Origin of the sequence: Sutcliffiella rhizosphaerae (assembly GCF_917563925.1) — a bacterium.
In the GTDB taxonomy this organism is placed as follows: domain Bacteria; phylum Bacillota; class Bacilli; order Bacillales; family Bacillaceae_I; genus Sutcliffiella_A; species Sutcliffiella_A rhizosphaerae.
The window spans coordinates 57,672-115,342 of sequence record NZ_CAKJTJ010000003.1 but is presented as its reverse complement, the minus strand read 5'-3'; the positions used below and the strand labels follow the sequence as shown (position 1 = coordinate 115,342).

Below are 57,671 nucleotides of genomic sequence, written 5' to 3'. Positions count from 1 at the left end.
TTGCGACCCAAGCAATGACAGGGAACATAATACCAAAGGTTTCCATGCTGAATATCGGTAATTCGCTTGCTCTCAAGACACTTGTAAAGAACATTTCTTTACTTAAGAAACCATTGAATGGTGGAAGTCCTGCCATCGCAAACCCACCTATTATAGAAAGGGTGAAAGAGATCGGCATAATCGTCATTAATCCACCGAGCCTGCGTATATCACGAGTACCTGTTTCATAGTCAATAATTCCTACTACCATGAAAAGAGAGCCTTTAAAAGTAGCGTGGTTAATAAGATGGAACATTGCGGCTCCAGTAGCAACTGTATACATTGCAGACTCTTCCGTAAATCCAAATGCCATGGATGCAGATCCAAGTCCAAGTAAGCTCATGATCAACCCAAGCTGGCTTATGGTAGAATATGCAAGCAGCGCCTTTAAATCTGTCTGTTTTACCGCATAGAATGAACCCCATATCATAGTGATCATCCCTACTACCGAGACAATCCAGAACCATTCAACTGCCCCACCGAACACAGGTGTAAAACGGGCTACAAGGTATATCCCAGCCTTGACCATAGTTGCAGAGTGGAGATATGCGCTAATAGGTGTTGGTGCCTCCATTGCATCAGGAAGCCATATACTGAAGGGAAATTGAGCTGACTTGGTAAATGCCCCAAGTAGAGTTAATAGCATAGCCGGAACAAATAATGGGCCAGACGTAACATCATTCATTTGCGAAATGATTTCTTGTACGCTGTTTGTCCCAGTCATCATGGAAAGCATGATAAAACCAGCAAGCATCGCCAGACCACCAAAAATGGTGATGAGCATCGATTTCTGTGCACCATAACGGGACTTTGGACGCTGGTACCAGTAGGCAATTAATAAGAAACTAGAAATGCTGGTGATTTCCCAAAAAACATAAAGCACGAAAATGTTATCAGAGAAAACGAGACCAAGCATTGCTCCCATAAAGAGCAAAAGATAAATATAGAAATTATGAAGCGCTTCTCGTTTTTTTGCCATATAATAGATGGAATATAAAATAACAAGTGCACCAATCCCTGTAATCAGTAAACCAAATATTAAGGACAATCCATCAACATTCGTGGTGAAATTAATCCCAAGTGAAGGCATCCATGCCAAAGTGGTGTATATTTTTTCCCCACTAGAAATTGGTGTTATATACTGAAGCAAATAGATAAAGATAATAACAGGTATAGGCATTACAAACCATCCCGTATGTAACTTATGGGAATACAATTTATACAAAAACGGGACTAGTATGGCATATATAAATGGCAGTAAGATCATTATGTGTATCCAAGACACGATAATTCCTCCTTACATCAAGATTTAAGGTTTTATCGATTTATCCCAACTTATTTCAATATGGGACAACCAAAAAATTTCATCCCCCAAGAAATCTCCGTTTTGGGTAAATATGGATGGGGTATTTATTGAAATAAGATTGACAGTAATGATGGCATGAGCTATATTCATAAATAGTTTGTAGGAATATACGGAACCCCTAATTTATTAAGAGGTGATTAGAAATTGAAAAAAATTAAAGGGCGAATGGATGAAAGCATTCTAGTATGTGTTTATTACGGACCAAATGGCGAAAGACTCATTAAACGCGGCTGTAAAATCGCAAGTATGCTCGACTGCCCTCTTTATATATTGACAATCGATCCGAAGGGCTATGATGACTTAGATGCTGAAAAATCGGATTATATTGACCGCTGGAAGCAGCTTGCAGAAGAGCATAACGCCGAAGAGTTTATTTTAAAAGAAAACGAAAAACGTCCTGTTACAAAGGTTATCGCAGAAGTTGCAAGAGAAAAGCACATTACCCAGATTGTTCTTGGTCAGACTGCACAAAGCCGTTGGGAGCAAATTACAAAAGGGTCTATCGTGAATACTCTTTTAAGGGAGATCCCTTTTATTGACTTGCACATCATCTCTGTAGCACGTGCTTTAAAAGACCATGAAGGGCATTTTGAAAAAGGCTGTAGAGCATATCTTCAAAATACAGCAGATGGGTATCGATTAAGCTTCAACCATACAAAAGATGTTGACTTTGAAGGTATCTTCTTCAAAGAAATCGGTACCGACTTTAACAACGGAATTTTCAAGTTCATGATCGATAAGAAGACCTTGCAAGTCCACGTTACCGAAGATCTTGTTACCGAACCAGAAAAGCTCACAGATGCTATTAATGAGCATAAAGAATGTCAATAAGCCGATAAACCAATTGTTGCCTTTGCAGCAGTTGGTTTTTTTCTTTCCTTCATAGGCTACCCAAAAATTAACTTCACACTATAATTTTCCTTACATCATCCACTTACATTTATATAATCATAGGTTTACATCCAGTTTTATTGGATGGTTCTCCTCTTTGTTTATTCCTATATAACGCATTGTTTCAGATGGGGAATGATGGCTGAACAAAGATTTTAAAATAGAAATAGCAATCCCTTTCCGGTATGCATGATATCCAAACGTCTTCCGGAGCGTATGTGTTCCGATCTTACTTGTAATCCCTACATCCTTTGCGGCAGTATTAATAATCCGGTACGCTTGCTGCCTTGTAATAGGAAGATTATTTTTTCTTGATTTAAAAAGATAATCTTCGCTTGTAAGGGGCTGCCTATCCAAATACTTTCGCAATGCAGTCTTTACCTTATTATTAAGATAGTAGGACTTTATTTCATCAGTCTTCCCATCTTTCACACAAAGAAAATCCTTTAATCCATTTTCATTACGAATATCAGATACTTTTAGCTGAAGTAAATCACTAATCCTGATACCAGTATTAATCCCTAAAACAAAAAGCAAGAGATCTCGCAATGATTGATTCTGTAGATTACATTTTATCGCTTCAATTTTTTCAATTTCTCTAATTGGGTCTACATATTCCATCAGATACTCTCCATTTTTTAGGTTACTTAATATGCAGTATAACATAAATTATGTAACATTAAAAACATATTGCTTTTTTCTTAAGCTCTTTTCTAAAAGATTGTTTTGGTAACTCTCCTCTGTTCGGACAATTTCTTTAAGAAGACAAATTTTTCAAACAAATCATGCTGTTTTAAGGACATAAGTGGAGGTTTTTCGGACAAACGCTAACCTACTTTATTTTTTCTCATCTATCACTAAGAATTATTAAAATATGTTCATTTATGTATTAAAAAAGTGCCATTCCAGGCACTTTCAGACTGTTGACAAACCCAAATTATTTTTAGATTTGTATTTAACTGTTGATCTTCGTTGCAGACGCTTCGCTTTCCGCGGGCGGTCCGGGAACCTCCTCGGGCTGCGCCCTGTGGGGTTTCCCATGTCCCTTCCTCCCGCAGGAGTCTGCGCGTCTTCCACTACGATCAACAAGGGAATTGCATGGATTTAAATAAAAATGTACCTTTGTCTACACACTGAAAGTGCCATTCCAGGCACTTTTTATTTTCGGACTATTTTATTGATCTTTCGGACAAATTTCATCTGTTTATCGCTCTTCCCATGCCTAACTATTGGTAAATGTCCTCTGATTCGGAAAATTTCAATCTTTATTTGGACAAAGCGACCATTTATTCGGACAAATCATGAAAGTTTTCGGACAAACACTAAAACGGGTTGTCCGGGAATTTCTTCTGGCTTGCTCTTTGTCCCTTCCTTCCCCCGCGTCTTCGCTTTCTTTCACTACGAAAAACTGAAAGCTTGGAATAAGAGCTTCGTGACACTTACTAAAAATCAAATAGCGAGTCCCCATTAGCATCTTCTTCTATATATCTATTGGCGCCATTATTGGAGATCTGTGATGGTGGGGCAAGAGAATGTGCTTGTACAGAAGGGCTATACTCCTTCTTAACATTCCGATGGACAGGTGCCTCCACGTCTGTCTCTAAAGCTAGTTCGCATAATGATTTCATAGCGGCAAGATGTTCCCGCTTTTTTTGCACATTTCCTGTATCCATTGCTTTTTCAAGTTCTGCCTCTAAGCGGGCCAACACCTTATCAAGAGTTATGCTCAATTGTTATACCTCCTACCTAATAGTAAGGTGAAATCATGATATAGACGATGACACCTGTCAAACTTACATATAACCAGAGAGGCATCGTCCAACGTGCGATCTTTCGATGGCGCTCTTTTTGCATGCTCAAGCCAGTTGCAAGAGAATATAAAGCCAATGGAACAATTACAACGGCTAGGACAATATGCGTTAATAAAATAAAGAAGTAAATAGAACGGATGATTCCTTCTCCCCCGAAAGGAGTTGACTCTGTTAAAGCATGATATGTCACATAAGTTATTAAGAAAAGGGCTGTTGTACTAAATGCAGCTAAAATAAAATTTCGATGAATCTTTATATTTTTTTTCTTAATGGCAATTAATGCACAAACTAAAAAGATAAAGGTAAAGCTGTTAAATATCGCATTCATCAATGGCAAAAAAGTGAGGTCCATATGTGCAAGACCTTCATATTGGGGAAGGAAAAAAAGCACAACCACTACAGCATTTATAGCGAGTGAAATGCCGATAATCCATGGTAAAAAATTTATTTTTTTCATAGTAAACTCCTTTTACACATAATATCCGTTATCGCGGGACTTTATTTCTGTAGCTTTTGCCACAAATTTCAAACAAGGTAAACCAGAGGAACGAAAGACAGCTAGAGAAGGAAGTTGTTTCGTTTTAAAATCAAAAGCCTTACAGCCGTTTGGAAAATTTGGGTCCCATGTTACATAAAAGTGTTTGCATTTTAAACAGTTGATTCGTTTCGGCAACCTCACTCCCCCTTCCATTCGACATTATTCCACCATTCATTTTACCACTATCCCTTTGCCCTTCAAATACAAAACCTGCAGAGTCTTTCCCTCTACAGGTAACTGTTCACGTATTATTCAAGATTACTGTCGTGTTTTTATCTGACTTACTGATTTTCAAATACTATTACGTTTTTGGAAATCATACGACAGGCGAAAAACAAATTACATTTTATGGTATAATTAGAATAAATTTCTTTCTGGTTAATAACGGAGGAGGATAATTTATAAATGGTTAATCTAAAAAATTTTACTATTCTATTGCTTCTGTTTAGCACATTATTTTTAATAGCTTGTACATCCATTCAAACAAGTAAGGATGTGAAGTCAACAGAAGGTATTATTATGAAAAAGTTGATGACTGAGATGAACACACCCTCATTTTGCCTCTTTTTTCAATAAAAGCTCCTTCAATTCTGCTATTTCATTTCTTATTTTCGCTAATTCTTGTTTACTGATTTCCACCTTATCATTTTGTTGTTCTTCTTCTCTGGCTTCTTGGATATTGTTAATAATCTCCCCCACTATTAAGTTGAGAACAATAAACGTTCCTATTAAGATGAATGATACGAAATATATCCAGGAAAACGGAAGTTGCTCAAAAATAGGTCGAAAGATTCCACTCGCCCACGAATCTAGAGTAATAATTTGGAAAAGAGTAACAAGTGCTAGGTGAAGTGTCCCAAAATACTCAGGGAAAATGTCTCCAAAGAACAATACACCTAAAACAGAAAATATATAAAAAACTAATGATAGCAGAAGCATAATAGTTCCAAGCGAAGGTATCGTTTTTAAAAATGCCGTCACGAGCCTTTGAAGAGATGGAACAACCGTTATAGCTCGCAACACACGGAATACACGTAAAATCCTTATCGCCGAAATAAAGTAGGTTCCACTAAAGATAAGCACTCCGGCTACGATGACAAAATCAAAAACATTCCATTTACTATGAAAGAAGTGAGATATTTTTTTCTCCGCTAGCATTCTTAGAATTATTTCTATCGTAAAAAACCATAAAAAGAAAACTTCGAAGCTATGGATAAGAGATGCATTTTCTCTTCGTAAGTCTGGATATGTTTCCACTCCAACTAAAATAGCATTCAATAGAATAACACCCATGACGACCTTCATGAAAATGCTATGATTTACTATTAACCTAATTTTTTCTTTCCAATTTTCCATATCGTTCTACCTCTAATTATAAAATTGGCTTTTATTGAACAGATAAAAGCTTAAGAATTTTTCATGGAGTAATACGCCAATTGATGGGTTCCTTTCCAATTTGCGAAAGGATGGTATTCACTTTTGAAAATGGTTTACTGCCAAAAAAGCCTTTGCGAGCAGAAAAGGGACTCGGGTGAGGACTCTTAAGAACAAAATGATGGCTACCATCAATCAGCGATTCTTTTTGTTCAGCTTGTTTTCCCCATAGGACAAAAATGACAGGTTCCCTCCTAGCGTTCAAGGCTTTGATTACTTCATCCGTAAAAAGCTCCCAGCCTTGTCCCTTATGGGAGTTTGCCTCTCCTTTCCTTACAGTCAAAACCGTATTAAGTAAAAGGACACCCTCCTCGGCCCACTCATTCAAATATCCATGGTTCACCGGTTCTATTCCGAGATCGTCTTTTAACTCCTTATACATGTTCTGTAAGGATGGCGGAATACGGTTTCCCTTTTTTACTGAAAAGCTCATTCCGTGCGCTTGGTCTTGCCCGTGATAAGGATCTTGTCCGATTATAACTACTTTTACATCGTGGACGCAGGTACTTTGAAATGCCGAAAACAGCTCTTCTTTTGGAGGAAATATGGTTTGTTGCTGGTACTCGTTCTCCAAAAAATGAAGAAGTTTTTTGTGATACTCTTTTTCAGCTTCCTTTTCCCAGAGAAGCTTCCACTCCTCACACACTTTATCCAACTTTACATCCTCCCGTTCCATTAATCTCTTTTACTTTATCATAGTCAGCATTAATTTTGGGTTTAGAAGTGATCGAAATGCATGCTTTAGACGTTATTTTTTCATACTAACGACAAGCCAATTATTCGGGTGGTGAATGGAAGGTATGATATAGTGAAACGTGAAGATTTTCCGATTGAATTCCTTTCTTATTACCGCTAAAATTAAATACTTGGGTAGGTTATTTATTCAATGTTCCATACTTTTGGGTTGAATGGCCCCATTTTTACATAATTTTTAGTCATAATTCATGAATTGTGTCATCACTTTTTGAAGACTAGACATAAAGCGAGGTTCTTACTTTGAGTAAAAAAGAAAATCCGACTTCTTTAATCGTTATTTTCGGTGCAACGGGAGATTTGGCAAAACGTAAATTGTATCCTTCCATATACCGCTTATACAAAAATGGAAGCATCTCTGAGAACTTTGCAGTGGTTGGGGTTGCAAGACGTCCTCTCAGCAATGAAGAATTCCGCACCAATGTCACCAACTCAGTGACTAGTGTTGCAAACGGGGATGGAAATGTAGAAGAGTTCAGCTCCCATTTCTATTATCATCCATTTGATGTCACTAGCAGCGATTCTTATCAACAACTAAAAGAGCTGTTAAGTACTCTGGATACCTCCTACACCACTAATGGCAACCGTATCTTTTATTTAGCAATGGCTCCTGAGTTCTTCGGTACTATTGCAACCAGCCTAAAAGCAGAGGGATTAACAGAAACCGAGGGCTGGAAACGACTTGTCATTGAGAAACCATTCGGGCATGACCTCCCTTCTGCAAAAGATTTAAATGCTGAAATTAGACAGGCCTTCCATGAATCTGAAATTTATCGGATCGATCATTATCTTGGTAAGGAAATGGTGCAAAACATCGAGGTTATCCGTTTTGCTAATGCACTATTTGAGCCACTTTGGAATAATCGATATATTTCTAACATCCAAATCACCTCAAGTGAAACCCTTGGTGTGGAAGATCGTGGACGATACTATGAAACATCTGGGGCTTTGCGGGATATGGTGCAAAACCATATGCTACAAATGGTTGCCTTGCTAGCAATGGAACCACCGATAAAACTGAACCCGGAAGAAATTCGCAGCGAAAAAGTAAAAGTTCTTCGTGCGATGCGAAAAATAGGTCCAGATGATGTAGAAGATTATTTTGTAAGAGGCCAATATGGTGCAGGCAGTATCCATGGTCAATCTTTACAAGGCTACCGTGATGAAAATTCTGTTGATTCTAACTCCAACACCGAAACTTTTGTAGCAGGAAAATTATTAATTGATAACTTCCGTTGGGCTGGGGTACCTATTTATATCCGTACCGGAAAAAGAATGTCCGAGAAATCTACTAAGGTCGTTGTCCAATTTAAGGATATTCCGATGAACCTATATTATAACCGGGGTGAAAAAGTAGACCCGAACCTCCTAGTAATCAATATTCAGCCAGAAGAAGGGATCACGCTACATTTAAATGCAAAAAAATCGGGTAAAGATATTACAACAACCCCGATTCGCCTTGATTACACAAATAATTGCATTGACGGCATCAACACACCTGAAGCATACGAGCGCCTCATATATGATGCAATGCGTGGGGACATGACGAACTTTACCCATTGGGATGAAGTCGCCCTATCTTGGAGTTTTATCGATGAAATATCCAAAGCATGGGAAAATACTAGAGCATTTGATTTTCCTAATTACGAATCTGGCTCTATGGGACCTAAGCAAGCAGAAGAGCTTCTCGAGAAAGACGGATTCCATTGGTGGCCACTGTAAGGTTTTAAGTTAAAATTGAAAGGAGTTTTTCCAAAATGAAAGTATACGACATCTCTTCTCCAATTTTTACAGGTATGCCTGTATATAAAAACAAACCTGAAAAACAACCAAAGCAAACAACAAACACAAACGGTTATGTAACTGAGAGCAGACTAGAGATTGATGTACACACTGGTACACATGTTGATGCACCGCTTCACATGATTGTTGGTGGGGACACAATTGAAACATTGCCACTAGAAAAATTAGTTAGACCATGTAAAGTCTTTGATCTAACGACAGTTGATGACCGCATTACAGTACAAGACATTAAAGCACTCGATATTCAAAAGGATGATTTCCTTTTATTTAAAACAAAAAACTCCTATGATGAAGAGTTCAACTTTGACTTTGTATTTGTGGCAGAGGATGCTGCAAAATATTTAGCAGAAATCGGTATTAGCGGAGTTGGCGTCGATGCACTCGGCATCGAACGTAGCCAAGAAGGTCACCCAACTCACAAAACGTTATTTACCAACAATGTTATCATCATTGAAGGTTTGCGTTTGAAAGATATCTCAGTAGGTGAATATATCATGTGTGCTGCCCCGTTAAAGCTTAGCGGTGTGGATGCTTCTCCTGCAAGGATTGTATTGTTGGATATAGAAAAATAAAATGATTTTTAGTGCCACCCTTGCCCAATTATTAATGGGCAGGGGTGTTTTTTTTTGATTTTTAGTAGTGAAACACACCCCTATTTACGGCTTGAAGACTATATATCGGCGAAAACGGAGGCGTTATCGACGGATATTTGGATTTATCGACGAAAATGGACCAGATATCGAAGGTAAAGATTTTTTATCGACGAAAACTCGGTACTTATCGACAAGACGACAATGTTCTACAAATTTCGCAGCATTCAACTCTATAAAAAAAACCAACCCACAAGAGGTTGGTTTCCGATCAAAATTTATTTCATCCACTCAGTATGAAAGATACCTTCTTTGTCCACACGTTGGTAAGTATGGGCACCGAAGTAGTCACGCTGCGCTTGAATCAAGTTTGCAGGTAACGTTTCAGAGCGGTAACTGTCATAGTATGCAAGTGCACTTGCAAATGATGGCACAGGTACACCGTGCATGATAGCAACACCAAGAATTTCACGAAGTCCGCCTTGGTAATTTTCCACGATTTCCTTGAAGTAAGGATCTAACAATAGGTTAGCAAGTCCTGCTTCACGGTCATACGCTTCCTTAATTTTTTGTAGGAATTGCGCGCGGATGATACAACCGCCACGGAATATCATAGCAATTTCTCCGTATTTTAAATCCCAGCCATAATCTTCAGATGCTGCATTCAGCTGTGCAAATCCTTGGGCATAAGAACAAATTTTGCTCATATAAAGTGCTTTACGGACACTTTCAATAAATGCTTCTTTGTCGCCAGTGAATGTTACACCTTCTGGGCCGCGTAAAATACCGCTCGCCTTCACGCGCTCTTCCTTCATTGCTGAGATAAAGCGGGCAAATACGGATTCGGTAATGATCGGAAGGGGAACTCCTAAATCTAGCGCACTCTTACTAGTCCATTTCCCCGTTCCTTTTTGACCAGCAGTGTCTAAAATAACATCAACAAGTGGCTTGCCTGTTTCTTCATCCACCTTTGTGAAAATGTCTGCAGTAATCTCAATTAGATAACTGTCTAATTCTCCTTTGTTCCATTCAGCAAATACTTCATGAAGCTCTTGTGCGGAAAGCCCAAGAACATTTTTCAAAAGGTAATAAGCTTCACTGATCAACTGCATATCACCATATTCAATGCCATTATGCACCATTTTCACATAATGACCAGCTCCATCAGGACCAATGTATGTGCAGCAAGCGTCACCTTCCACTTTTGCAGAAATACTTTTTAGAATATCTTCCACTAAAAGATATGCTTCTTTTTGACCACCTGGCATGATGGAAGGACCTTTTAATGCTCCTTCCTCCCCGCCTGAAACACCTGTCCCGATAAAGTTCAAGCCAAGCTCACCTAGCTCCTTGTTACGACGGATGGTATCTGTATAAAGCGTATTACCACCGTCAATTAGGATGTCACCTTTATCTAGATAAGGTTTTAGGGAATCAATTGTCGCATCAGTCGGTCCACCTGCTTTTACCATGAGAAGTATTTTACGTGGTGATTCCAAGGATTGAACAAATTCCTCTATGCTGTATGTACCTTTGAAATTTCTCCCTTTTGTTTCTTGAAGGAATTCGTCTGTTTTTTCCGGTGAACGATTAAAAACGGAAACGGAATAGCCTCTGCTTTCAATGTTCATCGCGAGGTTTTTCCCCATTACCGCAAGGCCGATTACACCAATTTGCTGCTTCGTCATAATATAAAAACTTCCTTTCTTGAAGGATAATTATTTTGTGATAGTCCGAATTGAAAATACCATACTAAGCCCAGTAGAATCAAGCTATTAACCTGCAAGCGTTTACACTTATTTCCCTTATTCTTTTCCGTTTTGGTCTGTCACATACCGTTTTGCCCAAGCTTTTAAATAATTGGTCCTAACCGCTAAAATAGCTACGATCAATGCTCTAAAAATTTTATTCTTTTCCACATCCGAATAACCATCTTCTTTCTCTAAGAAGACTACAATTTCTTTTTTGATTTGTTCTTCTGACAAGAGTCCGTTATGAATTAGTTTTTCATAAAGAATGGCATAGGATTCATAATACTTTATCGGGCTAATGATATCATCCTCACGATCGACTGGATTGTTAAAAACGGAGGATAGCACTTTTCGGATGGTCTCAAAGTCTAGTAGCACTTTCAAATCCTTTACGATAAAAAGCATGGCTACTTGTTGCACCGAATACTTTCGCCCGACCTGTGGAGCACCAATATATCCTTTTATTTCCCGCTTTACCCAGTTCTTCAAAGCGGACTCTGTATAATTTGTACTCTCCAGCTGATTTCCCAGCCAAACAATATTAGACATCGTAAAGCCAATATTTTCTTTCCTCTTTTTAAGAAGAGGATTAAGAATATTTTTCGGCATGTCCTCCCTTTTCTCAACAGGGATTTTCCCTTGAGACAAACTAGTTAAAAAAGCCGCCATATCCGTTCTGCTCCACTCTTTCTTCATGGATCCTTACACCTTCTTATTCATCATTCATGCATTCATAGTAAATTGGTACTTTCATTTCGTCAAATTATGTCAGACACTTTCGTTGAAATATCGGGCAATTCACTCTATAATATTATACAAGAGCATTAGAGGTTCACAAGACCTCAAAACGATCAGGAGGAGAAACATGGCAAAACGTATATTCTTTTTTATTTTAACAAACGTACTAGTTTTAACTACAATTACCATTATCTTCATGCTAACTGGTGCTGGGAATTACATCACTGCAAATGGAATTGATTATGGTGCATTATTAATCTTTAGTGCTATCATCGGTTTCACCGGTGCTTTTATATCCTTGCTAATGTCCCGTTGGATGGCAAAGAAGATGATGAATGTAAAGGTTATCGATCCTGATGGACCTATGAATAGCAGAGAACGTCAAATTGTTGAAATGGTTCACCGCATGTCACGTGCTGCTGGTATCACAAAAATGCCAGAAGTTGGTATTTATCATTCCCCGGAGGTTAATGCATTTGCGACTGGTCCTTCCAAAAACCGCTCGTTAGTGGCTGTTTCCGCTGGTTTATTAAATGAAATGGATGATGCTGCTGTTGAGGGAGTTATTGCCCATGAGGTTGCCCATATTGCCAATGGAGATATGGTAACAATGACTTTACTTCAAGGTGTTGTAAATACATTCGTTGTATTCTTAGCTCGTATCGCAGCATTCGTTGCTTCCCGTTTCGTAAAAGAAGAAATGGCACCGATTGTTCATTTCATCGCTATCATCGTATTCCAAATTGCATTCTCCATCCTTGGAAGTCTAGTTGTATTCGCATACTCCCGATATCGCGAATTCCATGCTGACCGCGGCGGAGCAGATCTTGCTGGAAAAGATAAAATGATTCATGCCCTACGTTCTCTTCAAGCTTATACAAACCGTGTATCTGATGAGAAAGATACAGCAATCGCTTCATTGAAAATCAACGGAAAGCGTAAGAGCGCTCTATTCTCTACGCACCCGGATTTAAGTGATCGTATCGCTCGATTAGAGGCGAAATAAAAAGAGAAGCGCAAGCGCCTTGTTCAGCCCCGACAAGCATAAGACGAGGCAGCGAGAAGGTTGGGACTCACCTTCTTGACGGATCGGCTTATGACCTCGAGGGGCTAGGACATTAATCTAAAGAAAGAGGCAGCCACAAAAATCTGGCTACCTCTTTTTTATTTAACTATTATGTGGCACTTCTAAGTCCTCTAGAAATCAATGTTAATAGGAAAACAAAGATTGCTGCTCCAATGATGGCTGGTACAATCGCAAAGTCTGCAATAATCGGACCCCACGATCCAAAGAGCCCGTGTCCAATCCAAGCCCCTACTAGCCCGGCAATCATGGCCCCGATAATTCCCCCTGGCATCCCACCTGGTGCGATGGCACTTCCTATCATTCCAATTACTATAGCTATTAGAAGAGTAATTAATAATCCTAACATGATAATTCCTCCTTGAATTGATTTTTCTTATTGGTGTTAATCTGTATATTACCGTTGCCAACGTATTTTAAACTTCTTGAATGCAGTACAGTTTGGTATATTAAAGGAAAGATCATTGAAAGGGGTAGTAAAAATGGCAGACTTGCAGGACTCAATTGTCATATCCAAACCAGTTGAAGAGGTATTCTCGTTTGTATCTGATATGGATAACTCCACCAAAATCATGGGAAATGTAGTAGAAATTGAAAAATTAACAGAAGGTCCGTTACAGGTCGGTTCAAAATTTAAAGAAACACGTGAGATTAGGGGGCGTAAAGCTGCCTCTATTATTGAATTCATTAAATATGAGCCTAATGAACATTATTCTGTAAAAAGCGAAGTTAATGGACTGACAGTCGTTTATCACTACGATTTTAAGCCTACCTTGGAAGGTGGGACAACAGTAAACTTCCAAGGAGATATACATACTTCTGGTATTATAATGAAGCTTACCAAACCAATCATCCGGAAAATATTGAAAAAAGAAGACGGCGATCATCTACAACAGTTGAAACGAGTATTAGAGGAGACAACTGAAAAACCCGAAGAAAAGTGACTAGGCAAATCGCATTGCCTAGTTTTTTTGTAAAGGAGCTAGTCCATTTTGAAGAAAATAATTATTCCATTATTACTATCTATTATTAGTTTTTTATTATGCATCCCATTATTTACATCCCTTACTTCAAACTTGCACCCTATCGTACTATTGGTTCTGTTTGTATGTATTTTTGTTGTTACGATTACCATGTTTTTAGCTTTTACAGGACAAAGACTTATTATATCTAAAAGCTTTTTTTATGGGTTTTTCCTTACCTATTCCATTAGTCTCTTCATCCTCCTCTTTTGGCGGCCAAATGATCAAATTTATGAATCCATAAATCTAATGCCTTTTGAAACGATCATTTTCTACTTGTCAGGTACGGTTCACTGGATTATTGCTTTTTATAATCTTGCTGCAAATATTGGACTGTTTGTGCCGTTTGGAATTCTTTTGCGGTTTAAAACTTCAAATCGAATGACCTTGTGCCTACTGCCGTTTTTGCTCATTTCTCTTATTGAAGTCGGGCAGTATATAACGAAGAGAGGTAGTATGGATATCGACGACCTTATCTTGAATGTTGTTGGATTTTATATTGGGTATCTTTTCTTCCCATTGTTTCGGAGAGTGTATTCTATCGGAAAAGGGTAATTGTTAGGTTATTAGTTGGACCCAATTAATGATGATAAACTACTGGCCTTTGGTTCTAAATATGCTGACCTTTTGATTACTTATCAATAGGTCGTTATTTCTCCATTACGATTACACACAAAAAGGAAGAGCACTCTAAGCTCTCCCTTTCTCTTGTTAATCAAGGCTTCTTACCTTTCTTTTTCTCCTGCACATCGTCTAGTAATATCGCATTTGCTAGTAAACGGTAGCTGTGCTCTGTATGGGCACGGAACACAAGATCGTTTGCGAACAATGTCACATTGGAACCGCTTTTAACTTTTGTAGTAATGGCCCATGTTTGTCCCATTACCTGTTCCTTACCTGGCCACCATCCAGCAACAAAATAGTCATCCGATGTTGCTACTTCAATTAGTGTCTCTGCTCCTTTTGGTACAGCTGTTATCCAGGATCCTGTTGTTCCATACAGGACCTCTTCGGTTTCGTAACCAGATGTAATAAAGGAATCATTAGCAACGTTTGTCTTAAGTAAACCTTCATGTGAAAAGTTTGTCCGCTTAAAATCAAAGCCATCAAGTATCTCACTTTGTTTGACTGCCTGAAGTGCACGTCCACCAATCCCGATATAAGACGTACCTGCTGCAATAGCTTCTTTATTGACGCGGCCTGTATCGTCTACAATTACATCCGCTTCATCTACACTAGTAATTTCAAAGCCTAGCTGTTGCAACACAAAGCGGCTTGCACCACTGCCAACTACAGCTACTTTTGGAGCTCCTGCTAACTTTTCTACGTTTGACATGTTATCGATAGGTACGACTTCTAAATAGTAATTGTCTTTTATCTTGTGCAAATCATTACGGTGAACGACATAATCACCTTTGCTATAGCCATTACCATCCGCCGTTGCAATACTTACTTTACTGCCCGAATGTAACAGCTCGTTAACTGCTTTCACTGTTTCGTTATTCACATTTTTTAATACATAATGACCTTTATTTTTATCAATAGATGTACTTGGATATTCTGCTGCTTCCATTACAGAAGTTACTCCTCCAAAAGCATCTTCAGAACGGATTTCTGTCATCGTGAAGCCTCGAAGGTCTGGAAAGTTTACTACAATCGCATCATACATAGCATTCCAGTCCGAAATATCGTCACCTTGATATAAAACAGCATTGGCAAAGCCACGTTTTGCCTGTTTCATCGGTACAATAAAAGTACCTTCAGGATATACTACACCATCCACCTCAACGGAGGCTGTTGTTTTTTCTACCTTCACCCCGTTTCGGATTAGGTAGTCCACCATTTCTGCTGCTTCCCACTTATTTTTTTGCAGTTCATTCATAGGAAGGACATAGTATTCAGGGAAGAAGTTCTCGTTTTCCCCTCGGTCACGGCCAATAATGTCACCGTTTTGGTTTACTAGGAGTTCATCTACGGATCGATTATCTTCTCCATCTACTCCACGTTTAAATAATTTTAGTTGCTGTGAAAAGAGCTCATTTTTATTTTCCAGAACAAAATTCGTTGCTCCAAGGCCAGTATGGACCATTGCATAAAGGGATTGTTGATTCAGCCCAGGCACTTCTATCGTATGACCAAGTGAACCATGTAACATGGAATAAATCGCTGTATATGCTGGTGTCATATCATCCCAGCCATTTTCATAGTCTTCATACGGAATGGCATAAGAATCATAGTCAGAGTTTGCCACCCCAGCTTGTCCCATGGCATGAGCTTGCTGCAGCATATTCTCTAAAAGTAAATCATATTCAAAATTTGGATTATGAGGAGGTGTACAAGGCTCAATTAAAAAATCGCTTACGTAACCATGCATGTCCAAAAAGGATAATGGCGACCATTTAGCAATTTCTTCTGTCACATAGACAGACTCTTGTTGTGTTTGGAAGGCATTGTCTCTGTTTAAATCAAAGCCATTAATGTTGGCACGAGTATTATGTACACGCCCATCAGGATTATGGGTGAAATTAAACAAAAAGATGACATGCTCTAATGCTTCTTCCACATTAATCGTAATTTCCTCTTCTTCTCCCTCTGCATTGGCTGTTTTGAAAGTGATTTCATCGTCCTGTGCGAGCTTACGGAAAATCTCAACCTGTGCATCTATTCCTTCCACTTCATCTGGATGGATATTATTGAACCAAATTGGTACTTGATAATCTCCTATTGTTCCTGCTTCAATCTTTTGTAATAGTTCTGCGGGATTTTCTAATGCTGTAGGAAGTGTGTCATTCAAATATTTATCTACAGCTTCCTGATTTTTTGCAAGTGTAATAAAATGAATATCCCTGCCTTCATAGGACTGGCCCAAGGACTTGTATTCTATGAATCTATCATTTTCGGATTGCGCCGATTCTGTAATTTTATCTAGTTCTGGCTTTAACTGTTCATACGTTAAATATTCATCATATACATTGTATGTAATTTCTTTACTTAACGTTTCAGCTGTTTCTGAATTTGTAACGGATAAATCATATGTACCAATAAAGCTTGGGTACAAAACTCTGATGCTTCGGGGCGCTAGATTATCTGTTCCAAATAATAAACCAAATTCCAATACTGCTGTCACTGTTGTAGAATCTCCAATATAGGTTGGGGATTCTGCAAATGTGATGAACGGGTCTCCTGTATAACCGTTATCCTGCGAACGGTACGTTTTCCATTCTTCTAACGGCTTATTTCCAAAGGTCCAATCTATTTTCTCGAGTGGCACCCTCTCACCGAAGTCAAATTGCACTTCCATTTGCCTTTTTTCTGTCATGGAGACAGTTGATATACTTGTTGTCAGCTCAGCTTCTGTCGTTTGAACGATCGACTCGGCATTGGTTGATTGTATCGGCAACGCAACAGCGAGTAGCATCCAAACAGATAAGAAGGTAATAATAGACTTTCTCCAGTTCATCATTCCAACTCCTTATATTTATTCCTTCGAGTGAGTCTTTATTAATAAATTTAATATTAAAAAAACTCCCTACAAAGTACGATACTAGTACTCAAGAGGGCTTCATAGGGACTAAGGAAACAAATTTTCGTCGTTCAAAAGCACGAAAAAAGACAATCCCTTTTCGGATTGCCCTTCTTCCTACCTACTAATTTTCCAAATGTCTACTTCTTTGCAAAACCTTGTTTATGCAGATAGCTTTTCATATTCATTCGTTTTGGCTGCCTTAACATATTTGCCATTTGACTTGTCCAAGTATCTGAACGTTTACCAGCGGTTCTTGCGTGATAGTAAGCAGAAGCAGTTTCGTTATATTCCTCCAACTGATCTTGATAAATTTGGACGTCTTGCTGATATGCCTCTTCATGATAAACATGCTCTAAGGGAAGTCTAGGTTTTACATCGGTCTCTTGCGCAGGATAACCTACAGCTAGGCCAAAAAGCGGAATTGTATTCGCTGGTAACTTTAAAAGCTCTGTCACTTCCTCAATCTTGTTGCGGATACCACCTATATAACAAATACCTAGCCCCATTGATTCAGCTGCAATGGACCCGTTCTGAGCTGCGAGAGCTGCATCAATAACCGCGACCATAAACTTCTCCGTACTTTCCACAGATTCTGTCAAATCTGCTTTTTCCATTTCTGCTACAACAGTGTGCCTATGCAAATCTGCACAAAACACAAAGAAATGGCCATTGGCTTCCACATAGGGTTGGTTTCCGGCAAGCTCTGCCAATTTCTTTTTCGTTTCTGGTCGTTTAACACCGATGATGGAATATGCCTGAATAAAGCTTGATGTGGATGCGGCCTGCGCACATTCCACGATTGTTTTAATTTGTTGGTCGCTCAAGGGCTTATCTTCAAATTTACGGATGGAACGGTGGGATAATAGCGTTTCTATCGTTTTATTCATTTGGAATCCTCCAGAAGGTTTTCTTTTATATTGGCTGTTTTCGTATACTTTGTTGCTTTTACGAATGTTATTAATATTTCGTAATAATTGATACTGTCGTGCTCTTTTCTGCCATTTAGTTTATTATACAGAATAAGTATTCAAGTAACATTAATATAAAAAGTCCAGAAACCGACCTTTTACAGGTTAATAGCAACAATCTTTTAGAAAAGAGCCCCTATATTACATGTTATAAAAGAACAAATGCGAGTTTCAAGCTTCCTACTGTTTAAGTCCCCCCATAAGAAATAAGATAGCCTCATCCAGTTCCTTTTCAAAATCCAGTTCTTTCGCTATGAATTGTTTCGTCAATATGGTACCTGCGATGGTTGTAACCGTAAACCGCATAATCGTTTCTGGAGGAAGTTGCTTTAACTCCCCTTTTTCTTGAAAATGGAGAATCATTTTTTTGAAGTATGGCAATATCTCTTTTTTAAATAGTTTCACGTACGGTTTTTGGAATTCTTCATGAAAGGCGACTTCCTGAACAAATATCTTAATAATAGGGAGGTTCTGCTTCAAGAATTCATATCGATTATACGCAAAGGTTCTCAAAAACTCCTCATAGCTTGCATAATCCCCCTGCAACACCTCTTTTGAGAAAGCTTTAGTAAAATGAGGAGCAATAAATGTCGCAATAGTGGGAGAAACAATGGAAAGGAGAAGATCTTTTTTCGTTTTATAGTGACGAAAGATGGTCCCTTCTGCAACTTCTGCCTTTTTAGCAATTTCGCTTGTAGAGGTGCTTGCATAGCCTTTCTCTGCAAACATTTCAATAGCTGCATCTAATATTCTTTGATGTTTTTCACTTATTTGTTTTTTCGATTTATCGATCATGTGTGCTCCTTTCCTCTTTAAACTTATTCATGTTGGACGATATTTCTTCAACGCCCTAATGTTCAACATGATGAATAGTAGAGAAAATGCTAGTAAGATGAGAAGGTTAACAGATATATCCTGTAATCCTTTCCCTCTTATCATAATATCCTTCATCGCTTCTCCTGCATAGGTTAAAGGCATTATTAAGCTTATCTTTTGGAGCCAATTAGGCATAGCTTCAATTGGAAATAATCCAGAAAAGAATACTTGTGGCACAACAACAAGCGGGATAAACTGAATCATTTGTAGCTCTGTGCGTGCAAAGGCCGATAGAAGTGTTCCTAATGATAAAGCCGTAATCGCAACGGTAAACGTCACAAACATAACTGTTCCAAATCCTCCTGCCATGTTAATGTCCAGTATGTAAATGGCGAACCATACGATTAAACTGGATTGTACTAGTGTAAATAATCCAAATCCCCCCATATAACCTAGAACTAGTTCCCAACGCTTTATAGGCGTTGCCATTAAGCGCTCCAATGTCCCAGTTGTCCTTTCCCTTAGGAAGGATACACCTGCAATTAAAAATACAAAAAAGAAGACAAAGAAAACAATTAGGAAAGGACCAATATTATCAAACAACTCCAGTTCTTCAGAGCCATAGGCATATACCAAATCGAACTTACTTCCAGGTTCTACAACCTGCATCGGCATCTGGATGGAATTTAATACTTGAATAACTGCGCGGTTTGTTGCTGGATCACTACCTTCCAATACTAACCGACCGGGTGTATAAAATGCATCTAGCTCCCCTTGCTTAATCATATCCCATCCTTCTTGTTCTTCGTTTAGCAATACAAGTTCTGTATCAAGAGTCGCTAATTTTTCTGCAAAGTTATTATCAGGTTCTACTAGACCGATTGTCGGCACCTTTTCTTGGTTACTAAATACCACATGTAAAAGCGTCAAAATGAGTAACGGGGCAAGGATCATTAACGCAAGTGTCCTTTTATCCCTAAAGAACTGTCTAAGTATACGGTTGACGACTGCTAGAATTCTCATACACTTGCACCTCCAAATACTAGAAATGCTTCTTCCATTGTAGTCGCTTCTGTTTTGCGCATTAGCTCTTCCTCACTACCAACTGCGAGTATCTTTCCATCTCTTAACATGGCGAGCCTATCACATTTTTGCGCCTCATCCATTACATGAGTAGTTACTAATACCGTAGTCCCTCTTTCGCTTAAATACTTCAGTTCCTTCCATATCGATCGCCTTAACAGTGGATCGATTCCAACTGTAGGCTCATCTAAAATCAAAATTTCTGGTTCATGTAACAGAGAAATCGCGAGTGAAAGTCTACGCTTCATGCCACCTGAATACTTTTGTACAGGCTTATGGAGGTGGTCTGAGAGATTAACGAGCTGGCTCACTTCTTTTATTCTCTCTTTTTGCATATTGCCTGTCACTTTATACAGAGATGAAAAGAATTGAAGATTTTCGTAAGCGGTCAATTCATGGTAAAGTGCATCTGATTGCGCCATATAGCCAATCTTTTCTGAAAGTTTTATGTTGGGCATGTTTTCCCCTTGCACCACTATCTTTCCAGTATTTATTGATTGAAGCCCTGCTATCGCTTTAACCAATGTTGTTTTTCCTGCACCGGAAGGGCCCAGTAAACCGAACACTTCTCCTTTTTTGACGTTTAATTCAATGTTTTCTAACACTGGTGTCTTTCCAAAAGCAATGGATAGACCTTGAACAGCGATTACTGTATTTGACATAAACATCGCCTCATTTCTTTTTGTGAGTGATTACTCACTTTTATTTCAAGATAACCTGTAGACTAGTTTTTTGTCAATACATTTCTGTTTTATAATTAACGGCTGTTTTCGCAAACTTTGTTGCTTTTACGAAATTTATAAGATACTCGTAATAATCGTTACTGTCGTGCTCTTTTTCTGCATTTAGTTTCAGTCAAAAGGACAAGTTTTCAATGAACATGCACGTGAAAAGTCCAGAACCCTACTTTTCTAGTGAAAAGTCCAGAACCCGACTTTTCTAGTGAAAAGCCCAGAACCCTACTTTTTACCGGTTACTAGCAACACCCTTTTAGAAAAGAGCCTAATTAAAAGTGTAAATATATCAAAGATAGGGAAACATAAACTACTAGCTTACTTGTAAAAAAGATTGGGGAGAAAAATGTTGAGAAAACTTGATATTGTCTTTTGGTTTTCTGCCATAGTGGTGGCAGTGCTTGTTGTAATAGGTGCTTTTGCACCAGATGCTTTTGGGGCAGCTGCAACAAGACTATTTGATTTTACTACATATGCATTTGGTTGGTTCTACTTATTATCGGTATTATTTTTCGTCTTATTTTGTATCTTTTTAGCACTATCGAGATATGGAAAGATTCGACTGGGTAGCGATGAGGATCGCCCTGAGTACCCACTTTTCACTTGGATTGGCATGCTTTTTAGTGCAGGTTTCGGAATAGGACTAGTATTTTATGGAGTTGCCGAGCCGATGAGCCATTTCTATACTCCACCTCGAGAAACAGTGGATGCACTTAGTGATCAAGCTGCACGAACAGCCATGCAGTACTCTTTTTTCCATTGGGGGGTAAGCCAGTGGTCCGTCTTTACAATCGTCGGACTCGCTATTGGCTATTTTCAATTTCGTAAAAAAGAAGATGGTTTAATCTCCACAACACTAAAACCGATTATCGGGGACAAAAAACGCGAATACATACGTAAACCAATTGATATTCTTGCCGTAATCGCAACAGTAATGGGAGTAGCAACTTCCTTAGGTTTAGGTATTCTACAAATTAATGGTGGATTAGATGCTGTGTTTGGAATACCAAACAATGCCTTCACGCAGTTGATAGTCATCTTCATTATTTTAGTTTTATACCTTTCTTCCACCATATCTGGAATTGATCGTGGAATAAAATACTTAAGCAATTTTAATTTAGCGTTCGCATTGATCATCATGGTTTTTGTTTTCTTTACTGGGCCCACCGTGTTTATTTTAAATACATTTACACTTGGGATAGGAGATTACATTTCCAATTTTATTAATACCAGCTTACGTCTCACTCCCTATGAAGGCGGGACATGGGTACGAGATTGGACGATTTTTTACTGGGCATGGGCTACTGCTTGGTCACCTTTCGTTGGAGCTTTTATTGCCCGTGTATCAAGAGGTAGAACGATTCGGGAGTTTGTTTTCGGAGTGTTGATTGTACCACCAGTTATTGCACTGTTCTGGATTGCTGTTTTTGGTGGGACTGCTCTTCATCTTGATCTTTTTGGTGGTACCACTATCGCTCAAGCCGTGGATGCTGACATTACCTCTGCATTATTTGTCACACTCGCAGAATTACCGTTCAGCTTACTTCTTTCAGGTCTATCCATTTTGCTTATTATTACATTCTTAATTACATCGGCAGATTCTGCTACCTATATTTTAGGAACTATGACTTCAGGAGGGAGCTTGAATCCCCCTTTACTGTTACGAGTCATTTGGGGAACATTAATGGCTGCAATTGCAGCGGTGCTATTGATGGCAAGTGGACTAGAAGGGTTACAAACCGCTTCACTCGTATCAGCTTTGCCATTTACAGTAATCTTAATAGCCATCTGTTATTCTCTATTCCGTTCCGTTAAGAGTGAACCAGGCTTAAAAAGAAATAGAAAAATATAACGCACATGTTGTACGAAATAGTTCTTCTTCAGGGCAAGCTTCTCATGTCAGTTTATTATATATAGAAAGACCGTGCTGTTCAGGATTTTGGAACAGCATGGTCTTTTTCACTCTACCTTAATAAAGAGAAACCACCAAAAAAAGAAGGAAATCTACGATGTATATAGAAATGGTAACTGGAGGATGGCAGAAATTTCGACAAAATTTACTGGGGGGAAAGTATTTGTGAAATATATCACGTCTTTTTTTAACCGTATTATGCAACGTTATTTACCTGATCCTTTCTTGTTTGTTATTATTCTTACATTTGTAGTATTTGGATTAGGCCTTATATTCACTGATAGTGGTCCTGTTGAGATGGTACAACATTGGGGTGGCGGATTTTGGGGATTATTAGCTTTCTCTATGCAAATGGTGCTCGTACTTGTCACCGGTCATGTATTAGCTAGCAGTCCGATTTTCAAAAAAATTCTAGGTGCAATGGCTTCTACTGCCAAATCACCTGGCTCAGCTATTATTATCGTGACCATCGTTTCTACTATTGCCAGCTGGATCAATTGGGGCTTCGGTTTAGTTATCGGGGCACTCTTTGCAAAGGAATTAGCCAAAAGAGTGAAAAATGTGGATTATCGCCTCTTAATAGCAAGCGCTTACACAGGTTTCATTGTATGGCATGGCGGTTTATCCGGCTCGATTCCTTTAACGATCGCAACAGAAGGACATTTTTCTGCTGACTCAATTGGCATAATTCCAACAGGTCAAACCATATTTTCTACAATGAATTTAGTGATAGTTGGAGCATTATTTGTTATTCTCCCGCTACTTAATCGCCTCATGCTACCATCTAAGGATGAGGCTGTCACGGTAGATCCCGCCGTCCTTGAGGATCCTGCAAGCATGCAGGCAGCAGCCTTAGATCACAAACAAATGACACCTGCTGAGCGTCTCGAGAACAGTTGGATTATTTCACTTGGAGTCTCGGTAATGGGGCTAGTTTTCTTATTCTACTATTTTGCAGGGAATGGTTTTTTATTAAATCTTGATATTGTAAATTTCCTCTTCTTGTTTCTCGGAATATTGTTCCATTGGCGTCCAATCCGTTTCCTTGAGGCAGTAGTGAATGCCATAAAGGGAGCGAGCGGCATCATTATTCAGTTCCCTTTTTACGCAGGAATTATGGGAATCATCACTGCTTCTGGACTAGCAGATGTAATGTCTGAAGCTTTTGTGAGCATATCCAATGAATACACATTCCACTTTTTTGTATTCTTGAGCGCTGGTATTGTGAATATTTTCGTTCCTTCTGGTGGCGGCCAATGGGCAGTACAGGCTCCAGTTGTTCTAGAGGCTGCCCAAGCAATGAATGTTTCTATTCCAAAAACAGCAATGGCCGTCGCATGGGGAGATGCATGGACAAATCTCATCCAACCATTTTGGGCATTACCAGCACTTGCCATCGCTGGCCTAAAAGCCAAGGATATAATGGGATTTTGTGTGATCGTGCTCTTTATATCAGGCGCAGTCATCTCGCTTGCCTTCTTATTTTTGTAAAGTTGAAAGCGCTTGAAGCATTGAAATACTAATTTAAAACCGTCAAACGGGACTGTCTAGAAATTGAATACTTTCGTCTGACAGTCCCACTTAATTAGAAAAGCTCTATAAAACAACGCCGTTTATCTCCGCAATAGGCATCGCCTTCCGGGGGTATCAAGCCTATCGCTATTTTCCGGCTAGACAAGGAAGTCTACGGCAGCATTACATCGCAACCAGAAATGCCTACATTTTCAAGGAGTCTTCGTCTTTTTCTCCAATAAACAGCTAGAATATCCTCTCTATCAAAGAGTACCTCTTAAATAAGTATTCCAATTGATATGCCTCTCTAAAGGTGATTTAAGGTCCGTAAAAAACCATAAACAGCATTAGTAATAGATTTGAAACTAACAATATCTTCCCTAATAATGTTCTTATGGCTAAAACGGAAAAGATAATAGCAAGGATAAATGAGGTAATAGCAATCTTTGATGGAAAATAGGTAAAATCTAAAATACCTATCATCGGAAAGGACAATATAACGATGCTAATAAATAATAATAGTAATGAAAAAGAAGAAGCAAGCGTGACATAGCTAAAAGTAATTAACTTTTTCAAGTGCTCTTTTTCATAACTATTATTTTCCATATTTTCCCCCTTTGTCTATTAATATATTTTTGCATCTATCTCTTCCATAAACCTGCCTGCCACCATAAGCTGTTTTTTAAAGAAGTTTCCTAATTCCCTAAAATAGACTGAACTTTTTCTAAAGATGGTAAAGCTGTCATGGCGCCTTTTTCTGATGCTGCTAAGGAACCGGAAACGCTCGCAAAGTGTGCCATTCTCACTGCTTCTGTTAAAGAGATGTTCCGAATGTCACCATCATATTCATGTACCTGGTATAATATTCCTGATACAAATGCATCCCCGGCTCCTGTGGAATCCACTGTTTTTATTTTGCGGGCAGAGACATGTTTCTGCCCATCTTTTGTAAATACATAGCTTCCACCTTCCCCTAGTGTAATAAGAATAAGTGGAAGATTATATGTTTCAAGTGCCGTAACGCCCTTAACAATATCCTTTTCTCCTGTAATAAACTCTAATTCCTCCTCGGATATTTTTAATATGTCAGCATAGCTAAGCATTGAAAGAATTTGTGACCTTGCTGCTTCTTCCTTCTCCCAAAGACTAAGTCGAAGATTAGGATCATATGAGACAATGAGTCCGTATTGCCGTGCTAGTGATACTGCCTTCTTGGTAGCACTTCTAGAAGGCTCGCCAATAAGGGAGATTGAACCAAAATGTAATACTTTATGAGTTTCAAAGAGCTCTTCCTCTATATCTTCTTCATTTAATAATCTATCAGCACTTGGATTTATATAGAAATCGAAGCTTCGTTCACCATCTTTAAGTGTAACAAAAACAACTCCGGTTCTTGTGTCATCTGTAAATAATAAAAAATCCGTATTTACTCCGTAATCTCTCAACGTTTTTTTTAGAAATTTGCCCAGCACATCATTTCCGACCTTGCCGATAAAGGTCGATGGTAATTCAAGTCTTGCCACACCAACTGCAACGTTCGCCGGTGCTCCGCCAGGACTTTTTTGATAGGTAAGGTTTTCGTGATCCATTGGTATGAAATCTATTAATGCTTCTCCTAAAGAGATGATTCCTTTTTTCATTAAACGTTCTCCTTTCACAATATTGGTAGCAGTTATTTTGTGGATAGTATTTCTTACTATTATATACATTTCACCAACCAATAAAAAAGACCTAAAAGCGCTTGAAGTAAAGCTCTTTTTAGGTCTTTTTTATTATTGTCTATTTTCCGTAAGGCGTTGAATATGAAGTGTAATATACCCCACTTCCGATATTGGAAAATGAATATGGTACTCTGCTTGTAAAAAATCTGCAATTGTCTGAGCTGTCTTAAAAGATTTCGTAAATTTCTTCTGAAATAGCGTCAACATCTCCGAGTCCATCGAAGGAAACGGTTCTTTTGCTTCTGCTCTTTTGATAGCAAACCTTACGTGCGCTAACAGAAGTTGATAATTGTCGGAGGATTCATCGATCTCCATTGCAAATTCTTTTTCAATAATCTTGATGGCCTCTCGAATAAGGGTTGGCAATTGCATCGTGTTTTGTAAACTGTTCGCACCCATTTTAGCAGTATGGAGGTGGAGGGCAATATGACCAACTTCATCATCTGGAATATCCACTCCCAGCTTTTTTTTAATCAATCGTTTTGCCCACACCCCAATTTCATATTCCGGCTTATAAAGTGCCTTTATTTCATTTAATAGCTTATTATGGATTAGATAGCCTTTTTCCAAGCGTTCAATGGCAAAAGACAAATGATCTGTTAATGAAATATGAATATGATTACTTAGCGGAACTGGCAATTTTCCTTCCGCATAACTGATAATTTCCTCAGCAACATCTATATGCTCGACCGGGAGTGTTGATAGGAGTTCTTGGAATTTGTCATGTTCCTCTTCCATCACAAAAACCTTCTCAATTTTGTTGGAGTCTACCATGTCATTTTTCTTTTTTTGAAAACCAACGCCTAGACCCATCACAATTTTTTCCTGGTCATCTTCTTTCACAACTACCGCGTTATTATTTAATAATTTGCTTATCTTCAATCTAGTCGCTCCCTAATAATTCCGCTCTGATTACCTATCATTATAACCAATATGGGGGGCGATACAAAGTAACAGAAACTCCAAAAAATAATTAGGATTTTATCTTCCAATCAATAAGTGCTGTTTCACCTTTGGTAGTGGCTTTTACTGCATGCTTTGTAACGGTTTCTAAAATATCTCCATTTGTAAGTATGATAGGAGTTACAACGCTTTTTGCTTTCTCTTTTATTAATGCCACATCAAAATGTAATAAAGGTGTACCGACAGACACTTTATCGCCTACATTTACTAACCCCTCAAAACCTTCACCTTTCATTCCTACTGTTTCAAGACCAACATGTATTAGCACCTCTACCCCTGTTTCAGATTTAATCCCAATGGCATGTTTTGTTGGGAAAAATTGAACAATTTCTCCATTTACAGGTGATACAACCGTTCCTTCTGTTGGTTCAATGGCAATACCATCCCCCATCATCCTTTCAGCAAAAACAGGATCTGGAACCTCTTCAAGTGGAACCAGCCTACCTGTAATTGGCGCCACTAATCTTTCTTCGGTTTTTCTTTCATTTTTCCCGAATAATTTTTTAAAAAAAGACATAAAATTACCTCCTGATATTCTGAAATTCCAAACGAATGGAAAACTCAATAGAAAAAGACCTAATACGTATGCTGTTAAGCGTGTATTAGGTCTTGCCTGCTTTACCAGTCACAATCCTATCATGTCATCCATTCTAATTAACACTAAGGTAAGCTAGACTTGGCAGTTTGTCAATTAATAAACTGGTGCTCCTTTTACAAGGTTCTCCCAATCTGGATAAAGGTCAGATCTTCTATCCCTCCAGGTTGTCACCGAGCCACTCTCCCTTACTTTATGCAAAAGAGCGATATCAAGATCACCTGTGATAATCATGTCCGTGTTCAATTCCCCTTCTGCAATGATGCCTCCTGGTGGGAATGGCACGTCATTGGGGGATATGATGGCAGCTTGTCCGAAATTCCCTCTCATGAAGTCTACTGTTGGCAAGGAACCGATTGTGCCAGTAGTGACAACATAGATTTGATTTTCAATCGTCCGTGCGTGGCAGGAATAACGAACTCGGTGAAATCCATGTCTGTCATCTGTGCAGGATGGGCAAAATACAACATCCGCTCCCATTGCCCTTACCATTCTCACGACTTCAGGAAACTCAATATCATAGCATGTTAATAAAGAGATGGGGCCAAAATCGGTATGGAAAATTTGCAGGTCCTCGCCAGGTGTCAGCCCCCACTCATATACCTCAGTTGGGGTTAAGTGCAGCTTTGCCTGAGTGGCTATCCGGCCATCTGGATAAAAAAGATGTGCTGCGTTGTATAGCTTACCGTCATTTTCTACTATATGTGTTCCGCCAATAATGTGCATTCCCGTCTGGGTGGCAATACCACTAAACAATTGCCGATAAGCATCTGTATACTTTGGGAGATCGTGAATCGTCTGCTCTCTTCCTTCTACTGGGAAAGAGATTAATTGGGTCGTTAAAAATTCAGGAAACAGGACAAAATTTGCATCAAACTCAGCAGCTGTTTTTACATAATGGATGACTTGGTTAGCAAATTCCTCAAAGCTAGAAATAGTGTGCAGTGGATATTGCACAGCAGAAGCACGAAACTTCATATGGCGGAACCCCCTTTATCTATAATGAAAAATTGATTTTTTTAATGTTGCAACTAGTCCATTATAAAGGATGGTAAAGGTAGGAACAACGAAAAAACATCTGGGTTATTATGGAATATACAACGCCTTTATAGTTGAATCTCAACATTCATAAGGAAGTTTAAAAAAACCAGGTATCACAAAAGGATGCCTGGTCTCAAACTGTTGACAAACCAACATTTTTAATAGGTTTACATTTAAAGCTAACGATCATTTCAATCTTCTCCTATTACTTGTAAAAACAACAAATTTTACTTTATGCTAAAGCTTCCAAAATGGCTTTTGCTACACCACTATTAATATTTGTTTCTGTTACTAAATGTGCTTTCGCCTTTACTCCATCCGGTGCATTTCCCATTGCCACCGCTCTTCCTACTTTTTCAAACATAGAAACATCATTGTAATTATCACCAATTGCCATCGCAGCTTCCATAGAAATTCCTCTTTCTTTCGTGAAGGTAGTAAGGGCTATTCCTTTTTGTGCATCCTTACTAGTGATTTCTAAGTTGTCTTTTCCAGAAGAGCTTACTGCAATGGTTTCTAGCTTATGCAAATCTGCCCGCGCTGCCTCCAGACGTTCTACTTCTAATGAAAAGGCTAGGATTTTATATTTGGTGATTTCACTGTCTGTCATAATGGATTCAAAGCTGTCTACAAGCTTGACTTTTCCATCTTCCATTCTTTCTTTTGCAGCCTTTAAAACTTGTTCATAATCATTATTCTGATTTACAGACATGAAGATATCCACGATAGTAGCAATGGCTTTATCATAATCATTGGAATATGTACCTTCATGTGAATAAATTTCAAAATAAATCTCATGTTTGTCCAATATGGAAGCAACCTCACTTGCTTGAGAATCATTTAATGGGTTGGTTGAGACTATTTCTCCTTGCAAATTCCTTACTTCAGCACCATTTACGCAAATAATAGGTGTATGGATACCCGCTTCCCCAAGGACGTCCTTCGCTTCCAAATACGATCTTCCTGTTGCAATCACTACTTCCACACCATTTTTTTGGGCAAGTTTAATCGCATCTGCGTTTTCTTTACTCACTACATGATTATTATTTAATAACGTTCCGTCCATATCAATCGCAATGCACTTTACCATGAGAGTCACCTACTTTTCTGATTTATCCTTATCCTAAATAACTTTTCATCGTTTTTCAAATATTATACTAATAAAACAATATCTAAACATTTGAAATAATGGAATTTTTTTCTGTTTTACCCACTCTTCATCCATTATAATAGAGATAACGACGTTAATGAAAATGGGGTCCCTGTTCCCCCCGACAAAGGGAAAGGTGTGGTGGAAATCCCTTATTGACAGTTCGACTTATTGCGTTAATGGGCCTTTACAACGCAGACATGAAACAATGAATAGGCGCATGATACAGTCTGTTTTTAAATAAAGATAGGCGAGGGAAGAGCATGGAAATATCATTTAAACATATAGGAAAAATATTAAAAAACGATATTTACTCTATTTCAGGAAATCTTCTTTTGAAAAAAGGAACCGTTCTGAATAAATATCACATAGAGAGTTTACAAAACCATACTTATTATTTTGACCAGGATTTCTTTTTACCTGAACCTCATCATTTATCGCAGGAATATTTTCAGCATGTAAAGAAGATATATGAAACAAGCATAGAGTCCTTTCAATCTATTTTTGCCAACCTTGAGAATGAGAGTCTTCCTTCTTTAGAAAATATTCATCAGATGCTATCCCCCTTCATCGATAAGCTAGTAGATGATCCTATGTTTATTCGCTACATTGAACAAGTGAAAAGCTATGATAACTATACCTATACTCATAGCCTGAATGTCGGTATTTACGCATCATTGATTGGGAAAATACAAGGGCTTGAGAAGAACAGTATTCGCCTGTTAAGTCAGATGGGTCTGTTTCATGATGTCGGTAAGCTGCTTATAGATAGGAATATCATTCAAAAGCCTGGCCGATTAACAGAAAAAGAGTGGTTAGAGATTCAAAAGCATACAACCTACGGCTATGAACTTTTAAGAAAAAACAAATCGATAGATCCCCATATTTTACAAGGCGCTTTGTTGCATCATGAACGATTAGACGGTAGCGGCTATCCTACTGGAATTAAGCATGCAAAAATACCATATTTTGTCCAGATTTTATCCGTTGCAGATATGTATGACGCCTTATCTTCAGAGAGAAGTTATCGTTCAAAGCAAAATCTATTTGTTACAACGAAAATTCTTATTCAGGAAGCCAAATTTAATAGATTGAACCCTGCAATTGTATACCCATTTGTTCAGTATGTGCTTTCCAACCACCTGAGGGAAGAAGTGATTTTAAATAACGGGCAGCATGCTGAAATAATATTCATTCATGCTGATGAACCACATTTGCCAATTATTAAAGTAGATGATCATTTCATTGATTTAAAAAGACATAAGGATTTAGAAATACTTGATTTTGCTAATTAACAAAGTTTACACCGATAATTATTAGGGTATAGATGTGGGGAATTCGTGCAATTCCAGTAACTACCTTTGAAAAAATCTCAAAATGTATTAAAATAACTACCATTGTATATTTACGCACAAGGAGATTATTACATTGAAACCCACCACATCTTATTCTTATAGAACGATCGACATGTTTAAGTTCATTATCCCTTCCTTAATTGGGATTTTATTATTTATGACCCCAGTAAAATTTAATGATGAGATAACGATTCCGATTGCTATCTTATCCAATCTACTTGGGGATTTTCTTGGTGACAGTATTCCCTTTATCATGACAATAATAATTGCTATAACAGCACTCGCAACTGTCATGACAAAGATAATCAAACCTGCTTTTACACAAGGTGAAAATTTTCTTAATACCCTATTAAATGTTTCTCTTTTTTGGACAATTGTCAGAATCATTGCGGTAATTTTAGCAACCATGACTCTATTTCAATTCGGACCAGAAGTAATTTGGGGAGAAACTACAGGTAGTGTCATCCTTTTTGAATTACTTCCCGTCCTATTAACCATTTTCTTGTTCGCAGGATTATTTTTGCCCTTGCTTTTAAACTTTGGATTATTGGAATTATGCGGTGCTTTGCTAACGAAGGTGATGCGCCCATTATTTAAGCTTCCAGGCCGTTCATCCATTGATGCACTAGCTTCCTGGCTTGGAGATGGGACCATAGGGGTACTTTTATCAAGTAAGCAATATGAGGATGGCTTTTATACAAAGCGGGAAACTGCGGTAGTTGCTACCACTTTTTCCATTGTATCCATCACTTTCTGTTTAGTCGTTATTTCACATGTTGGGCTAGGTAACATGTTTATTCCTTTCTATTTAACTATTACGGTTGCTGGTTTTGTTGCAGCCATTATTATGCCGAGAATTCCGCCTTTATCCAGAAAAGCGGATACGTATTATAACGATGCAGAAAATCCCGAGCAAGAGCTTATCCCTAGTGGATATTCTCCACTATCTTGGGGGTATCGTTTAGCATTAAAGCGTGCTTCAGGAAATAAAAGTGCAAGAAAGTTTTTCGGTGAAGGTGGACGCAACGTACTAGATATGTGGATGGGAGTAGCCCCGATAGTCATGACGTTCGGGACGATTGCGTTGATATTAGCGGAAAAAACAGAGCTATTTGTATATCTCGGGATGCCTTTCATCCCACTACTGGAACTTCTGCAAATTCCTTTCGCTAAGGAAGCCTCAGCAGCCATCATTGTCGGCTTTGCTGATATGTTTCTACCCGCTCTACTTGCAAGCGAGATTCCTAGTGAACTCACTCGTTTTGTCATTGCAGCGGTTTCCGTTACCCAGCTCGTTTACCTATCAGAGGTTGGTGGCGTTATTTTAGGCTCCAAAGTGCCTGTGTCTCTTTGGGAAATGTTTATTATTTATATTTTACGTACGTTGATCACTTTGCCAGTTATTGCATTGATCGCACATGTGTTTATTTTTTAGGCTCTTTTAGTGGAGGCCCGAAAACTAATAAAGTTTTCGGGCCTCCACTAAATTATATAAATTTCCTCGTTAATTCTCTTTCACCTTATCTAATTCCTCACCCAAAAGCTTCGCCAACTCTAGCATGCCAAACTTTCCTTCTACTTTTTCTGCATCTGCATTGTAATTGGTGTTAGTATTCACATCATACGTGAAAATTTCTCCATTTTTGTTTCGAATGAATTCAATTCCTGCTACTTTAATATTGTTTTGGTATAAAAATTGTTCATATTTTTCTATTATAGATTCTTGAAAATCTTTAATGATTTGGAACTTCGGTTTTTCTTCCACTTCTTCCCCTACCGGACAGAATAAATCGCCAATTTGGCAGGCATCTGCTGGGCAAAGCTCAAAGCCTTCTGACGTATTTACCTGTACTGCGTAGACAAATTTACCACCTATGAATTCACAGCGAGTTATATAAGGCTCTGGTGCTTCGATGTATTCTTGAATTAAGGTTATGCCATCGACTGGTACTTCAAAATCAGGTCCAAATAAGTAACGTTCCAGGGAGGCTACGGAATGAAACAATTGAACTCCCAGTCCTTTTCCGGCACGGTTATGCTTCGTAATAAAGGATTTTGTGCCAATTTTTTTCGCAGCTTCTAGAATTTTCTCTTTTCCTACCGCTGCAATTGTTCGTGGAGTTTTGACACCAGCTTGTTCTAAAGCTGTATACTGGTTCACCTTGCTTAGCTCCAACTGAAGTGCACGACTTCCATTCCACACTTTTCTGTCATGATGTTCAAGCCAAGCTAATACAGCGCCAGTCAATTCTGGAGCAAAGCGGTGATCTCTCGTATGGGAAGAAGCACTCATACGGTTATAGAAAATCCCTTCAGGTGGTGCTTCAGTCAACGGAACAACCCCTTCGTCAAGGTGCCATTCTTCGTATGGAAGACCAAGCTCTTCCAATCTATTAGTTAAATGAATAGTCCATTCCTTATTTTCGTGTAAAATATATATTTTTTTCATTCTGTTCGCCTCCGTTAGTGTTTATGCTTTAGTTAGCTCTTGATTGGGTTTTACAAGAGGCATCACTTGTTTCGCAAATCGCTCCATTTCCTCCAGTTGTGGGGAAAATTGAAGCAGTAGTAAATCTAATCCCACTTCTTCGTATTCCTTGATTTTAGTAGCAATTTGTTCAGGCGTTCCGATTAAATTAGGACGCAATCCTCTATTGGATACTGAATAGTCCTGAAGCTGGATTTGTTGTTCCAATTGAGATTTACTTGTGAAATCCTTGAAGCCTGAATATGCTGCTGACTCCTTCACATTGGTAATTCTCGCAAGCTCTTGTTGAACCTCTTCCTCCGTATCGCGGCAAATAACATATGCCGCCATCCCAAACGATTGGAATGGTGCTTGTGATGCATTTTCTCTTCTTTCTTTCATATCTTCAATCTTAGCCCGTACCTCTTCCACTGTTCCTCCGTGCATTACATACGCATCACAGTGTGAAGTAATCACTTCTTTTCCTTTTGGACTTTCCCCGCCAGCATAAAGAATTGGATTTGGTCGCTGTACTGGCTTTGGAAAAAGCTTCGTATCCTTCAGCTGATAATACTTGCCATCATAGCTGAAAGAATCTTCCGTCCATAACCCTTTTAGCACATCAATAAATTCCTTCGTACGATCATAACGCTCATCATGTTCAGTGAAAATACCACCGTATTGGCGCGCCTCTTCTTCCCACCATGCAGAGACGACATTCAGTGTGAGACGGCCATTGCTGATGTGATCTATATTCGCAGTCGCCTTTGCCGTGATAGCCGGATTATGAAAGCCTGGTCGAATAGCCGTCATGATTTCTATTTTTTCTGTCACAGCAGCTAGCGCTGCAGCAGTAGACCAAGCTTCAAGCGTATCTTCTTGTGGACCCTTAATATCATTTAAAAATAATTCAGCAATCAATGTCGTATCATATCCTAGTTGCTCCGCCTGCAAAATTACTTTTTTTGCATAATCAAACGTTGGAGGCATTTGCTCGTCCTCCACATTTCTTAACCATCCGCCAAAAATCGGCAACCAAAACCCAAACTTCATTCCGCATCTTCCCTTCAACCATAATAATGAGAAAGTGGTAGACATACTAATTCTGAAATCTATTTTTTTTAAAAACAAAAAAACTTCTCCGATAAGAAGAAGTTTGAGTATTAGCCTCGTTGCATCCACTTATCTCTCAAGAACAATTGCCTTGCTGGAATTAGCACCTACACAAATGTGTGGTTGCCGGGTTTCATAGGGCCAGTCCCTCCACCTCTCTCGATAAGAAATCTTACTATTCAATTATTATTATTATTATACATTAACCCTATCATGAAACTTGGATTTAGACAAGTCTTTCGAGCAACTAAATAATAACGAAAAATCTCTAGTTTTTGCAAATAGATACTCTGAGGTTACTTCGTGTTACAGTATATAGTATAGAAAGATATAAGATTTATTAGGAGCGTAATTCATAGTGAAACTACTAACCTTAAATTGTCATTCTTGGCATGAAGAAAACCAAATGGAAAAAATACGGAATATTGCATTGGCCATAAAGGAACAGGCTTATGATGTCATAGCACTTCAAGAAGTCAATCAAAGTCAAGATGCAGAAAAAGTGAAAGGAAATATTAAGGTCAATAACTACGGATTGGTCCTTCAGCATGAGTTAGAAAATATCGGAGTTTCCAATTATGAGCTAGTTTGGGATTTTTCCCATATGTGCAGATCAACATTTGAAGAGGGATTGGCCATCTTAACGAAACATCCAATAAAAGACACTCATTCTTTCTTTGTTTCGAAAAGTAAAGATACGAACTTCTGGAAGACACGTAAAATCGTTGGCGTAACGATTGAGGTGGATGGGCATGAATCATCGTATTATAGCTGTCATCTTGGATGGTGGAGCGATGAAGAAGAACCAGCTAAATACCAAATGGACCAATTACTGCAGGAAGTTAAAGGAACAAAACCATTCTTTCTTATGGGTGACTTTAATAACAGTGCACATATAAAAGAAGAAGGCTACTCCTATCTCACCGTGGAAAACGTGATGCATGACACCTATCTTTTAGCTCAGGAAAAGGATAATGGGATTACCGTTAGAGGGAAAATCGCTGGCTGGCATGATAATAAACAAGACTTGCGGATTGACTTAATACTAGCAAGTAATCCTGTAGATGTCGCCTCCTCTCATGTTATTTTTAACGGGGATAATAGAGAGGTTGTTTCTGACCATTTTGGAGTAGAAGTTACTGTAAAAGTTTAAGATGATTTTCGACAAATTTCCAGGGAAATTGTAAAAGAGAAGGGACAGCACACTACTTGCTGCCCCCACTCTTTATAATTTTTTATTTTCAGCAATCGCTTGTAATTCGGCCTTTATTTTTTCTGTCCAGGCATCTACAATACTATAATCCATCGCCTTCACATATATTTTTTCAAGCTTTCCATGCCAACTCTTTGCCTCAGCAAGCTTTCCGATAGCTGATTGCATAGCTTCTGTATAGCGGTCCTTTACTATCCCAATTTCATGTTCATATCTTTCGTCCGTGCCACCTCGAATCGTACTATTATACATATCCACAATGGAATCTCCCTCCCGTTCAGGGAAATATTCATGTGGGGCGGTACTATCAAAAATCGCAAACCCTAATTCCCTGCTAATGATCATGTCTAGGCTATATGGATCAAAGCCACAGTGATATACTTCCACATCAAAGCCCTTTTCTTCCGCAGCTTTAGCTAGTTTTTTTAACATGGTGGATTTCCCTGAACCTGGTCGACCTTTAATAAAGTAGCGGTGCGTCAGCCCCTCTGTTAAATTTGGGACAAAATCCTTTGCTCCAGCAGGGGTAGCTGCACCGAGAAATCGATGCCTTACATCCGCTTTTTTATCTAAAGTGTTTCCTTGGAAAATCTTATCTGCTAGTTCGTCCGTCAGTTTGTTTGCTGCGGAAAAATTCATATTATGAATATAGTATCTTTCCCAATCATCATGTATTTTCAACGCTCTTGCAAAGGTTTGGTATGCCGCTTGGTAAGCTTCTTTTTTCTTAGCTGCCAAGTCAATGATTTCTGCTTTTTGCTCTCTAAGTAATACGGGGTTCCACGCTTCCCCTAAATTCACTATTTCCTCTACTGCACCAGGTGCTTTCGGTTCTATTACATGAGGTACTGTTCCATCAACAATACCAACACCAAGTTCTCTAATTATTACGCCGTCGACTGATTCTATATCTGATGAGCAATGAAGCATTTCGATGTCTAATCCTTTTTCATTCCATACTTTAGCAACTTTCTTTATGAGAGAAGACTTTCCTGTACCAGGGCCACCTTTTAAAATAAATATTCGATCCAAGCCCTCTATGTTTGACTCATACAAACTGTAAAATCCACGTGCCGTATTTCCACCCGCATAATAGTTAAGAATTTTCCCAACCAAATAAAACACCCCTTCAGTGGTAGGCTCTCTTCTAATGACGTTTCCTAGTATCCTATGCAAAAGATCTGAAATGGGTGAATGCCTATTAGAAAAGAGAAAGGCATTAGAGCCCCTCTAATTCACCTACCGAAGGAAAAATCAGCATAAACTGGCAAATACTTCACACAAACTTAACTTTTTTTTAACCAGTATGCCTTATATATGTGGTCATATATGAAAAACACCACCAATTTTATCGCCATTTCACAAGTCAGAAGCATGGATTTGCCAATCATCAGAAACACGAAAGGAGTCCAGAATGTACTATTCCGAACTCCTTTCGTATACTAATTATTTTATTTTAACTTCAACTTTGCCAATGCATCAGCAAGCGCTGTGTTCACCGGTTCATCTTTTTGTTGTTTTTTCATGTATTGATTGACGTCACGCTTGGTTGCCTTTTGGTTGGCATTTTTCTTGCGGCGATCCTGGAATGTGCTAAGCTTTTCACGGTGCCCGCACACACATGCGAATATTTGTCCTTCTCCTTCGCCACGAAGCTCCAGCTTTTTACGGCACTGTGGACATCTTGCATTGGTTACTTTGGAAACATTTTTGCGATGGCCGCATTCCCTATCCTGACAGACTAGCATCTTTCCTTTTTTACCGTTTACTTCTAGCATCGGCTTATTGCAGTCTGGACATCTTTTACCTGTTAGATTGTCATGCTTAAACTTTTGTTCGGTGTTTTTTATTTCATGAACAACTTTTTTTGCGTAAGCTTTCATTTCATTGATAAAGTCAGTTTTTTGCAGTTTACCTTTTGCAATTAATCCTAGCTTTTGCTCCCACTCTGCTGTCAAGGCAGGGGAACGCAACTCTTCTGGTGCCAGGCTTAACAATTGGCGGCCTTTGGAGGTTGTGTGCAGACCTTTCCCACGCTTTTCCATGAGGAAGCTATTGAATAACTTTTCAATGATATCTGCTCGTGTTGCCACAGTCCCAATTCCTCCTGTTTCCCCGAGCGTTTTTACTAGGTTATGGTCTTTCGTTTCCATAAATTTGGCAGGATTCTCCATAGCAGAAAGTAATGTTCCCTCATTAAATGGCTCTGGAGGCTTTGTTTTCCCTGATGTAAGCTCTACCTTTTTTATAGAAAGAGCATCGCCCTTTGACAAGGTTGGCAAAAGCTGATCTGCATAGCCGTCCCCACCGTCTTCTTGCTCCTCCAATGAACCAAATACCTCTTTCCATCCTTGTGAAATAACCGTTTTACCCTTCGCAACAAATTGTTCATTTCCGAGAGCTGCTGTAACGGTAGTCTGCTCGTAACGGAATGGTGGTAATAGGACCGCTAAGAATCTCTTAACGATTAAATCAAAAATCTTATATTCTTTATCAGATAGTTTACTTAGTAGAATCGTTTCTTCTGTCGGAATAATAGCATGGTGGTCTGTTACCTTTTCGTTATTCACAAAAGATTTATTAGCTTTGATTGGTGCTGTGAGCAACTTAGATGCAATCGTTTTATAGGAATGTGCACGAATTGCTTCCACTCTTTCCTTCAAGGTATCCACCATATCTGTTGATAGGTATCGGGAATCTGTTCTAGGGTATGTGACTATTTTGTATTGTTCATAAAGTCTTTGAAGAATAGAAAGTGTTTCCTTTGCTGAGTAACCGAATATTCTATTGGCATCCCGTTGCAGTTCTGTTAGATCATACAAGGATGGCGCATAAGATTTTTTCTCTGATTTTTGAATATCAGTAATGCTGGCATTTTCGTTCTTCAGTCGATTAAACAAGCTTTCCATTGTCTTATGATCAAAGCTTCTACGCTCTTTCGTCTTTGCATCCTGCCAGATTAACTGGAATCCATTTTCGGTATATGCTTTCAATCCATAAAACTCTTTTGGTACAAAGTTTCTAATCTCCTCTTCACGCTTAGCAATCATGGCAAGCGTCGGGGTTTGAACACGACCGCATGATAATTGGGCGTTATGTTTTGTAGTCAGAGCACGTGTGGCATTCATTCCTACCACCCAGTCTGCTTCCGCCCGTGCTACCGCAGAATGATAGAGGTTCACATATTCTTTGCCATCACGTAAGCGGGCAAATCCTTCATTGATTGCCTTGTCTGTTACAGAGGAAATCCAAAGGCGCTTTATCGGCTTTTGGACCCGTGCTTTCTCCAATATCCACCGTGCAACCAATTCTCCTTCACGACCTGCATCTGTAGCAATGACAATTTCCTTTACATCTTTTCTAGTTAGCTGAGCTTTGACTGCATTATACTGCTTTCCTGTCTGCTTAATAACTACTAATTTTGACTCATTTGGTAACATTGGCAGATCTTCCAATTTCCAAGTTTTAAACTTTACATCATAAGCTTCAGGGTCAGCTAATGTCACAAGGTGACCTAAAGCCCACGTTACAATGTATCTATCACCTTCAAGGAATCCGTTCCCTTTTTTATGGCATTTTAATACTCTCGCTATATCTCTTCCTACAGATGGTTTTTCTGCAAGTACTACTATTTTAGACATACTAACAACCCTTTCAATCATTCTTTTCTAATCTTTACACATTGTGTTGCCTTAGTCAAAAAGAGGAAGGAACTTCTTCAATTTCACACATAGCCATTCTTAACAAATTTTAGTATGATGGGAGATAGATATTTTTTAGGATAGGATGGAAAAGAAAATGAGTTTATTATCAATAGATGGTTTAAGTCATAGCTTTGGAGATCGTACATTATTTAAAGATGTTTCCTTTCGATTATTAGCAGGGGAACACGTCGGCCTTGTTGGGGCAAATGGAGTTGGTAAGTCTACCTTGATGAATATTGTTACAGGGGAAATTGTTTACGATACTGGACGAGTAGAGTGGACTCCTGGTGTTCACTATGGATACCTTGATCAGCATACTGTTCTAACGCCAGGGAAAACTATTCGTGATGTTCTTCGCGATGCATTCCTGCCGTTATATGAAAAAGAAAAAGAATTAAATGCCATTACCGATAAAATGGGCACCGCAACACCAGAGGAATTGGAAGAGCTCTTAGAGCAAATGGGGGAAATACAAGACCATTTAGATGCTGGCGGTTTCTACAATTTAGATATAAAGGTGGAAGAAACTGCACGAGGTCTAGGTCTAGATGCAATCGGACTTGATCGTGATGTATCAGCCTTAAGTGGGGGGCAGCGTACGAAAGTACTTTTGGCTAAGCTGCTGTTGGAACAGCCACAAGTACTACTACTAGATGAGCCTACAAACTACTTGGATGTGGAGCATATTCGCTGGTTAAGCTCTTACTTGAAGGAATATCCGCACGCATTTCTACTAATTTCTCATGATACCGAGTTTATGAATGGTGTTGTAGATGTTATTTTCCATTTAGAGTTTTCCAAGTTAACACGTTACACTGCATCCTATGAGAAGTTTCTAGAGCTTGCGGAATTAAATAAAAATCAGCATATTAATGCCTATGAGAAGCAAAAAGAGTTTATTAAGAAACAGGAAGACTTTATAGCAAAAAACAAAGCACGTTATTCTACTACAGGGCGAGCGAAAAGTCGTCAAAAGCAGCTCGATCGGATGGAGCGAATTGATCGTCCAGAAACTGCTGCGAAGCCTACGTTTGAATTTAAAGAGTCAAGAGCTAGCAGCCGTTATGTGGCAGAGGCAAAAGACCTTGAGATTGGTTATTCAAATCCACTTCTACCAAAACTCACGATGGAAATCGAGCGTGGAGATAAAATTGCCATTGTTGGTTGTAACGGTGTCGGAAAATCTACTTTACTTAAAACCATTTTAGGTAAAATTGATCCACTTGGAGGATCTGTTATTCGTGGAGATTTCCTCTTCCCTTCTTACTTTGAACAAGAGGTAAAAGCAAAAGACATAACACCTATTGACGATGTATGGAATGAGTTTCCTTCACTTGATCAGCATCAAGTCCGTGCAATATTAGCACGTTGCGGCTTGAAAAACGAGCACATTTCTCGTCCATTAAGTCAGCTAAGCGGTGGAGAGCAAGCAAAAGTCCGCTTGTGTAAATTAATGATGCATGAAAGCAACTGGCTACTATTTGATGAGCCAACCAATCACCTTGATGTAGTAGCAAAGGAAGAACTGAAACGTGCCATAAAAGCCTATAAGGGTACCATTCTACTTGTCTGTCATGAACCTAGCTTCTATGAGGAGTGGGTGACAAAGGTTTGGAATGTAGAAGAATGGGCGGAGAAAAAAGAGTTATAATCTATGAAAGCAGGAGTCAGGGTTCACCCCTACTCCTGCTTTTTTATTGCAAATGTCCAAATTTTCTACTTTTTCACACAAATACCTCGCCATAATGTTACAATATATTGTAAAAAAAGATATTTATAGGAGGTTGAGTGAAGTTGGATTATAATGCTGGAATCCTAGGACTTGGAGTTAATTTACCTGAGCAGATTATTAGTAATGAGGAGATTGCCAACAGGTTTAATATTACGGAAGAAGAGATTTTTAGAAAAACTGGAGTTTTAGAAAGACGTTACGAAAAGCCAGAAACGTCTCTTGCAGACATGTGTGTAATTGCGGGAGAACGGGCAATCAAAGACGCAGGTTTGGATGGAGACGAGATTGATATGGTCATTATTGGGACTAACACTCATGATACCCATATAACTGCTGCGCTTGTTCAAGATCGTATCGGTGCCACGAAATGTGCAGGGCTTGATTTACATTCAGGTTGCTCAAGCTTCATTACGGCTCTAGCTACTGGAGCTCAATTTGTTCAAACCGGACTTTATCAACATGTCCTCGTAATAGCAGTAGATAAATGTTCTTCCCTCCTAAATCCGATGGATAAAAAAACCGCCCTTCTGTTTGCTGACGGTGCAGCAGCCGTTGTCGTAGGAAAAGTCCCTAAACCAAAAGGTATATTAGGCATACAGATGCAAATGGATGGAAGTGGTGGTAAATATCTTCATTTGGATGAAAATAAAAACATTAAAATGGATGGAAGGGCCGTTTTCGAATTTGCAACTGAAAAATTTCCACAGGCCGTATTAGACATACTCAAAGAAACACATCTTCGCCTATCAGATATTGACTTTATTATCCCACACCAATCCAACCTTAGAATTATAGAAGAAAGTGCCAAAAGATTGGACTTTCCATTAGAAAAAATACATACGAAAACCATTCAGTATTACGGAAATTCCTCAGCCCCTACCATTCCAATTGGCCTTTTTGAAGAAGTAAAGTCAGGAAACATCAAAGATGGCGATACATTACTATTTATCGGTTACGGAGCTGGTTTAGGCTGGGGTGCTATTGCTATTAGATGGGGGAAATAAGTTTTAAACTCCACCCATAAATTTTAGTAAAACCAAAATTTCATCCACAGTGGAAAGAATATGAAAAGCAAAGTAAATTGAAAGACACTTACTAAAAGGGTAATAACAAATTGCCTGTATCTCATTTTGATCACTTACTAGCACCCTATTATCAAGATAAGACTATCTATAACGCATATTTAGAGATGACTGGACATGGATTTCATATTCAAAAAATAACGCCTTATAGTAAATCGCTTTGCTATAAATTTACGGACCCAGATGGAAACGAATTAATTATTTGTGGCGAATGTTGAAACGCTTGTCCGCAAATGAAAATAGTAACGATGGATGCGAGAGTGAGAATGTACATGTTTATCGTTTTTTTGAAGGAAGTATGTAAGGATTTATTGATTTTTCTCGTTTATTAAGGTGTAAGAGAAAATGAAAATGTAGGGTGAAGAATGGATAAAGAATTACTTTATGGGGTTGGGATTTTTATTTCAGTTCGGGATTTAGAAATATCTACAGAATGGTATCGAAATATGCTTGGCTTTGAGGTTTTACACAATGATGAACCACAGGCTAACGTGTTAATAATGGGAAATGGCGTTGTTACCTTTTGCCTTGTAAAATCATATGAGATCACTCAACCAACTTTTCCGCGAAACGACTACAATGTTAATCATTATTATGGATTTCATACCAGGAATGTGAAGGCTGTGCACCAACAATTACTTGAGAAGGATGCCAATCTTAGCGACATTCATGAATTTGATGGCATGCAAGGCTTTCATCTTTACGACCCAGATGGGAATCGCCATAGCGTCGTCCAGTAGCTGTATGAAGACTTAATTGTTGTACCTAACAAGCATAAGACGGGTCGGCTTATCAGAAAAAAGAGCTTGTAGACTATAGAAGTCAAGTCTACAAGCTTTTACTATAATGGCTTGGGATTATAACTGGATCCTGTCCAATCGGTCAGTTCACATATTGCTTCCCAAAGCTTTGGATAAAATTCATATTTTGCCCCATTCTCTAATGCCTGAGCTGGAATGCCTTTTAAGCTTTTCGTATTCAACCCTATCATTCTGCGCACAAGTTGGATATGATGCTTGCGGAATGTTTGGAAGTTTTCATCAAAAGCAGTTAACTCCTGCATTAACAGGAATAATTCCATATTATCCTTTGCAGTCTGATGAAGCATAAAGGGTGTCAGTTGTTTAGTACTTAGAAGCTGTTCAAAAGGTTCCCATAGCGTCGGGCCAAGTTTTAGTATGTCATTAAACCCTGGCGAATCCTGGCCACTTCCCCTTCCTAAAGAAAGACGAATGGTATGGTAGTCTAGGGGACTTATCACTTTTACCATATCAAAGACAGGTGGTAGTTGTTTAAGGTGCATATTTACTCTTTGAAGCTGTTGTGTTGCTTGTATGACCTCTTGTTCCAGCATGTTTTTATCAGCCAACTGTATGTATTGGATAATCAGCTTAAAATGCAGCTCGGCAATTTGATGAATCATTTGAAAGGTCAATTCATCTTCACAACATAAATCTTCTTCTTTTTTCTGTAAGTTCAGTAGTTCGTCCGTACGGATATACTTTTCATAGTCTGTCAGCTTCTTTTGTTCCATTTTTTCCCCTCCTAATTCGGATAAATGGAAGACACTATCAACTAATAACTACTTGTTCCACTCACTTAAGTTTATGCAAGCCCTTACATCTCATGTTACGCACTTGCATAAATTCTTGTCAAGGCTGAAAAAGTCTATTCCAGCAAACTTTTATGAATCCAAATGGCTGCTTGAACACCGTCTCCCATTGCAATGGTGACCTGTTCTGAATGTGCTACAATATCCCCTGCCGCCCACACATTTTCCACATTTGTCATTTTTGTTCTCACATCCACGTTTATATGCTTGTTATGTTCCAGCTTTACTCCAAGCTGTTCTGCCAAGTCTGTATGTACCTTATTCCCACCAAAAGCAAGAAATGCAGTGGTGGCAGTTAGAGTTTCTCCACTTGCTACTGTTACCCCCTGAAATAGGTCTTCATTAATATGAAGAGAGGTTATTGGTTCTGTTACAATAGTTATTTCTTTTTTAGCAAGCTGCTTGCTCATTTCTTCCTCTATTCTTCTATTGTCATGGTTTATATATGTGATGAGATTGGTCCAGTGGGTAAGCGCCAAAGCCATATTGGCACCTGCATTTCCAGATCCTAATACAAGAGTAGGTTTCATTGCCGACTCATATCCATCACAGTCTGGACAAATAAACACACTTATCCCTAAACAAGGAAAGAGCTGCGGAAAAGGCGGAATATTGTCTTTTACACCTGTTGCCAGCAGTAACCGTTTGGAATGAAAGGTGTAACTATCACTTGTATTTGCTTGGAATCCCCCGTCTTTTTTCGTAATGGAGGTCACTCTCTGTTGTTGAAATTGCACGTTCAGTTTTTCAGCCTGCTGTTCTCCAAGTAAGCGAAGGGTTTTTCCGCTAACTCCTTCTGGCCAACCAAGAAGATTGTGATAGCAATTGCATATGTTTGACCTACCATTTTTATCATCTATTACAAGGACTTTATATTGATATCTTCCAAGCTGTATAGCTGCCTGAAGTCCTGCTATCCCTCCCCCGATAATCATACAATCATACAGCATGCTTCGCTCTCCCTTCATCTTTATTTCTAGTTAGTATTTGAAGTTTTGTGGTAATTATCAGGAGATGTTTGTTAACAGTCGGTTTTTTTCAGGTTTTATTTTTTGTCATGCGGGTATTTTTATTACATAACCAAGGAGGCGATAAAACATGAAACCAAATTATAAAGAATTTCAAAATGACGAGCAAGTAGTAGGAGCAGTTCAAGAGTTAAAAGCACAAGGTGTACATGATGATGATATTTATGTCATTACTCATGATGATGACCGGACAAGACGTATAGCTGATAACGCTGATGCTAATACAGTCGGCGCCGGTGAAGTTGGTATGGATACTTACGTGAAAAATATTTTCCGCAGCAAAGGGGACGAGCTCCGTGCCAAGTTCCAAGAGTTAGGATTCTCTGCACCTGAAGCAGAACAGCTGGAGGACAAGCTGGATCAAGGAAAAATCATTCTAGTAATAAAAGATTTGACAACAAGCACGACGTTTTAAGAATAGATGAAAGAGGATGGCCTAAATGGTCATCCTTTTTTTGTGTGTGAAGAATGGGATATCGACGAAATTTTAATAGTTATCGACGGATAAAGGGAATTTATCGACGGTGCGACACCAATCGACATTCTCAGCTCGACTTGCCTCCACTTGCATCACACTCCTCCCCCACTATAGTCAGTGTGGTATCTACATGAGCTAATGCATACACTGTATTTCACCTTAAAGTAGCTTTACTATAAACTCATTCCAATGCTTCCTTTATATATTTATATAACTCGGCATCCATCCCAAAACGCAAACCGTTATCAGGGATTTCTGCATGGAACTTTTCAGTTTGTTTTCTTAATTCTTGGTCATTTCCTGTGAATGAGTAAACAATGTCACTCCATTGTTTTGCCAACTTTTGTACTTTATTGCTTTTAGAGGGAGTTCCATTTTCTTTTTCTATTTGTATTTTTTTCAAAATCATACTAAAGGTTTTTTCCACTTCATTTAATGTACTTTCATCATATTGATCATAGTAATTTTTCATTATGTCTAATTGCTGTTTTGTAAAATATTTTTCCTGATATACTTTCATTGCTCCTAATAGCTTTGTTAATTCCTCTACAGACATTATTTTTTTTATACGAATTGTTTTTAAAGCACTCTCTAATTCGTATAGTAAATTTTGTTGAACTTGTATATCTTTCTTTATACGTGTTATTTGGGTTTCTAAAATATTGGTGTCAAAATCTTCTTCTTTTTTCGTAATGATCGACTTTATATCATCCAAAGATAGCCCAATTTGTTTTAAAGCCAAGATCTGGTGTAGTTTAGACAAATCCGATTTTGTGTAAAGCCGGTGTCCAGACTCTGTATATTGAGAGGGAGAAAACAAATCTATTTGATCATAATATCTTAAAGTTCTTATTGTTAAGCCAGTTAATTTCGCAAGCTCTCCCACTTTCCAGTATTCTTTCATTTACCATTCACCCTTATTAAATATGATTTCCATTTACGAGTCCTTGAATTTCATTAAAATTGAAGTGATATGTCCTTCCACAGATTTGACAACATGTATCAACAGCCTCTTTATTATTAATAACTTGTGTTAATTCATTTTCACTTAAAGAATGGAGCATCCCATAGAACATTTCTTTTGAACATCCACAGAAAAATTGAACGGGACTATATCCTAAAACTTTCACATCCTTAAATACCTCACTTAGCTTTTCTTCCATATTGCTACATTTGTACAAGCTGGTAAAGAACTCACGATTAGTATTAACCTTGTGTTCTACTTCATAAATAAGCTCAGGGGGAGCACCTGGTAGTAATTGAGCAAATATAGCATTGCTGAAAAGGACGCAATTGTTATTTCCAAATCGAATATTGGCTCCAATATATGTTTGAGCTTGCTCACTTTGAATAAAATAATGTGAAATGTCATCAGCTATGTTCTGGTATGGCATATCAGTTATTCCAGTAAATTGATTCATGACTGACCCTTTAATCATTTGAATAGTTCCTTTATGTCCAATAAGGCTAGCAAGAGATATTTTATCCATATAATCGTCAGGAGATTTGAGTAATTCCTCGTTTAAATACCCACGGACATTTCCTTTTGCATCCGCATCGGCAAAAATTTTATATTTTGGGTTACTCATTGTCATTTGAAGGCTTATTCTTTGATTTTCTTTTAAGGTTCCTGAAATTATACTCACTACTGAAATGGTTTTACCTAATGCAAGTTTTAGAATTTTGTTTGTTTCTTTGTTCAGCCTAAGTATTTCATTAATTAATTTTGTATTATCGACAAAAAATAAACGAACTTGCTTGTCATAAATTAGCGTCTTAACAATTGTGTTTTCCATTTTACTTTTCCTTTCTCTTTTTCATTGTTATGTACACTATAAAACATAACCTTACGTAAGGTTCAAGCCCAAAAAATTTCCTATTCGATTAATTTGGAAAGGTTTCCTCGTGAAAATTCGAATACAAAAAAGAAATCCCCTGTAGCTAAATCTTGCCACAGGGGATTTCACATTAGTGTGTCGGTATATAAGCGTTATCCTCACATGCTTTGACCATAAATTCATATTGAAGAAGTCGAACTTCAAACAGCTTCAAGGGGTCATAATAACGTTCTGGACTTGCTTTCATTTGTTCTAGCTTTTTATTTGCAAAGTGAATGGTTTGTTCTGTCTCTTCTACGGTTTTGTGAAGTTCTGCAAATGGTGCCTCGTAGAAAAGATTAATATCTGCCTTTAAGGCTTTTTCAAATAAGTCAAACTCGAGGAAGAATTTTTCTACTACAGCTTCTGCAATATCTGTGAAGCGTTCATTCTCAATATATTTTTTATATTGGGTAAAGAGCAGCTGATTGCTTTGTTGCAGCGATCCAAATAAACGGCCAGCACCTTTTAACAAGAACTGTGTGGTGTTTGAGCGGTTCAGGATATTCTGTTTTTCTACTTCTACTCTGCTAAGAATCCTGTTAATATCACGGCGCCAGTCTTCCATTACTTTAAAATCACAAACTAAATGCATTTTCTCTTCTTTGTAAAGGGCATTAAAAGTATCACTCATTCCCTCTAAATATTCTTGGCTATCCTTCAATTCCCTATTAGACGATTCCAGCCATAGTTGTAACTCTTGTCGTAATCTTGGCAAAAGATCAGAGTGCATATACGTTCGGATCGTTTCATTCATTCGATCATTCAACTCTATGTGCAATGTTTTAAAGTCGCTATTTTCTTTCACATAGCTTGAACACTCCTGAAGCAGTTTCGGTATTGCTTTTAATGCTTCATGTTTCATTTCGACTGTAACGGAGCGATAGTTTTCCGTGATGCTTTGGATTTTTTCACTTTCCGTATCATGCATATGATTAATAAATCCATTAAGGCGATTTAATATATCCTCATGGAAGGAAACTGTCCCATTTAGGTTATCTTCCATCGCAATCCGGCTATCTAAAAGCTCTGTCAAAGTGGATCGGATTAATTGTAATAGCTTGGATGTACGGCGTTCTTCCACTGCTTTACTGCGAAGCTTGAAGTTTGCTTCCATAAAGCTTGCCAAGCTCTGGTGCTGCTTGCTTGCTGAACGCAATGATGAATAAGGGAATACTCTTGCATCTGGGAAAAACTCATTGATGCGGTGCTTCGCTTCTTCCACAATTTGAGTTGCTTCCGCTTCATGGAATGCAGTATCCATCTTGTTTAGTACAAAATGGACAGGGATTTCCGGTGCATGCTCTTTTATTTTCACCAATACTTTTAGTTCTTCCTCTGTAAACGGTGTTTGGGCATCTAGAATATACAATAATCCATCAGATAGCGGAATATACTTCATTGTTGCGTTGTTTTCTACTTCAGGTCCTTCAAATTCAGGTGTACTAATTAAGGAATATTGCTCGTCTTCAAGGAATGGAGATGGCCATTTTAAGTCTATAATGGACCCTTTTTTATGTTCCCCAACATCTCCTAATACTGTCGTTTCTTTTAGTGAGATTTCGTTCATTTCTGCCGTGTCCCCGTCAGAACTGACAAATACAGGCGCATTCTCATCGCCTAGTAATTTTTCACCAATCAAGGAATTGATAAAGGATGTCTTTCCGTTTTGGGCGGTACCAGTTACAACTAAATGCTTTCGGTTCAGATTGCTAAGCTGGGAGAACAACCACTTCTTCTGATGGGCCACTTCCAGGTGATTGTCTTTCGCCCAATCAATAAGTGTTTTAAACAATTCAACTGTATAGCTAACTTGAATGCTGTCATGTTCATAATGGAAGATGCGATTTTCCGCATCCGCTAACACATGTGCAGGTAGTGCAGTCGGAAACACTTCATTCCAGGACATGACTGCCGCTGAGGCAAACAAGGACTTTGATCTATTGGATACTTTGAGCCAACTGCCAAGTAGATCTGGGACAATACCTTGTATTTCCTTAATTAAGTATTTCCCATGAATAAGTGACAAGTACGTACGTTGATGTAAGTCCTCTACTTTGATCCAGGACGCCTCTGAATCCCTGCTTAATGAAGTGAAAATGCTGTTTGCTGTCTTTACCCATTGTAAATATTGCGAGTGCCCTTCATAATTACGCCACAATGCAGAAGCAAGGCTTTCGAATTTTTGTTGATTGATATCTAGTAATGCTAACAAAGCTTCTTGAAAATACTCTGGTTCAAATTCAGTTGCATATCCAGCCTCGATATAACCGAGCAAATAGTCATACCATGCCTCTGATTGGGTTCGTAACGCTTCTCCTACAGCAAGTTCCAAAGCATTTCTCATGTCTTCCTGATCTTCGTAAAAGGTCCGGGCTGTTTGGGTAACATGCGGGTAATCTGGGTTAATCGCAATGGCTCTTTTTATATTCTTATAGGCATTTTCAAGTTTGCCTCTTTGAATATAGAGAGTAAATAATTGGAGAGCAATTTCTATTCTCAATGTAGTATTATCTGTATCTATGTTGGAGTAGATGTCTTCTGCTTCCACTAGCATTCCTAACTCATAATAGGCATCTGCTATGTTTTTTTTAGCCCAAGGCTCCAGTTCATTGTGAACATTTTCCCATTTATATATAGCACTTTCGTAATCTTTATTGTGAAAGTAAACTTCCCCTTGCGCATATCGGATGAATGAAAGGTCGTACACCTCATTTGTTTGTTCCGCGAGAAAGGCCTCTCCCAAAACTTGGACAGGGTGTTTAGTGTCCATATCCAACATAAAGGTTTCAAAATATGTTTTACTAATAAATTTGTTCTCTTGTGTCATTTTATCCTCCACCAATCATTTCACATTATTTTTGGCATATAATGAGCACTTCATATTAAAAAGTGAATTTGTATTTTCATCTTTTATATAGTTCGTAAGTCTTTCGGTTTTTTGACCATTATTTTTATACCCTTTTAATTATGTTTATAACGAAATCTTTTAGATATACTAACATATTTCTAATCGCTTTTCTTGAAGAAAGGTGTCTGTTTTGGGATAATTTAAATAGTTTTAAAAGTCTGATAAAAGGTGGCGATAGGATGGATATCCATAAGATAGGTCAAATTGGAGTTCCTGTTAAAGACATTGATAGAGCAACCTTATTTTACAAAAAGACACTAGAGTTAAGCCATCTGTTTTCTTCTGGGAGCATGGCGTTTTTTGAATGTGGTAATAGTAGGATTCTTCTTAGTGTGCCGGAAAATGAGGAATATGAATATGCTAGTTCCGTCATCTATTTTCAAGTAAAAGATATTCATCAAAGCTATGAGAGTTTAAAAGAAAAACATGTTTATATGCTTGATAAACCACATCTTGTTACGAAGATTGGTGATACAGAAACATGGATGGTGTTTTTTAAAGATTCAGAGGGCAATACTCTAGCACTCATGAGCGAATGCCAAGTACCTATCCATTCATAATTATTTCCCGGGATTACTGCATGATCCCAAATCATCCAGTAAGGCTTGCTATGGATGCTCAAACCCTGAGGCTACGGTTTTACCGAGGAGGAATAAGGCCGCATTTTACGATAGCGGCCTTACTATTATTTATTCATATGAGCTAAGAAATCTCCAAGCAGTTTGTCGACATCTTCTACTTCCAGCTCTTCCTTTTCTTCAGCAGTTGCCTGCTCTTGCCTAGCTGTTTCCCAATCAAATGAATCCAGATCATCATTTTCTTCCACTATTTCTGAAACAGTTTCATACTCATCTTCTTGCCTCTCTTGCATTTTCTCTGTTTCGTGAAAAATCTCATCTTCTTGCAAATATAGGGCTTGATCAATATCTGTCGCATTACTATTCATCGCTGCCAAGATACTTGTTGCCCGCACTGGATCCGATAGGAGCTGATAGACAATACTGCCTAAAAGCGCTTCAGAATGCTGATGTTTCAGCCAATCCCTTTGGCTTTTTGACAATGCTTTAGGAAGAGGAATAGATACGGTTTCTTTTTCCCTCGCATGAGATTGTGTGACTCCTTGGAGGACAAATTCAGCAATTTTACCTGAAAAATTTCTACGTTCATTTTCCTTTAAGCGCTGCAAATGCTTTATCAGGTGGTCTGGTGTATCAGAGGGGATACGAAAGGAAATTGCTTGTCCACGTTGAATCCCCTGGCTAGAATTCGTTTTCTTCATTCTATCACCCTAATTACGCTTTCACTGGTTTTTGTTCTTTCGTCTCTTTCTCATTACTGTTTTTCTTAACGAAATCATTAATTAACTTATAATAGGCATTTGCCATCATCCAGATACTTTCCTTTTCATCTTCAAAAAAGTCAATATTGTAGCCATCTAGATTATTATTTAAAGCTTTTAAATACTCTTTTAGGACTGTGGATCCACCACCAACAAAATAGCAGATTTCTGTCTGCGAGTTCTTTTGCCATACATTTCTTAAGAGGCGGTATTGTTTTTTCGCAAGATCAAGCAATATTCGATCTGTGATATCATGTACACTCGTTCTGCTTCCGCGAACCATAATATGATTACGGTCATTCTTTTTCGTAATGATTTCTACTACATCTCTTCTACTATCCAGTTCCACACCATGTTTTGATAGAATTTCTTCCCTGATTTGTTCCAACGCTTCGGATACGCCAAGATTAAAGCCCTGTGCCTTATCGTCATCGACATTGCGGTTTTTGATTACAGCAATATCAGTAGAAAGTCCGCCAATGTCCTGAATTAAGATTCTCTTATCTACTAGATCTTTATTAATGATATTCCCATCATTATCCAGAACTAAATTTATATATGCTGCAAATCCTTCTGGATAAACTTTTACTTCATCAAATTTAATATTTACTTTCATTCCTTGATACTTAGGTGTAATTAGAAATTCTACTTGATGCACAGAGCCTAATAGTTTTGAACGGTACCCGGCATCTTTGCCTTCTTTTACTTCTCTAAGCGGCAAGCCAGTACCAAGTGTATAGTTCGCATCTACAACGTTCTTATTACGAGGAAAGTTTTTTTCATTTTGTGCATGAACAGCATCTAGCGCCAGTGTGGCAAAAAGCATGACAAGTGTTTGATCTTCTTCTGATTTACTGCTGCCAGGATCAAGCTCAGTAGCATTGTTTCCTTTTGTAGCCAGGTTACCTATACGATAGATTGCGTTGTTGTCCATTAAAGCAGGGGAATGAACACGAACATGAATTCCATCAAGCGGATCCTTCGAGTCTAATTCTTCAATTCCAATTACAGGGCGATCCTCGATATCTCGTGCAATAACATTCGGGATATTTAACTCTGAATCTAATCTTCCAAAAATAGCTTTAATTGAATCATTACCAACATCAATTGCTGCAATTCGAGATTTACTCATCTTTCATCTTCCTTTCTATTCCTCAATCCAATTTTTGTTTTCTTTTAGTAAGCTTTTTTCTAAAAGATTATTGCTATTAACCGGTAAAAAGTCGACACTTTCGACAAATCTTTCCATTCACTTCAAATGAAATGGTGGAAAAGAGCACTAGTTACTTGTACCGTTCACGATAGCAACAAGGTTTTCAAAAATAATCTTTAGAAAAAATAAAGCATGTAAGTATAGCTTAAGCGTACCGAAAGTCTGTCTAGTAATCAATCATTCTTCATAAAAGTAATGAAAGTGTAAAAAATGTTTACATATTTGTTTACTCTGAATACATGTTTACAAAGGTGTATACATATAATTAGAATCCGTACACATCCTTATATAACAGCTTGTGCACACCTTTGTATACTTGTAAACACTTTCCGTAAACACTTGTTTACATTTTGTATACATGTTTACTTAAATTGTAAACATGCTAATGGTTGACCAAACAGAATCAGTTCCGAGTCCATTCATGCATATCCAACGATTGACATTTCACTCCAAATCCAGTTGCAACAGCTCCCCTTTACATCGCGAAACACAAACCATCATACTCTTGTTTAATTGTTTTTCATCATCTGTAAGAAACTCATCCAAATGAAGGATCGAACCAGCTTTTACTTTTATTTCGCAAGTTCCACAACGTCCTATTTTGCAAGAGAATGGAATAGAATGACCTGCTTGTACTAACGTATCTAATACTGATACATCTTGATTGACCACTAATTGCCTTCCATCGTTAAACTGAATGAGGAACGAAGAAGCAAATTCAGCTGGTATCGGTGATCCAAAATGCTCATAGTGAATATTAACGGAAGGATACCCAATCTCTAGTGCTGTTTCTTTAAATGAGGTAGTAAAAGAAGTAGGTCCACAAATATAAATATGTGTCCCAATTTGATGATTATATAATGAATCAGTGTTTAAGCGTTGCCTGTCACTAGAAAAGTAGAATGAAATCTCTTTTTCGGATAAATTTTTTAAACGATGATAGAATGCACAATCCTGCTTAGACGTTGCTGCATAGTGAAGTTTAAATGATTCGCCTCCCCTCTTTAGCATTGTAAGCATAGATAAAAAGGGTGTTATCCCGATACCTGCTGCATAGAAAACATGGTGTCTAGCAGACGGACTAAGTGAAAAATAGTTTTTTGGAAAACTTATTTGCAGTGAATCCCCTACACTTGCATGCGTATGTAAATAGGATGACCCGCCCTTTGAATCAATGCTCCATTTAACAGCTATCTCATAGAATTCTCTATTATTTGGGTCACTAGTGAGGGAGTAACGTCTCTCCATTTCTCCCCTCTCAGAAGGAATAAACAACTTAATATGAGATCCTGCAATAAAAGAAGATAATTTCTTTCCATCCAATCTCTTCATAACAAAGCGTTTAATAGTATTTGTTTCGTTCTGAATTGATTCGATAAAAACATCTAAACGTTGCTCTTTTATCAAATCCATCTACTCCTTCCATTCACAGGATGCCACATATCCTAAATAAGCATTTTTTATCTTAGAATAATGTTCAGAAACCTCTAATGTTAATTGACAGTTTGGGCAGTTTGTACAATTTACCTTACTAAACACTGAAAAGATTTGATGACATTTACTACAAAACACCATTCTATGATCCATTTGATGACAAATATACTGGGCTTCACAGGTGGAATAACCTAGTTTCTGCAATGCTGGTTTCAAGTCGAAGAGAAGCTTGCTATCTGCAACCAAATACAAATAAGTCCCCATTTTCATCTGCTCTAACAGCTCTAACAATAGAGATCGATTCATTTTATTAAGATAATATATTTGGTATGTCCCCTTATCTCTCTGAATTCTTTCTTCTATCTCATTTAAAAGCGTGATACCAAGGTCGTCCCCACATAAAACATAGTTTCTTTTTCCAGCTATAAAAACGGCTTCCTTTCGAATATCCTTCATACAAACTTTTCACTTTCTTTCTTTAAATAGGCCAAAACACTATCCTGATATAGAGAAATCCCTTTGTATTCCACAATATGTGGCGGTAATTCCTGTAATATTTGATAAAATTGATGACACCAAGTAGGGTTGGCTACTAGTTTTTCTAAAGATAGAAGATGGGTATGAATAGTAAACAAGATGGCATTGGAGCCTGGCAGACGGAATAATTTTTGTACTTCCACACGTAGGTGGACAAGTTTCCCGGCGTTCTCAGCTGTCACTTCCCCTCTAACAATCCCCCAGTCCACAAAGGTTTCTAATGAAGCATCTAATCGGTTTCCAGCCATTAAAGACCAGTTTTTTCTCCCCCATGGACTACCAGCTTCTAGTTTTAAAAGAAACCTTAAAATCCGGTCATCTAGACCCTCCTCATTAAATCCAGGGATAGGAAAATGAATTTCTTTAAAATTCATCCCATGGTTGAAAGCAAGTGACCAATTGGCAGGAAAACATAATTGTCCAGCATCTAAAAATAAATCATTATCCTTTTGCAACATGAGGATTAAGTCTTCTTGCACATGTCTGCCGATAAAATCTAGCGGATGCTCTATATCCTCTCCGAAAGTAAAGGTACTTTCTTCTCCTAACAGCATATTCCTGAAGGTCCAGTTATCCCCTGTTTTATGCAAAATAAAGTGATTCGGGAAGTAGCTGCTAAGGTGCTCCATAATTAGCTCCAAGGCTTCCCATTGCGCTTGCTTAGTATGAGGGAAAGCGTGAAAACAACGTGTAAAATGTTCTGTTAATAAAGCTCTCTTGAGCGCTATTTGTTTCTTATAGTGGTTGGAAATATCGACACAAACTGGGGGATTCAAAGATTTGGAGTTATTCGAATATCTGTAATTATCGCTAGTAAATGGGTAAGGAAAGCCCTTTATTTCTTCCGTATCATTCAGTTCAAGCACCTCTTTTTCAAAAAATTCCATACTTTAATTGTAAGGAAAAAGTCAGCTTCCTTCAACCACAAAAGCCTGGACAGCAGACTGTCACCAGGCTTAAACAGTTAAATGGATTGAATAAACCTTGCTACTTCTTCATTAAAAACGTTAGGCTCTTCTAGGAAAGGACAATGGCAACTATTATCAAAAAGAATCAGCGTGCTGTTTTTTATACAAGCATTCAAATGTTCCCCAGCAGCTACAGGTATGAGTTTTTCATCCTTACCGAAGCAAAGCAGGGTAGGCTTTGAAAGTGAAGCAAAAATAGCTCGGTAATCTACAATAGATTGATCATAGAGAATAGCACTTGCCACTCCTGAAGGCGGTTTTGTTGTCTCTTCTAGCATCCATTCCATATCTTGAGGAGGAACATCCTTTTTGAACATCAATGGAATAAACCCTTTCAAGAAGTTCTCCCTGTTTTCTTGCACTTCCCTCATAAAATGAGTCAAGGTAGTAAGGTTAAAGGCACCAATCTCGAAATCTGGCCATTTGAAATCAGAGGCCAGTTCGTCGACAATAACGGTCCCCTTCACATTGCTTTCTCCAAACTGACTGACATATTCCCATACCACAAAAGCTCCCATTGACCATCCCACAAGAATGACATCCTTCAGTTCTAGCTTCGTTATAAAACTATGGAGGTCCTTGGCATAAGTGGATATCGTATGCCCTTCTTGTACTTTCGTTGAATCCCCATGCCCTCTCATATCAAGTGTAATAGCTCGGTAATTTTGACTAAAGTAGGGAAGCTGCTCTTTAAAAAACTTTCTGCTCATCCAAACTCCATGAATAAAAATGATTGGAGTTCCATCTCCTTGATCATCAAAATGCAACTCTACCCCAGCATTTACCTCTACTTTTGGCAAAAAAAACCACCCTCTCCCAACTGTCATATCACAGTATATTGGCAAAAGGGGAAATTTATTTCTACTCTTCCCAGAACAACTGATCTAGCGTTCTATCCAGGGCTTTACATATGGATTTGCATAAACTTAGACTTGGGTTATATTTACCAAGTTCAATCAGGCCGATTGTTTGCCTAGATACCCCCACCATTCTAGCTAATTCATCCTGTGATAAGTCTTTTTCCACTCTAGCCATTTTCATTTTTAGATTCTTCATGGCTTATTCACGCAACTCTTTGTCATTCTCATCATCTTGTAGTTCCGCTATAGCAGCCTTATCACTTCTCTTAAGAGCTGCAAAAAAAGAACCACCGAAAATTATTACTAGAACCGGAATATAGATTAAGAGACTTACCGAGAACACAAGAAAGAAAAACCAATATGCTTCTGCTGTGGTGTCTGCAAAATTATTAGCGCTATTAAAACCGAAAACAAGCGCCAATAATACAGCAAAGGCAATACTAATAAGTACAAATTTATATTTATATGGTACCTTATTCTCTCTATCATGCATTTCTACTTCAGCAGATAATACTCCTGACTGTGATGCGCGTAATGTATAGTAAATTCCTTGAAGAAGTAATATTGTTAATTCTGTCGTTACAACGCTACTAGAAAAACCATTTAAATAAAACTTAATACCAATGGATGCCAAACAGATAAAAAGAACAAGGTAATAGAGTTCTTTATAAATCTTATTCTGCATTCCCACAAGACGCTCATCTTCCACCTTAGTTGCATTGCCAAAAATATTCATGATCTTCCCTCCACTCAAACTTTATACTTTCATTATATCCATAAATTTCAATTATGCAATATATATATGTCTAAAAGTTAAAAATATTAATCTAATAGATATCTAAGAACCGTTAGGTCGGGGGCGCCTTCTTGTTGAATCGACTTATGACCTTAAGGGTTTAGCGCTTGA

Annotated in this window: 54 protein-coding genes and 1 riboswitch (1 of these 55 only partly in view); of the genes, 16 read left to right on the top strand and 38 right to left on the bottom strand. The window is 38.3% G+C overall.

All coding sequences use genetic code 11. The features are described from left to right. Positions 1 to 1,324: the 5' portion of a Na+/H+ antiporter subunit A gene (locus LRP81_RS04190; protein ID WP_230500001.1), read on the bottom strand. It extends 1,097 nt beyond the left edge of the window; 1,324 of the gene's 2,421 nt are visible here — the first part of the coding sequence; it begins with the start codon at positions 1,322 to 1,324; its stop codon lies off the left edge, out of view. 225 nt (positions 1,325 to 1,549) lie between these two features. Between LRP81_RS04190 and LRP81_RS04185 the strand changes: the two genes are divergently transcribed. Further along, the gene (locus LRP81_RS04185; RefSeq protein WP_230500000.1) at positions 1,550 to 2,236 is read left to right on the top strand and encodes a universal stress protein; all 687 of its coding nucleotides are present in this window, start codon (positions 1,550 to 1,552) and stop codon (positions 2,234 to 2,236) included. Positions 2,237 to 2,353: 117 nt separating this feature from the next. Here the strand turns inward: LRP81_RS04185 and LRP81_RS04180 are convergent, their stop codons facing one another. The 6 genes from LRP81_RS04180 to LRP81_RS04155 form a co-directional block, all read right to left on the bottom strand. Then, positions 2,354 to 2,917 (bottom strand): tyrosine-type recombinase/integrase, encoded by a 564-nt coding sequence (locus tag LRP81_RS04180; protein ID WP_230499999.1) that lies wholly within the window; start codon positions 2,915 to 2,917, stop codon positions 2,354 to 2,356. Between the two features lie 821 nt (positions 2,918 to 3,738). Continuing rightward, a complete protein-coding gene (locus LRP81_RS04175; protein ID WP_230499998.1) occupies positions 3,739 to 4,026 on the bottom strand; it encodes a YwdI family protein in 288 nt (95 codons plus the stop codon). 16 nt (positions 4,027 to 4,042) lie between these two features. Next, complete coding sequence (locus tag LRP81_RS04170; RefSeq protein ID WP_230499997.1) at positions 4,043 to 4,564, bottom strand: DUF420 domain-containing protein; 522 nt, start codon at positions 4,562 to 4,564, stop codon at positions 4,043 to 4,045. A gap of 12 nt (positions 4,565 to 4,576) precedes the next feature. Continuing rightward, positions 4,577 to 4,786 (bottom strand): hypothetical protein, encoded by a 210-nt coding sequence (locus tag LRP81_RS04165; protein WP_317987033.1) that lies wholly within the window; start codon positions 4,784 to 4,786, stop codon positions 4,577 to 4,579. A gap of 411 nt (positions 4,787 to 5,197) precedes the next feature. Then, positions 5,198 to 6,001: an ion transporter gene (locus LRP81_RS04160; RefSeq protein WP_230499995.1), complete on the bottom strand. Its 804-nt coding sequence runs from the start codon at positions 5,999 to 6,001 to the stop codon at positions 5,198 to 5,200. A gap of 61 nt (positions 6,002 to 6,062) precedes the next feature. Beyond that, on the bottom strand, positions 6,063 to 6,734 hold the full coding sequence (locus LRP81_RS04155) for a uracil-DNA glycosylase (RefSeq protein WP_230499994.1): 672 nt from the start codon (positions 6,732 to 6,734) through the stop codon (positions 6,063 to 6,065). Positions 6,735 to 7,075: 341 nt separating this feature from the next. Here LRP81_RS04155 and zwf point away from each other — a divergent pair, with 341 nt between their 5' ends. Both zwf and LRP81_RS04145 read left to right on the top strand, forming a co-directional pair. Next, positions 7,076 to 8,554: a glucose-6-phosphate dehydrogenase gene (gene zwf, locus LRP81_RS04150; RefSeq protein ID WP_230499993.1), complete on the top strand. Its 1,479-nt coding sequence runs from the start codon at positions 7,076 to 7,078 to the stop codon at positions 8,552 to 8,554. Positions 8,555 to 8,589: 35 nt separating this feature from the next. Continuing rightward, positions 8,590 to 9,207 (top strand): cyclase family protein, encoded by a 618-nt coding sequence (locus LRP81_RS04145; RefSeq protein WP_230499992.1) that lies wholly within the window; start codon positions 8,590 to 8,592, stop codon positions 9,205 to 9,207. Between the two features lie 296 nt (positions 9,208 to 9,503). Here LRP81_RS04145 and gndA read toward each other — a convergent pair whose 3' ends face one another. After that, on the bottom strand, positions 9,504 to 10,913 hold the full coding sequence (gndA, locus tag LRP81_RS04140; RefSeq protein ID WP_230499991.1) for an NADP-dependent phosphogluconate dehydrogenase: 1,410 nt from the start codon (positions 10,911 to 10,913) through the stop codon (positions 9,504 to 9,506). Positions 10,914 to 11,030: 117 nt separating this feature from the next. Further along, on the bottom strand, positions 11,031 to 11,672 hold the full coding sequence (locus tag LRP81_RS04135; RefSeq protein ID WP_230499990.1) for a DUF1836 domain-containing protein: 642 nt from the start codon (positions 11,670 to 11,672) through the stop codon (positions 11,031 to 11,033). 169 nt (positions 11,673 to 11,841) lie between these two features. On the opposite strand from LRP81_RS04135, the gene htpX reads away from it, so the two are divergent. Continuing rightward, positions 11,842 to 12,720 carry a protease HtpX gene (gene htpX, locus LRP81_RS04130; RefSeq protein ID WP_230499989.1) on the top strand — a complete coding sequence of 293 codons (879 nt, stop codon included), beginning with the start codon at positions 11,842 to 11,844 and terminating at the stop codon, positions 12,718 to 12,720. Between the two features lie 169 nt (positions 12,721 to 12,889). Here the strand turns inward: htpX and LRP81_RS04125 are convergent, their stop codons facing one another. After that, positions 12,890 to 13,147: a GlsB/YeaQ/YmgE family stress response membrane protein gene (locus LRP81_RS04125; RefSeq protein ID WP_230499988.1), complete on the bottom strand. Its 258-nt coding sequence runs from the start codon at positions 13,145 to 13,147 to the stop codon at positions 12,890 to 12,892. 133 nt (positions 13,148 to 13,280) lie between these two features. On the opposite strand from LRP81_RS04125, the gene LRP81_RS04120 reads away from it, so the two are divergent. Beyond that, the gene (locus tag LRP81_RS04120) at positions 13,281 to 13,742 is read left to right on the top strand and encodes an SRPBCC family protein (RefSeq protein ID WP_230499987.1); all 462 of its coding nucleotides are present in this window, start codon (positions 13,281 to 13,283) and stop codon (positions 13,740 to 13,742) included. A 48-nt stretch (positions 13,743 to 13,790) separates the two neighbouring features. After that, entirely contained in the window at positions 13,791 to 14,375 is a 585-nt protein-coding gene (locus LRP81_RS04115) for a VanZ family protein (protein ID WP_230499986.1), read from the top strand. Positions 14,376 to 14,535: 160 nt separating this feature from the next. Here LRP81_RS04115 and LRP81_RS04110 read toward each other — a convergent pair whose 3' ends face one another. The 5 genes from LRP81_RS04110 to LRP81_RS04090 form a co-directional block, all read right to left on the bottom strand. Continuing rightward, positions 14,536 to 17,280 carry a M14 family metallopeptidase gene (locus LRP81_RS04110; RefSeq protein WP_230499985.1) on the bottom strand — a complete coding sequence of 915 codons (2,745 nt, stop codon included), beginning with the start codon at positions 17,278 to 17,280 and terminating at the stop codon, positions 14,536 to 14,538. Between the two features lie 203 nt (positions 17,281 to 17,483). Continuing rightward, positions 17,484 to 18,233, bottom strand: a complete 750-nt coding sequence (nfsA, locus tag LRP81_RS04105; RefSeq protein WP_230499984.1) for an oxygen-insensitive NADPH nitroreductase — start codon at positions 18,231 to 18,233, stop codon at positions 17,484 to 17,486. 261 nt (positions 18,234 to 18,494) lie between these two features. Beyond that, on the bottom strand, positions 18,495 to 19,109 hold the full coding sequence (locus tag LRP81_RS04100) for a TetR/AcrR family transcriptional regulator (RefSeq protein WP_230499983.1): 615 nt from the start codon (positions 19,107 to 19,109) through the stop codon (positions 18,495 to 18,497). A gap of 27 nt (positions 19,110 to 19,136) precedes the next feature. Further along, complete coding sequence (locus LRP81_RS04095) at positions 19,137 to 20,153, bottom strand: ABC transporter permease (protein ID WP_230499982.1); 1,017 nt, start codon at positions 20,151 to 20,153, stop codon at positions 19,137 to 19,139. Continuing rightward, positions 20,150 to 20,875: an ABC transporter ATP-binding protein gene (locus tag LRP81_RS04090; protein ID WP_230499981.1), complete on the bottom strand. Its 726-nt coding sequence runs from the start codon at positions 20,873 to 20,875 to the stop codon at positions 20,150 to 20,152. Before LRP81_RS04090 ends, LRP81_RS04095 begins: the two co-directional genes overlap by 4 nt. Positions 20,876 to 21,293: 418 nt before the next feature. Between LRP81_RS04090 and LRP81_RS04085 the strand changes: the two genes are divergently transcribed. Further along, positions 21,294 to 22,799, top strand: coding sequence for a BCCT family transporter (locus LRP81_RS04085; protein WP_230499980.1), 1,506 nt, complete (start codon positions 21,294 to 21,296; stop codon positions 22,797 to 22,799). A 225-nt stretch (positions 22,800 to 23,024) separates the two neighbouring features. Further along, positions 23,025 to 24,350, top strand: a complete 1,326-nt coding sequence (locus tag LRP81_RS04080) for a short-chain fatty acid transporter (protein ID WP_230499979.1) — start codon at positions 23,025 to 23,027, stop codon at positions 24,348 to 24,350. 339 nt (positions 24,351 to 24,689) lie between these two features. On the opposite strand, the gene LRP81_RS04075 is transcribed toward LRP81_RS04080, so the two are convergent. The 6 genes from LRP81_RS04075 to LRP81_RS04050 all read right to left on the bottom strand — a co-directional run bounded on the left by LRP81_RS04075 (position 24,690) and on the right by LRP81_RS04050 (position 29,781). Then, positions 24,690 to 24,977 (bottom strand): hypothetical protein, encoded by a 288-nt coding sequence (locus LRP81_RS04075; RefSeq protein WP_230499978.1) that lies wholly within the window; start codon positions 24,975 to 24,977, stop codon positions 24,690 to 24,692. An 89-nt stretch (positions 24,978 to 25,066) separates the two neighbouring features. Beyond that, complete coding sequence (locus LRP81_RS04070; RefSeq protein ID WP_230499977.1) at positions 25,067 to 26,011, bottom strand: aminoimidazole riboside kinase; 945 nt, start codon at positions 26,009 to 26,011, stop codon at positions 25,067 to 25,069. A gap of 132 nt (positions 26,012 to 26,143) precedes the next feature. Further along, entirely contained in the window at positions 26,144 to 26,974 is an 831-nt protein-coding gene (locus tag LRP81_RS04065) for a PRD domain-containing protein (RefSeq protein ID WP_230499976.1), read from the bottom strand. Between the two features lie 91 nt (positions 26,975 to 27,065). Further along, positions 27,066 to 27,572: a PTS sugar transporter subunit IIA gene (locus LRP81_RS04060; RefSeq protein ID WP_230499975.1), complete on the bottom strand. Its 507-nt coding sequence runs from the start codon at positions 27,570 to 27,572 to the stop codon at positions 27,066 to 27,068. A 174-nt stretch (positions 27,573 to 27,746) separates the two neighbouring features. After that, positions 27,747 to 28,628 (bottom strand): carbon-nitrogen hydrolase family protein, encoded by an 882-nt coding sequence (locus tag LRP81_RS04055; RefSeq protein ID WP_230499974.1) that lies wholly within the window; start codon positions 28,626 to 28,628, stop codon positions 27,747 to 27,749. A gap of 295 nt (positions 28,629 to 28,923) precedes the next feature. Further along, on the bottom strand, positions 28,924 to 29,781 hold the full coding sequence (locus tag LRP81_RS04050; protein ID WP_230499973.1) for a Cof-type HAD-IIB family hydrolase: 858 nt from the start codon (positions 29,779 to 29,781) through the stop codon (positions 28,924 to 28,926). Positions 29,782 to 30,104: 323 nt separating this feature from the next. Here LRP81_RS04050 and LRP81_RS04045 point away from each other — a divergent pair, with 323 nt between their 5' ends. After that, positions 30,105 to 31,136 carry an HD-GYP domain-containing protein gene (locus tag LRP81_RS04045; RefSeq protein WP_230499972.1) on the top strand — a complete coding sequence of 344 codons (1,032 nt, stop codon included), beginning with the start codon at positions 30,105 to 30,107 and terminating at the stop codon, positions 31,134 to 31,136. Between the two features lie 172 nt (positions 31,137 to 31,308). Next, positions 31,309 to 32,631, top strand: coding sequence for a YjiH family protein (locus LRP81_RS04040; RefSeq protein WP_230499971.1), 1,323 nt, complete (start codon positions 31,309 to 31,311; stop codon positions 32,629 to 32,631). Positions 32,632 to 32,700: 69 nt separating this feature from the next. On the opposite strand, the gene LRP81_RS04035 is transcribed toward LRP81_RS04040, so the two are convergent. Together LRP81_RS04035 and LRP81_RS04030 are read right to left on the bottom strand one after the other, a co-directional pair. Next, the gene (locus LRP81_RS04035) at positions 32,701 to 33,645 is read right to left on the bottom strand and encodes an ATP-grasp domain-containing protein (RefSeq protein WP_230499970.1); all 945 of its coding nucleotides are present in this window, start codon (positions 33,643 to 33,645) and stop codon (positions 32,701 to 32,703) included. 21 nt (positions 33,646 to 33,666) lie between these two features. Then, entirely contained in the window at positions 33,667 to 34,716 is a 1,050-nt protein-coding gene (locus tag LRP81_RS04030) for an LLM class flavin-dependent oxidoreductase (protein ID WP_230499969.1), read from the bottom strand. 126 nt (positions 34,717 to 34,842) lie between these two features. Further along, positions 34,843 to 34,945: riboswitch (SAM riboswitch) on the bottom strand. 189 nt (positions 34,946 to 35,134) lie between these two features. On the opposite strand from LRP81_RS04030, the gene LRP81_RS04025 reads away from it, so the two are divergent. Beyond that, positions 35,135 to 35,929 carry an endonuclease/exonuclease/phosphatase family protein gene (locus tag LRP81_RS04025; protein WP_230499968.1) on the top strand — a complete coding sequence of 265 codons (795 nt, stop codon included), beginning with the start codon at positions 35,135 to 35,137 and terminating at the stop codon, positions 35,927 to 35,929. A gap of 72 nt (positions 35,930 to 36,001) precedes the next feature. On the opposite strand, the gene LRP81_RS04020 is transcribed toward LRP81_RS04025, so the two are convergent. Beyond that, positions 36,002 to 37,105 (bottom strand): PRK06851 family protein, encoded by a 1,104-nt coding sequence (locus LRP81_RS04020; RefSeq protein ID WP_230499967.1) that lies wholly within the window; start codon positions 37,103 to 37,105, stop codon positions 36,002 to 36,004. A 335-nt stretch (positions 37,106 to 37,440) separates the two neighbouring features. Beyond that, complete coding sequence (locus LRP81_RS04015) at positions 37,441 to 39,630, bottom strand: DNA topoisomerase III (protein ID WP_230499966.1); 2,190 nt, start codon at positions 39,628 to 39,630, stop codon at positions 37,441 to 37,443. Between the two features lie 157 nt (positions 39,631 to 39,787). On the opposite strand from LRP81_RS04015, the gene LRP81_RS04010 reads away from it, so the two are divergent. From LRP81_RS04010 to LRP81_RS04000, 3 genes are all read left to right on the top strand, one after another. Continuing rightward, on the top strand, positions 39,788 to 41,344 hold the full coding sequence (locus tag LRP81_RS04010; protein WP_230499965.1) for an ABC-F family ATP-binding cassette domain-containing protein: 1,557 nt from the start codon (positions 39,788 to 39,790) through the stop codon (positions 41,342 to 41,344). A gap of 137 nt (positions 41,345 to 41,481) precedes the next feature. Further along, positions 41,482 to 42,429, top strand: a complete 948-nt coding sequence (locus LRP81_RS04005) for a 3-oxoacyl-ACP synthase III family protein (RefSeq protein ID WP_230499964.1) — start codon at positions 41,482 to 41,484, stop codon at positions 42,427 to 42,429. Between the two features lie 443 nt (positions 42,430 to 42,872). Beyond that, entirely contained in the window at positions 42,873 to 43,247 is a 375-nt protein-coding gene (locus LRP81_RS04000) for a VOC family protein (protein WP_230499963.1), read from the top strand. 101 nt (positions 43,248 to 43,348) lie between these two features. Here LRP81_RS04000 and LRP81_RS03995 read toward each other — a convergent pair whose 3' ends face one another. Continuing rightward, positions 43,349 to 44,041 (bottom strand): tryptophan 2,3-dioxygenase family protein, encoded by a 693-nt coding sequence (locus LRP81_RS03995; RefSeq protein ID WP_230499962.1) that lies wholly within the window; start codon positions 44,039 to 44,041, stop codon positions 43,349 to 43,351. A 134-nt stretch (positions 44,042 to 44,175) separates the two neighbouring features. Next, positions 44,176 to 45,069 carry an NAD(P)/FAD-dependent oxidoreductase gene (locus LRP81_RS03990; RefSeq protein WP_230499961.1) on the bottom strand — a complete coding sequence of 298 codons (894 nt, stop codon included), beginning with the start codon at positions 45,067 to 45,069 and terminating at the stop codon, positions 44,176 to 44,178. Positions 45,070 to 45,217: 148 nt separating this feature from the next. On the opposite strand from LRP81_RS03990, the gene LRP81_RS03985 reads away from it, so the two are divergent. Then, positions 45,218 to 45,562, top strand: coding sequence for a general stress protein (locus LRP81_RS03985; protein WP_230499960.1), 345 nt, complete (start codon positions 45,218 to 45,220; stop codon positions 45,560 to 45,562). Positions 45,563 to 45,806: 244 nt separating this feature from the next. Here LRP81_RS03985 and LRP81_RS03980 read toward each other — a convergent pair whose 3' ends face one another. The 3 genes from LRP81_RS03980 to LRP81_RS03970 form a co-directional block, all read right to left on the bottom strand. Further along, positions 45,807 to 46,529, bottom strand: a complete 723-nt coding sequence (locus tag LRP81_RS03980) for a MerR family transcriptional regulator (RefSeq protein ID WP_230499959.1) — start codon at positions 46,527 to 46,529, stop codon at positions 45,807 to 45,809. A 16-nt stretch (positions 46,530 to 46,545) separates the two neighbouring features. Then, the gene (locus LRP81_RS03975) at positions 46,546 to 47,421 is read right to left on the bottom strand and encodes an Hsp33 family molecular chaperone HslO (RefSeq protein ID WP_230499958.1); all 876 of its coding nucleotides are present in this window, start codon (positions 47,419 to 47,421) and stop codon (positions 46,546 to 46,548) included. Positions 47,422 to 47,593: 172 nt separating this feature from the next. Beyond that, on the bottom strand, positions 47,594 to 50,332 hold the full coding sequence (locus LRP81_RS03970; RefSeq protein WP_230499957.1) for a GTP-binding protein: 2,739 nt from the start codon (positions 50,330 to 50,332) through the stop codon (positions 47,594 to 47,596). 260 nt (positions 50,333 to 50,592) lie between these two features. Between LRP81_RS03970 and LRP81_RS03965 the strand changes: the two genes are divergently transcribed. Next, positions 50,593 to 50,973 (top strand): VOC family protein, encoded by a 381-nt coding sequence (locus tag LRP81_RS03965; RefSeq protein WP_230499956.1) that lies wholly within the window; start codon positions 50,593 to 50,595, stop codon positions 50,971 to 50,973. Positions 50,974 to 51,098: 125 nt separating this feature from the next. Here LRP81_RS03965 and LRP81_RS03960 read toward each other — a convergent pair whose 3' ends face one another. The 8 genes from LRP81_RS03960 to LRP81_RS03925 form a co-directional block, all read right to left on the bottom strand. Next, positions 51,099 to 51,692, bottom strand: a complete 594-nt coding sequence (locus LRP81_RS03960) for a hypothetical protein (RefSeq protein WP_230499955.1) — start codon at positions 51,690 to 51,692, stop codon at positions 51,099 to 51,101. A 13-nt stretch (positions 51,693 to 51,705) separates the two neighbouring features. Continuing rightward, positions 51,706 to 52,884 carry a ParM/StbA family protein gene (locus LRP81_RS03955; protein ID WP_230499954.1) on the bottom strand — a complete coding sequence of 393 codons (1,179 nt, stop codon included), beginning with the start codon at positions 52,882 to 52,884 and terminating at the stop codon, positions 51,706 to 51,708. A 525-nt stretch (positions 52,885 to 53,409) separates the two neighbouring features. Next, complete coding sequence (locus tag LRP81_RS03950; RefSeq protein ID WP_230499953.1) at positions 53,410 to 54,372, bottom strand: PDR/VanB family oxidoreductase; 963 nt, start codon at positions 54,370 to 54,372, stop codon at positions 53,410 to 53,412. Positions 54,373 to 54,378: 6 nt separating this feature from the next. After that, positions 54,379 to 54,855 (bottom strand): dimethylamine monooxygenase subunit DmmA family protein, encoded by a 477-nt coding sequence (locus tag LRP81_RS03945; RefSeq protein ID WP_230499952.1) that lies wholly within the window; start codon positions 54,853 to 54,855, stop codon positions 54,379 to 54,381. Continuing rightward, entirely contained in the window at positions 54,852 to 55,823 is a 972-nt protein-coding gene (locus LRP81_RS03940) for a heme-dependent oxidative N-demethylase family protein (RefSeq protein WP_230499951.1), read from the bottom strand. Before LRP81_RS03940 ends, LRP81_RS03945 begins: the two co-directional genes overlap by 4 nt. A 77-nt stretch (positions 55,824 to 55,900) precedes the next feature. Beyond that, the gene (locus LRP81_RS03935) at positions 55,901 to 56,704 is read right to left on the bottom strand and encodes an alpha/beta fold hydrolase (RefSeq protein ID WP_230499950.1); all 804 of its coding nucleotides are present in this window, start codon (positions 56,702 to 56,704) and stop codon (positions 55,901 to 55,903) included. A 61-nt stretch (positions 56,705 to 56,765) separates the two neighbouring features. Then, positions 56,766 to 56,960, bottom strand: a complete 195-nt coding sequence (locus tag LRP81_RS03930; RefSeq protein WP_230499949.1) for a helix-turn-helix transcriptional regulator — start codon at positions 56,958 to 56,960, stop codon at positions 56,766 to 56,768. A gap of 3 nt (positions 56,961 to 56,963) precedes the next feature. Then, on the bottom strand, positions 56,964 to 57,500 hold the full coding sequence (locus LRP81_RS03925; RefSeq protein ID WP_230499948.1) for a DUF6773 family protein: 537 nt from the start codon (positions 57,498 to 57,500) through the stop codon (positions 56,964 to 56,966). Positions 57,501 to 57,671 lie beyond the last annotated feature (171 nt).

Excerpts from the sequence above, each read along its gene's own strand:
- LRP81_RS04180 (WP_230499999.1), bottom strand. The coding sequence starts at position 2,917 with ATGGAATATGTAGACCCAATTAGAGAAATTGAAAAAATTGAAGCGATA.
- LRP81_RS04170 (WP_230499997.1), bottom strand. The coding sequence starts at position 4,564 with ATGAAAAAAATAAATTTTTTACCATGGATTATCGGCATTTCACTCGCT.
- LRP81_RS04160 (WP_230499995.1), bottom strand. The coding sequence starts at position 6,001 with ATGGAAAATTGGAAAGAAAAAATTAGGTTAATAGTAAATCATAGCATT.
- LRP81_RS04145 (WP_230499992.1), top strand. The coding sequence starts at position 8,590 with ATGAAAGTATACGACATCTCTTCTCCAATTTTTACAGGTATGCCTGTA.
- gndA (WP_230499991.1), bottom strand. The coding sequence starts at position 10,913 with ATGACGAAGCAGCAAATTGGTGTAATCGGCCTTGCGGTAATGGGGAAA.
- LRP81_RS04135 (WP_230499990.1), bottom strand. The coding sequence starts at position 11,672 with ATGAAGAAAGAGTGGAGCAGAACGGATATGGCGGCTTTTTTAACTAGT.
- htpX (WP_230499989.1), top strand. The coding sequence starts at position 11,842 with ATGGCAAAACGTATATTCTTTTTTATTTTAACAAACGTACTAGTTTTA.
- LRP81_RS04125 (WP_230499988.1), bottom strand. The coding sequence starts at position 13,147 with ATGTTAGGATTATTAATTACTCTTCTAATAGCTATAGTAATTGGAATG.
- LRP81_RS04120 (WP_230499987.1), top strand. The coding sequence starts at position 13,281 with ATGGCAGACTTGCAGGACTCAATTGTCATATCCAAACCAGTTGAAGAG.
- LRP81_RS04110 (WP_230499985.1), bottom strand. The coding sequence starts at position 17,280 with ATGAACTGGAGAAAGTCTATTATTACCTTCTTATCTGTTTGGATGCTA.
- nfsA (WP_230499984.1), bottom strand. The coding sequence starts at position 18,233 with ATGAATAAAACGATAGAAACGCTATTATCCCACCGTTCCATCCGTAAA.
- LRP81_RS04100 (WP_230499983.1), bottom strand. The coding sequence starts at position 19,109 with ATGATCGATAAATCGAAAAAACAAATAAGTGAAAAACATCAAAGAATA.
- LRP81_RS04095 (WP_230499982.1), bottom strand. The coding sequence starts at position 20,153 with ATGAGAATTCTAGCAGTCGTCAACCGTATACTTAGACAGTTCTTTAGG.
- LRP81_RS04090 (WP_230499981.1), bottom strand. The coding sequence starts at position 20,875 with ATGTCAAATACAGTAATCGCTGTTCAAGGTCTATCCATTGCTTTTGGA.
- LRP81_RS04085 (WP_230499980.1), top strand. The coding sequence starts at position 21,294 with ATGTTGAGAAAACTTGATATTGTCTTTTGGTTTTCTGCCATAGTGGTG.
- LRP81_RS04075 (WP_230499978.1), bottom strand. The coding sequence starts at position 24,977 with ATGGAAAATAATAGTTATGAAAAAGAGCACTTGAAAAAGTTAATTACT.
- LRP81_RS04070 (WP_230499977.1), bottom strand. The coding sequence starts at position 26,011 with ATGAAAAAAGGAATCATCTCTTTAGGAGAAGCATTAATAGATTTCATA.
- LRP81_RS04060 (WP_230499975.1), bottom strand. The coding sequence starts at position 27,572 with ATGTCTTTTTTTAAAAAATTATTCGGGAAAAATGAAAGAAAAACCGAA.
- LRP81_RS04055 (WP_230499974.1), bottom strand. The coding sequence starts at position 28,628 with ATGAAGTTTCGTGCTTCTGCTGTGCAATATCCACTGCACACTATTTCT.
- LRP81_RS04050 (WP_230499973.1), bottom strand. The coding sequence starts at position 29,781 with ATGGTAAAGTGCATTGCGATTGATATGGACGGAACGTTATTAAATAAT.
- LRP81_RS04045 (WP_230499972.1), top strand. The coding sequence starts at position 30,105 with ATGGAAATATCATTTAAACATATAGGAAAAATATTAAAAAACGATATT.
- LRP81_RS04040 (WP_230499971.1), top strand. The coding sequence starts at position 31,309 with ATGTTTAAGTTCATTATCCCTTCCTTAATTGGGATTTTATTATTTATG.
- LRP81_RS04035 (WP_230499970.1), bottom strand. The coding sequence starts at position 33,645 with ATGAAAAAAATATATATTTTACACGAAAATAAGGAATGGACTATTCAT.
- LRP81_RS04030 (WP_230499969.1), bottom strand. The coding sequence starts at position 34,716 with ATGAAGTTTGGGTTTTGGTTGCCGATTTTTGGCGGATGGTTAAGAAAT.
- LRP81_RS04015 (WP_230499966.1), bottom strand. The coding sequence starts at position 39,630 with ATGTCTAAAATAGTAGTACTTGCAGAAAAACCATCTGTAGGAAGAGAT.
- LRP81_RS04010 (WP_230499965.1), top strand. The coding sequence starts at position 39,788 with ATGAGTTTATTATCAATAGATGGTTTAAGTCATAGCTTTGGAGATCGT.
- LRP81_RS04000 (WP_230499963.1), top strand. The coding sequence starts at position 42,873 with ATGGATAAAGAATTACTTTATGGGGTTGGGATTTTTATTTCAGTTCGG.
- LRP81_RS03995 (WP_230499962.1), bottom strand. The coding sequence starts at position 44,041 with ATGGAACAAAAGAAGCTGACAGACTATGAAAAGTATATCCGTACGGAC.
- LRP81_RS03990 (WP_230499961.1), bottom strand. The coding sequence starts at position 45,069 with ATGCTGTATGATTGTATGATTATCGGGGGAGGGATAGCAGGACTTCAG.
- LRP81_RS03985 (WP_230499960.1), top strand. The coding sequence starts at position 45,218 with ATGAAACCAAATTATAAAGAATTTCAAAATGACGAGCAAGTAGTAGGA.
- LRP81_RS03980 (WP_230499959.1), bottom strand. The coding sequence starts at position 46,529 with ATGAAAGAATACTGGAAAGTGGGAGAGCTTGCGAAATTAACTGGCTTA.
- LRP81_RS03975 (WP_230499958.1), bottom strand. The coding sequence starts at position 47,421 with ATGGAAAACACAATTGTTAAGACGCTAATTTATGACAAGCAAGTTCGT.
- LRP81_RS03970 (WP_230499957.1), bottom strand. The coding sequence starts at position 50,332 with ATGACACAAGAGAACAAATTTATTAGTAAAACATATTTTGAAACCTTT.
- LRP81_RS03965 (WP_230499956.1), top strand. The coding sequence starts at position 50,593 with ATGGATATCCATAAGATAGGTCAAATTGGAGTTCCTGTTAAAGACATT.
- LRP81_RS03960 (WP_230499955.1), bottom strand. The coding sequence starts at position 51,692 with ATGAAGAAAACGAATTCTAGCCAGGGGATTCAACGTGGACAAGCAATT.
- LRP81_RS03955 (WP_230499954.1), bottom strand. The coding sequence starts at position 52,884 with ATGAGTAAATCTCGAATTGCAGCAATTGATGTTGGTAATGATTCAATT.
- LRP81_RS03945 (WP_230499952.1), bottom strand. The coding sequence starts at position 54,855 with ATGAAGGATATTCGAAAGGAAGCCGTTTTTATAGCTGGAAAAAGAAAC.
- LRP81_RS03940 (WP_230499951.1), bottom strand. The coding sequence starts at position 55,823 with ATGGAATTTTTTGAAAAAGAGGTGCTTGAACTGAATGATACGGAAGAA.
- LRP81_RS03930 (WP_230499949.1), bottom strand. The coding sequence starts at position 56,960 with ATGAAGAATCTAAAAATGAAAATGGCTAGAGTGGAAAAAGACTTATCA.
- LRP81_RS03925 (WP_230499948.1), bottom strand. The coding sequence starts at position 57,500 with ATGAATATTTTTGGCAATGCAACTAAGGTGGAAGATGAGCGTCTTGTG.